Origin of the sequence: Mesorhizobium sp. M0001, assembly GCF_040324255.1 — a bacterium.
In the GTDB taxonomy this organism is placed as follows: domain Bacteria; phylum Pseudomonadota; class Alphaproteobacteria; order Rhizobiales; family Rhizobiaceae; genus Mesorhizobium.
Genome location: NZ_JAMYVS010000009.1, coordinates 1 through 57,028, shown reverse-complemented (window position 1 = coordinate 57,028; position 57,028 = coordinate 1). Strand labels below are relative to the sequence as shown.

At 60.8% G+C, this 57,028-nt stretch carries 55 protein-coding genes and 1 tRNA gene (1 of these 56 cut by a window edge); 24 read left to right on the top strand and 32 right to left on the bottom strand.

The features are described from left to right. The 4 genes in view from NKK50_RS23015 to NKK50_RS23000 are tightly spaced (at most 30 nt apart) and all read right to left on the bottom strand, a layout consistent with a single transcriptional unit that may run on beyond the window. On the bottom strand, positions 1-539 hold the 5' portion of the coding sequence (locus NKK50_RS23015; RefSeq protein WP_023671230.1) for a HupE/UreJ family protein. It extends 55 nt beyond the left edge of the window; 539 of the gene's 594 nt are visible here — the first part of the coding sequence; the start codon lies at positions 537-539; its stop codon lies beyond the left edge, outside the window. A 29-nt stretch (positions 540-568) separates the two neighbouring features. After that, positions 569-823 (bottom strand): DUF1272 domain-containing protein, encoded by a 255-nt coding sequence (locus NKK50_RS23010; RefSeq protein WP_023671229.1) that lies wholly within the window; start codon positions 821-823, stop codon positions 569-571. A 10-nt stretch (positions 824-833) separates the two neighbouring features. Beyond that, the gene (locus tag NKK50_RS23005) at positions 834-1,136 is read right to left on the bottom strand and encodes an urease subunit gamma (RefSeq protein WP_023671228.1); all 303 of its coding nucleotides are present in this window, start codon (positions 1,134-1,136) and stop codon (positions 834-836) included. 30 nt (positions 1,137-1,166) lie between these two features. Next, positions 1,167-1,988, bottom strand: a complete 822-nt coding sequence (locus NKK50_RS23000; protein WP_081726189.1) for an urease accessory protein UreD — start codon at positions 1,986-1,988, stop codon at positions 1,167-1,169. Between the two features lie 235 nt (positions 1,989-2,223). On the opposite strand from NKK50_RS23000, the gene NKK50_RS22995 reads away from it, so the two are divergent. The 3 genes from NKK50_RS22995 to NKK50_RS22985 all read left to right on the top strand — a co-directional run bounded on the left by NKK50_RS22995 (position 2,224) and on the right by NKK50_RS22985 (position 4,550). Continuing rightward, a complete protein-coding gene (locus NKK50_RS22995; protein ID WP_023671226.1) occupies positions 2,224-2,478 on the top strand; it encodes an acyl carrier protein in 255 nt (84 codons plus the stop codon). Between the two features lie 5 nt (positions 2,479-2,483). After that, a complete protein-coding gene (locus NKK50_RS22990) occupies positions 2,484-3,692 on the top strand; it encodes a beta-ketoacyl-[acyl-carrier-protein] synthase family protein (RefSeq protein ID WP_023671225.1) in 1,209 nt (402 codons plus the stop codon). A gap of 153 nt (positions 3,693-3,845) precedes the next feature. Next, positions 3,846-4,550, top strand: coding sequence for a glutathione S-transferase family protein (locus tag NKK50_RS22985; RefSeq protein ID WP_352520616.1), 705 nt, complete (start codon positions 3,846-3,848; stop codon positions 4,548-4,550). A gap of 25 nt (positions 4,551-4,575) precedes the next feature. Here NKK50_RS22985 and NKK50_RS22980 read toward each other — a convergent pair whose 3' ends face one another. The 4 genes from NKK50_RS22980 to NKK50_RS22965 all read right to left on the bottom strand — a co-directional run bounded on the left by NKK50_RS22980 (position 4,576) and on the right by NKK50_RS22965 (position 9,062). Next, positions 4,576-4,947: a hypothetical protein gene (locus NKK50_RS22980; RefSeq protein ID WP_023683605.1), complete on the bottom strand. Its 372-nt coding sequence runs from the start codon at positions 4,945-4,947 to the stop codon at positions 4,576-4,578. 85 nt (positions 4,948-5,032) lie between these two features. Next, positions 5,033-5,653 (bottom strand): nucleoside triphosphate hydrolase, encoded by a 621-nt coding sequence (locus NKK50_RS22975; RefSeq protein WP_023671222.1) that lies wholly within the window; start codon positions 5,651-5,653, stop codon positions 5,033-5,035. Positions 5,654-5,922: 269 nt separating this feature from the next. Next, a complete protein-coding gene (locus NKK50_RS22970; protein ID WP_023755467.1) occupies positions 5,923-7,014 on the bottom strand; it encodes a hypothetical protein in 1,092 nt (363 codons plus the stop codon). A 236-nt stretch (positions 7,015-7,250) separates the two neighbouring features. Beyond that, on the bottom strand, positions 7,251-9,062 hold the full coding sequence (locus NKK50_RS22965; protein WP_352543899.1) for a methyl-accepting chemotaxis protein: 1,812 nt from the start codon (positions 9,060-9,062) through the stop codon (positions 7,251-7,253). Positions 9,063-9,311: 249 nt separating this feature from the next. On the opposite strand from NKK50_RS22965, the gene NKK50_RS22960 reads away from it, so the two are divergent. From NKK50_RS22960 to NKK50_RS22950, 3 genes are all read left to right on the top strand, one after another. Further along, positions 9,312-10,280 (top strand): D-alanyl-D-alanine carboxypeptidase family protein, encoded by a 969-nt coding sequence (locus tag NKK50_RS22960; RefSeq protein WP_352543898.1) that lies wholly within the window; start codon positions 9,312-9,314, stop codon positions 10,278-10,280. Between the two features lie 429 nt (positions 10,281-10,709). After that, positions 10,710-11,612, top strand: coding sequence for a DUF1003 domain-containing protein (locus NKK50_RS22955; protein ID WP_023703727.1), 903 nt, complete (start codon positions 10,710-10,712; stop codon positions 11,610-11,612). 162 nt (positions 11,613-11,774) lie between these two features. Beyond that, positions 11,775-11,851: transfer RNA gene (locus tag NKK50_RS22950), tRNA-Arg, on the top strand. 57 nt (positions 11,852-11,908) lie between these two features. Here NKK50_RS22950 and NKK50_RS22945 read toward each other — a convergent pair. The 7 genes from NKK50_RS22945 to NKK50_RS22915 form a co-directional block, all read right to left on the bottom strand. After that, positions 11,909-12,115 (bottom strand): hypothetical protein, encoded by a 207-nt coding sequence (locus NKK50_RS22945; protein WP_352543897.1) that lies wholly within the window; start codon positions 12,113-12,115, stop codon positions 11,909-11,911. A gap of 104 nt (positions 12,116-12,219) precedes the next feature. After that, entirely contained in the window at positions 12,220-12,420 is a 201-nt protein-coding gene (locus tag NKK50_RS22940) for a hypothetical protein (protein WP_352543896.1), read from the bottom strand. 48 nt (positions 12,421-12,468) lie between these two features. Next, positions 12,469-13,110, bottom strand: a complete 642-nt coding sequence (locus NKK50_RS22935; RefSeq protein WP_352543895.1) for a hypothetical protein — start codon at positions 13,108-13,110, stop codon at positions 12,469-12,471. A 56-nt stretch (positions 13,111-13,166) separates the two neighbouring features. Next, positions 13,167-13,388, bottom strand: coding sequence for a hypothetical protein (locus tag NKK50_RS22930; protein WP_352543894.1), 222 nt, complete (start codon positions 13,386-13,388; stop codon positions 13,167-13,169). A gap of 244 nt (positions 13,389-13,632) precedes the next feature. Next, positions 13,633-13,869 (bottom strand): DUF6471 domain-containing protein, encoded by a 237-nt coding sequence (locus tag NKK50_RS22925; protein WP_352543893.1) that lies wholly within the window; start codon positions 13,867-13,869, stop codon positions 13,633-13,635. A 712-nt stretch (positions 13,870-14,581) separates the two neighbouring features. After that, positions 14,582-15,277 (bottom strand): DUF6946 family protein, encoded by a 696-nt coding sequence (locus NKK50_RS22920; RefSeq protein ID WP_352543892.1) that lies wholly within the window; start codon positions 15,275-15,277, stop codon positions 14,582-14,584. Beyond that, complete coding sequence (locus tag NKK50_RS22915; RefSeq protein WP_502902416.1) at positions 15,274-15,786, bottom strand: very short patch repair endonuclease; 513 nt, start codon at positions 15,784-15,786, stop codon at positions 15,274-15,276. The genes NKK50_RS22920 and NKK50_RS22915 overlap by 4 nt, the downstream gene beginning before the upstream one ends. Before the next feature lie 43 nt (positions 15,787-15,829). On the opposite strand from NKK50_RS22915, the gene NKK50_RS22910 reads away from it, so the two are divergent. The 5 genes from NKK50_RS22910 (at position 15,830) to NKK50_RS22890 (ending at position 24,728) form a co-directional block, all read left to right on the top strand. Next, the gene (locus NKK50_RS22910; RefSeq protein WP_352543890.1) at positions 15,830-17,383 is read left to right on the top strand and encodes a DNA cytosine methyltransferase; all 1,554 of its coding nucleotides are present in this window, start codon (positions 15,830-15,832) and stop codon (positions 17,381-17,383) included. 63 nt (positions 17,384-17,446) lie between these two features. Further along, positions 17,447-18,940, top strand: a complete 1,494-nt coding sequence (locus tag NKK50_RS22905; RefSeq protein WP_352543889.1) for an ATP-binding protein — start codon at positions 17,447-17,449, stop codon at positions 18,938-18,940. 5 nt (positions 18,941-18,945) lie between these two features. Continuing rightward, the gene (locus tag NKK50_RS22900; RefSeq protein WP_352543932.1) at positions 18,946-21,672 is read left to right on the top strand and encodes a Z1 domain-containing protein; all 2,727 of its coding nucleotides are present in this window, start codon (positions 18,946-18,948) and stop codon (positions 21,670-21,672) included. Further along, positions 21,659-22,642, top strand: coding sequence for a PD-(D/E)XK motif protein (locus tag NKK50_RS22895; RefSeq protein WP_352543888.1), 984 nt, complete (start codon positions 21,659-21,661; stop codon positions 22,640-22,642). Before NKK50_RS22900 ends, NKK50_RS22895 begins: the two co-directional genes overlap by 14 nt. Continuing rightward, complete coding sequence (locus tag NKK50_RS22890) at positions 22,629-24,728, top strand: AIPR family protein (protein WP_352543887.1); 2,100 nt, start codon at positions 22,629-22,631, stop codon at positions 24,726-24,728. The genes NKK50_RS22895 and NKK50_RS22890 overlap by 14 nt, the downstream gene beginning before the upstream one ends. A gap of 261 nt (positions 24,729-24,989) precedes the next feature. Here NKK50_RS22890 and NKK50_RS22885 read toward each other — a convergent pair whose 3' ends face one another. The 9 genes from NKK50_RS22885 to NKK50_RS22845 form a co-directional block, all read right to left on the bottom strand. Next, complete coding sequence (locus NKK50_RS22885; RefSeq protein WP_352543886.1) at positions 24,990-25,937, bottom strand: hypothetical protein; 948 nt, start codon at positions 25,935-25,937, stop codon at positions 24,990-24,992. Positions 25,938-26,460: 523 nt separating this feature from the next. Next, positions 26,461-26,742, bottom strand: coding sequence for a hypothetical protein (locus tag NKK50_RS22880; RefSeq protein WP_352543885.1), 282 nt, complete (start codon positions 26,740-26,742; stop codon positions 26,461-26,463). Between the two features lie 290 nt (positions 26,743-27,032). After that, a complete protein-coding gene (locus NKK50_RS22875; RefSeq protein WP_352543884.1) occupies positions 27,033-28,058 on the bottom strand; it encodes a site-specific integrase in 1,026 nt (341 codons plus the stop codon). After that, positions 28,048-29,130: a hypothetical protein gene (locus NKK50_RS22870; RefSeq protein ID WP_352543883.1), complete on the bottom strand. Its 1,083-nt coding sequence runs from the start codon at positions 29,128-29,130 to the stop codon at positions 28,048-28,050. The genes NKK50_RS22875 and NKK50_RS22870 overlap by 11 nt, the downstream gene beginning before the upstream one ends. 1,015 nt (positions 29,131-30,145) lie before the next feature. Continuing rightward, entirely contained in the window at positions 30,146-31,582 is a 1,437-nt protein-coding gene (locus tag NKK50_RS22865; RefSeq protein WP_352543882.1) for a phage/plasmid primase, P4 family, read from the bottom strand. 1 nt (position 31,583) lies between these two features. Beyond that, a complete protein-coding gene (locus NKK50_RS22860) occupies positions 31,584-32,474 on the bottom strand; it encodes a DUF7146 domain-containing protein (protein WP_352543881.1) in 891 nt (296 codons plus the stop codon). Between the two features lie 307 nt (positions 32,475-32,781). After that, on the bottom strand, positions 32,782-33,288 hold the full coding sequence (locus NKK50_RS22855) for a hypothetical protein (protein ID WP_352543880.1): 507 nt from the start codon (positions 33,286-33,288) through the stop codon (positions 32,782-32,784). A 4-nt stretch (positions 33,289-33,292) separates the two neighbouring features. Beyond that, entirely contained in the window at positions 33,293-34,504 is a 1,212-nt protein-coding gene (locus NKK50_RS22850) for a tyrosine-type recombinase/integrase (RefSeq protein ID WP_352543879.1), read from the bottom strand. A 248-nt stretch (positions 34,505-34,752) separates the two neighbouring features. Continuing rightward, positions 34,753-35,940, bottom strand: a complete 1,188-nt coding sequence (locus NKK50_RS22845) for a helix-turn-helix domain-containing protein (RefSeq protein WP_502896464.1) — start codon at positions 35,938-35,940, stop codon at positions 34,753-34,755. A 332-nt stretch (positions 35,941-36,272) separates the two neighbouring features. On the opposite strand from NKK50_RS22845, the gene NKK50_RS22840 reads away from it, so the two are divergent. The 10 genes from NKK50_RS22840 (at position 36,273) to NKK50_RS22795 (ending at position 45,885) form a co-directional block, all read left to right on the top strand. Beyond that, positions 36,273-36,539 (top strand): acylphosphatase, encoded by a 267-nt coding sequence (locus NKK50_RS22840; RefSeq protein WP_352543931.1) that lies wholly within the window; start codon positions 36,273-36,275, stop codon positions 36,537-36,539. A 157-nt stretch (positions 36,540-36,696) separates the two neighbouring features. Then, positions 36,697-37,350 carry a Rieske 2Fe-2S domain-containing protein gene (locus tag NKK50_RS22835; protein ID WP_023689147.1) on the top strand — a complete coding sequence of 218 codons (654 nt, stop codon included), beginning with the start codon at positions 36,697-36,699 and terminating at the stop codon, positions 37,348-37,350. Then, complete coding sequence (locus NKK50_RS22830; RefSeq protein WP_023689146.1) at positions 37,347-38,192, top strand: aromatic ring-hydroxylating oxygenase subunit alpha; 846 nt, start codon at positions 37,347-37,349, stop codon at positions 38,190-38,192. The genes NKK50_RS22835 and NKK50_RS22830 overlap by 4 nt, the downstream gene beginning before the upstream one ends. Continuing rightward, positions 38,189-38,848, top strand: a complete 660-nt coding sequence (locus NKK50_RS22825; protein WP_023689145.1) for a glutathione S-transferase family protein — start codon at positions 38,189-38,191, stop codon at positions 38,846-38,848. Before NKK50_RS22830 ends, NKK50_RS22825 begins: the two co-directional genes overlap by 4 nt. A 1-nt stretch (position 38,849) precedes the next feature. Next, positions 38,850-40,229, top strand: coding sequence for an amidohydrolase (locus NKK50_RS22820; RefSeq protein ID WP_352543877.1), 1,380 nt, complete (start codon positions 38,850-38,852; stop codon positions 40,227-40,229). Between the two features lie 26 nt (positions 40,230-40,255). Beyond that, on the top strand, positions 40,256-41,353 hold the full coding sequence (locus NKK50_RS22815; RefSeq protein ID WP_196814159.1) for a BMP family ABC transporter substrate-binding protein: 1,098 nt from the start codon (positions 40,256-40,258) through the stop codon (positions 41,351-41,353). A gap of 3 nt (positions 41,354-41,356) precedes the next feature. Then, on the top strand, positions 41,357-42,880 hold the full coding sequence (locus tag NKK50_RS22810) for an ABC transporter ATP-binding protein (protein ID WP_023739727.1): 1,524 nt from the start codon (positions 41,357-41,359) through the stop codon (positions 42,878-42,880). Next, a complete protein-coding gene (locus NKK50_RS22805) occupies positions 42,877-43,977 on the top strand; it encodes an ABC transporter permease (RefSeq protein WP_023695008.1) in 1,101 nt (366 codons plus the stop codon). The genes NKK50_RS22810 and NKK50_RS22805 overlap by 4 nt, the downstream gene beginning before the upstream one ends. Beyond that, complete coding sequence (locus tag NKK50_RS22800) at positions 43,974-44,885, top strand: ABC transporter permease (RefSeq protein WP_023700481.1); 912 nt, start codon at positions 43,974-43,976, stop codon at positions 44,883-44,885. The genes NKK50_RS22805 and NKK50_RS22800 overlap by 4 nt, the downstream gene beginning before the upstream one ends. Positions 44,886-45,411: 526 nt before the next feature. Next, the gene (locus tag NKK50_RS22795) at positions 45,412-45,885 is read left to right on the top strand and encodes a hypothetical protein (RefSeq protein ID WP_352543876.1); all 474 of its coding nucleotides are present in this window, start codon (positions 45,412-45,414) and stop codon (positions 45,883-45,885) included. Between the two features lie 354 nt (positions 45,886-46,239). Here NKK50_RS22795 and NKK50_RS22790 read toward each other — a convergent pair whose 3' ends face one another. Both NKK50_RS22790 and NKK50_RS22785 read right to left on the bottom strand, forming a co-directional pair. Continuing rightward, positions 46,240-46,494 carry a hypothetical protein gene (locus tag NKK50_RS22790; RefSeq protein WP_352543875.1) on the bottom strand — a complete coding sequence of 85 codons (255 nt, stop codon included), beginning with the start codon at positions 46,492-46,494 and terminating at the stop codon, positions 46,240-46,242. A gap of 146 nt (positions 46,495-46,640) precedes the next feature. Further along, positions 46,641-47,744, bottom strand: a complete 1,104-nt coding sequence (locus tag NKK50_RS22785) for a LacI family DNA-binding transcriptional regulator (RefSeq protein WP_352543874.1) — start codon at positions 47,742-47,744, stop codon at positions 46,641-46,643. 580 nt (positions 47,745-48,324) lie between these two features. Between NKK50_RS22785 and NKK50_RS22780 the strand changes: the two genes are divergently transcribed. The 3 genes from NKK50_RS22780 (at position 48,325) to NKK50_RS22770 (ending at position 51,979) form a co-directional block, all read left to right on the top strand. Beyond that, positions 48,325-49,287, top strand: a complete 963-nt coding sequence (locus NKK50_RS22780; RefSeq protein WP_023672352.1) for a sugar-binding protein — start codon at positions 48,325-48,327, stop codon at positions 49,285-49,287. A 122-nt stretch (positions 49,288-49,409) separates the two neighbouring features. Continuing rightward, a complete protein-coding gene (locus NKK50_RS22775) occupies positions 49,410-50,948 on the top strand; it encodes a sugar ABC transporter ATP-binding protein (protein ID WP_352543873.1) in 1,539 nt (512 codons plus the stop codon). Between the two features lie 44 nt (positions 50,949-50,992). Continuing rightward, positions 50,993-51,979, top strand: a complete 987-nt coding sequence (locus NKK50_RS22770) for an ABC transporter permease (protein WP_023672350.1) — start codon at positions 50,993-50,995, stop codon at positions 51,977-51,979. 2 nt (positions 51,980-51,981) lie between these two features. Here NKK50_RS22770 and phnN read toward each other — a convergent pair whose 3' ends face one another. From phnN to iolE, 6 genes are all read right to left on the bottom strand, one after another. After that, positions 51,982-52,611, bottom strand: coding sequence for a phosphonate metabolism protein/1,5-bisphosphokinase (PRPP-forming) PhnN (phnN, locus tag NKK50_RS22765; protein ID WP_023684051.1), 630 nt, complete (start codon positions 52,609-52,611; stop codon positions 51,982-51,984). Continuing rightward, entirely contained in the window at positions 52,608-53,762 is a 1,155-nt protein-coding gene (locus NKK50_RS22760; protein ID WP_352543872.1) for an alpha-D-ribose 1-methylphosphonate 5-triphosphate diphosphatase, read from the bottom strand. Before NKK50_RS22760 ends, phnN begins: the two co-directional genes overlap by 4 nt. Positions 53,763-53,797: 35 nt before the next feature. Further along, the gene (locus NKK50_RS22755) at positions 53,798-54,505 is read right to left on the bottom strand and encodes a DUF1045 domain-containing protein (protein ID WP_023684053.1); all 708 of its coding nucleotides are present in this window, start codon (positions 54,503-54,505) and stop codon (positions 53,798-53,800) included. Between the two features lie 154 nt (positions 54,506-54,659). Further along, positions 54,660-55,472 (bottom strand): 5-deoxy-glucuronate isomerase, encoded by an 813-nt coding sequence (gene iolB / locus NKK50_RS22750; RefSeq protein ID WP_023684054.1) that lies wholly within the window; start codon positions 55,470-55,472, stop codon positions 54,660-54,662. Positions 55,473-55,653: 181 nt separating this feature from the next. After that, positions 55,654-55,902 (bottom strand): hypothetical protein, encoded by a 249-nt coding sequence (locus NKK50_RS22745; protein ID WP_023672345.1) that lies wholly within the window; start codon positions 55,900-55,902, stop codon positions 55,654-55,656. Positions 55,903-55,911: 9 nt separating this feature from the next. Beyond that, positions 55,912-56,829, bottom strand: coding sequence for a myo-inosose-2 dehydratase (gene iolE, locus NKK50_RS22740; protein WP_352543871.1), 918 nt, complete (start codon positions 56,827-56,829; stop codon positions 55,912-55,914). Positions 56,830-57,028: the final 199 nt, after the last annotated feature.

Below are 57,028 nucleotides of genomic sequence, written 5' to 3'. Positions count from 1 at the left end.
GCGCGGGCAAGCCCGCGAAAGCGCATGCCGAGGCCAAGGCCGGCAGCGATGCCCATGGCATGGAGAAGTGCGGTGGCAACGGCAAAGCCGGCCATATAGTCAAGCCCACCTGCATTTTCCGGCACTTCGGTGCCGTGGGCATGGCCATGGAACAGCGCGAACAGGCCGATGATGGCGACTCCGGCCGAGACCGGCAGATCGACCGCCAACGCCACCAGCAAGCCAAGCGCGACGACGGAGGCAAGGATGCCCGGTTCGACGAAAGGCACCGGCACGTGGAGCATGCCGAGCGCGCCGCCGACCAGCATGACGCCGACAAAGGCCAGCGGCCAGGCCCAGATTGCCTTGCCGCCCTTGAGCGCCGCCCACAGGCCGACGGCTACCATGACGGTCATATGGTCGAGGCCGGACAGCGGATGCGCGAAGCCCGCCGCGAAGGACGAGGTCGTGCCGATGCCGACATGGGCATAGGCGGGCATCGCCGCCGCCAGCAGCAGGATCGCTGCAAGCGTGGTGCGTTTGGTTGAAGCAGAGATCATCGGTCTTCCCTTCGAAGTCACGAAAACAATCACGCAGCCTTGCGCGGGCCGCAGCCCTCGGCCTTGAGCACGCGTTGGGTCGAGGCCGGATATTTCACCAGTTTCTCCACTGGGCGGATCGGGCGTGCGGAAAAATTGCCGCCGCAGTTCGGGCAGACGCCGCCCAGCACATGTTCAGCGCAGTCAGCGCAGAAGGTGCATTCAAAGGTGCAGATCAGCGCGTCCGCCGCTTCCGGCGGCAGGTCCTTGTCGCAGCATTCGCAATTCGGTCGCAGCTCCAGCATCGTTTTCTCCTCACCTGATCGGTTCGTGAACGGTCACCAGCTTGGTGCCGTCGGGAAAGGTCGCCTCGACCTGCACGTCGTGGATCATCTCGGCGATGCCTTCCATCACCTGCGCGCGGGTGATGACATGGGCGCCGGCCTCCATCAGTTCGGCGACCGGGCGGCCGTCGCGGGCGCCCTCGACGACGAAATCGGTGATCAGCGCGATCGCTTCGGGGTGATTGAGCTTGACGCCGCGTTCCAGCCGCTTGCGCGCCACGATCGCCGCCATGGCGATGAGCAGCTTGTCCTTTTCACGCGGCGTCAGGTTCATGCGCTTTCCTGGATTTGGCCTGTATTTGGCTCAGAGTGACCATAATTTGGGCAGACCCGCCCGCCCGTTGAGCAGTTCGACGAGCGGAACCAGCCGCTTGCGCAGCTGATAGCCGTCCTCGGCAAACAGCCTCGCAAGAAGCTTGCCAGATTTTTTGACGCTCCAGGCGCTGGCATCGCCGTCGGCGCCGACGATGTCGCGGGCCGGATCGAGCAAGGCTTCGGCCTGCGGCGAGACCATCAGCAGCGTCGCAGCGGCAATGGCGCCGCCGGCGACCGCCGGGCGGCCAAGTGCCGCCGCGATAGCCGGCCCGATGCGGAAATCCTCGGCATGAACGAGCGCACCATCCTGGCGGACACGCCAACGGTCGTGGAAATGGCCGTGCGCGGCCTCTTCGCCCATGGCGAGGCGGCCGAATATGGTGGCTTCAAGCAGCAATGCCTCGGCGCCTGCGGCAAGCTCGACCTCGAGCGTGCGGGCAAAGGCCGAGCGGTCGAAGACGATGGTTTCCTGGGGCAGCCAGGCGATACGCCCGCCCGCGCCGACGCTGAGCTTCACCCGAACTTCGGCGCGGTCGCTAGCGGCACGATAGATCTTTTCGCAGGCCTGGGTGGTTATCGAGGCGGAGGCACCTGGCCCGACATCGATTTCCCAGCCGAGCCGATCGCCGCCGGTCAGACCGCCGGCGGTGTTGATGAGCACGGCTTCGAGCGGATCGGCCGCAACGGCCGGCATGCGGATTTTGGCCGAGCCGTCCTGATAGAGGCGCAAAAGCCGGGTGCGTCCATCCCTGACGCCGCACGCAAGCCGGGCCGCCCCGGCCGCGCGCTGGGCCGGAAGAGCTGGGATCAAGACATGCTGCAACGTATCCACGGCGCTAACGTTAAGCACTCCCGGCGCTTTGTCGATATGGTGCTTGTTGATATAGCTTGTTGCTTGACAGCGTTTCCGTTTCTATAGAGGGAGCCTCTTTGGAACGGTCATGCTGCGCCTGGCGGGTTTTTGAAGGCGACGGCGATTTCAGTCCAGGCAACAGGGGCGCCAACCAATCGGCACCGCGACGTTATAAAATTGGGGAAGGAATCGAATGGCTGACGAGCTGGCAACGGAAATCATCGCCAAGATCAGGGCACATGCGGAGCCCGGTGGCGAAGAGATCACCACCAATACGGAATTGACCGCGCTTGGCATCCATTCCCTGGAACTGACCGAGATCATCTTCGATCTCGAGGAGCAGTACGGCATCGAGATCGAGATGAACACGGTCGATGCCTGGAGCAATCTCAAGAATGTCGGCGATATGGTTGAGGCTGTTCGCGCGCTGATTGCGAAAAAAGCCTGAGCTGAATGCAAAAGCGCGTCGTCATTACCGGCATCGGCGGCATATGCGGGCTCGGCGCCAATGCGCCTGCAATCTGGAACGAAATGCGGGCCGGCCGATCGGCCATCGGTCAAATCAGCAATCCCGGTTTGCATGATTTGAAGGTCAAGGTCGGCTGCGAAATCAAGACGCTGCCCGACCATGGCATCAGCCACAAGCAGACCGTGTCGATGGACCGCTTCAGCCTTTTGGCGACGATTGCCGCGCGCGAAGCCATGCAGCATGCCGGCCTGACATCGACTGAAGCAACCACCTACCGGATGGGCGCGGTTGTCGGCGTCGGCGTCTGCGGCTGGGAGGCGATCGAGGAGAACTATCGCGCCATCCTGGTCGACGGCAAGAACCGGGCCGGCATCTTCACCGTGCCGAAAGTGATGCCGAGTGCGGCATCCGGCCATGTCAGCATGAATCTCGGCCTGCGCGGGCCGGTGTTCGGCGTCACTTCGGCCTGCTCCTCGTCCAATCACGCCTTTGCCTCGGCGGTCGACCAGATCCGGCTCGGCCGCGCCGATGTCATGGTCGCCGGCGGCACCGACGCGCCGCTGCTCTGGGGCATCCTGAAAGGCTGGGAAGCCCTGCGGGTGCTGGCGCCCGATACCTGCCGGCCGTTCTCAGCCGATCGCCAGGGCCTGTCGCTCGGCGAAGGTGCTGGAATGGCGGTGCTGGAAACCTATGAACACGCCATGGCGCGAGGCGCTACCATTCTGGCCGAATTTGCCGGCGCCGGCCTTTCCGCCGACGCTTCCGATATCGTCGCGCCGACAGTCGAGGGACCGACGGCGGCGATGCGCGCCTGCCTGGCGGACGCCGGGCTCAATCCCGAGGACGTCGATTATCTCAACGCCCACGGCACCGGCACCAAGGCCAACGACCAGATCGAGACGGCGGCAATCAAGCGCGTCTTCGGCGACCATGCCTATAAGCTGTCGGTGTCGTCGACCAAGTCGATGCATGCCCATTGCCTCGGCGCCTCGGGCGGCCTGGAAATGATCGCCTGCGTGATGGCGATCCGCGAAGGCATCGTGCCGCCGACGGCCAATTTCCGGCAGGCCGACCCCGACTGCGATCTCGACATCACGCCGAATGTGGCGCGCGAGCGCAAGGTGCGCGCGGCGATCAGCAACGGTTTTGCCTTCGGCGGCACCAATGCCGTGGTGGCGTTCAAGGCGGTCTGACGGCAAGCGACTGGCCCTGAGCGACTGGCCCTGCATGACTGCGAAGACGGTGTGTGCACCGTCGGCCGGTTGATCGGCAAAGACGTCGAGGATAATCCTTCGCAACACGCCAGATGGCGCGATGCCGCGCCAAATTCCCGACCGGAGCTTTCGATGACCGACCTGTCCGCCTTTCCGATCACCAAGCGCTGGCCGGCCAGCCACCCCGACCGCCTGCAGCTCTATTCCGCGACGACGCCGAATGGCGTGAAAGTCTCGATCGCGCTGGAAGAACTCGGCCTGCCTTACGAGGCGCATCTGGTGGATATCGGCAAGGACCAGAGCTGGACGCCGGAATTCCTGTCGCTGAACCCGAACGGCAAGATACCGGCGATCATCGACCCGGACGGTCCGGGCGGCAAGCCGCTCGGCCTGTTCGAATCCGGCGCCATCCTGCTCTACCTCACCGACAAGACCGGCAAGCTGATCCCGGCCGATCCGGCGCGGCGCTACGAGACCATCCAATGGGTGTTCTTCCAGATGGCGGCGATCGGACCGATCTTCGGACAGGTCGGCTTTTTCAACAAATTTGCCGGGCGCGAGATCGCCGACAAGCGGCCGCTGGATCGCTACCGCAATGAATCGCGGCGGCTGATCGGGGTGCTGGAGACGCGGCTGAAGGGTCGAACCTGGATCATGGACGACGACTATACGATCGCCGACATATCGATGCTGGGCTGGGTGCGCAATCTGATCGGCTTCTACGAGGCGCGCGAACTCGTCGGCTTCGACGACTTCCCCACCGTCGCGGCATGGCTGGAGCGCGGGCTGGCGCGACCCGCGGTGCAGCGCGGCCTGACCATTCCCGCCAGGAATTGACCTCGGCCGGCCGAAGCAACCAGGTCTATTTCGCCTTGGCCTTGCTTTTCGAGCCGCCCTTGCCGATGACGGACGCAGCGAGCGACGCGGCGCCCCTGGCTGTCGCCGCCACCGCACCAGCGGCGACATTGGCGGTCGCCTTGACGGTGCGCATCGCGCCGCCGGCCACCGAGCCGCTGCTTGCCGGCTTCTTGGGTTTGGCGGTTTTCGCCGTCACCTTTGCCGTCGCCACCGGTTCTACCTTCTTTGGCGCCGCTTTGCCGAAAGCCGGCTTTGCGTCCTTGGACCGCTCGGCGATCGCCGGGCCGGCGCCTGCCTTCGCCTGCGTGGCCTTTGCCTGCCTGGCTTTGGGTTGAGCGGTCTTGCTCTTGGCGGGTGTTTTTGCCTTGGTTGCCATCTGACGGTTCCCTCACGGCGGCACGATTGCCGATGAGAGATAACGACCTGAAAGTCTTAAGGTTCCCGTTCCGAAGTCCAGCGAACTATGCGGGATCGCCAACAACCAGGTCGGCGGACCTGCGACGGCCGAGCACGCGATCGATGTTGGGCATGTCGTTGGAAGCGATCCAGGCGCGGGCGTCTTCGTCGGAGCGGCCATGCTCGTGCCAGCGCACCAGAAGGCGGCGCTCGAGTTCGGCACGCGGCACATCGACAAAGATGGTGAAGTCGAACAGCGGCGCCAGCCGCGACCACGGCTCCTCGTCCAGCAGGAGGTAATTGCCTTCGACCAGGATGAACTTGGTCTCGGCGGCAACGATGGAGGCGGCGGCGCGCGACAATTCCATGCTGCGGTCGAACACCGGAATGGCGATGTCTGGCTCGCCCGAACGGATGCGCTTCAACAGCGTCTCGAAGCCGGCGAAGTCGAAAGTCTCCGGCGCGCCCTTTCTTGACCGCAGGCCGCGCTGGTCGAGCACGATGTCATCATAGTGGAAGCCGTCCATCGGCACGACTTCAGCCGCGCCCTCCGGCAACAGATCATGCAGGCCGGCCGAGAGCGTCGACTTGCCGGCGCCGGGCGGGCCGGCAATGGCGACGATGAAGCGTTTCGCCTTGCCAGCGCGCTTGAAGATGGTGGCGGCGAGATGGGCGATTTCGGACATTGGGCGCTTCCAGTTATGCTTTGCATCTTGTCGGCAGTTTGAGGAAATTTCAAACCGCGATTTGGGCAATCTCACGACATCCGCCACGTCAGCGCTGCCCCTCGTCGCCCTGCCGGTGTGCAGCCGATAGATGGGTAACACTTCTCCCCCTATGCGTCCGCCGCAGCGCCAAGCAGATTGGTTGGCGCGGCGGTGCGGCGGACAAGCTCCATGTGCCGTGTGTCGAGGATGCCGGCAGGCAGGTGAGGGGCAGGGCCAGCGTTCGAAAATCAGCCGGGCTGGCCGATCCGCAGGAAATCGCTGTCGAATGCGACATCGCGGGTCGAACCATCGGCTCCGGTGAGATGCATGTGACCTGAGGCTGTCCCGATAGCGCGCGGCGGCTCGCCGCTCGCCAGCGGCAGCGTGCCGATGACATGGCGGAAGGAGACTTCGCCGCCGAGGGTAAAAGCGGTCGCGACCCCTTCGCGCTTCAGCCAATTGTCGTCGATCGATGCGGCATGGCCGATGGCGGCGCGGCCGTCCTCGATGCCGAGCACGCCGCGATGGCGGCTGCTCCACGGCGCGTAGTCGCGGCCGCCATTGCTGAACCACAGCATGGTGACCGGAAGCTCCGCCGGGTTCTTCAGCACCAGCACCAGATCCTGTTCGGCCCGGCGCGCCAGCGCCGTCCAGCCCGGACCGTCATGATCGGCTTCGACCAGGGTGATGAAATCCTCGCGCTCATCCTCCATGCGGTAGTCGGTGAGATCGAGCGTGCCGCCGCCAGTGGCTGGAAAGCGCGTCAGATCGGTCGAGCGGGCGGGATAGGAAAGCTTGAAGCGGCCGCGGGCCGGATCGGGCTCCAGCGGTGCGTCCAGTGTCCCGGCAAAGCGCTTCGGCGAAAAGGCCAGCCGGCCGCCATCGCGCATCGCCGCCATCGGATGGTGGGCGGCGGAGACCGCTCCGGAACCGCCGGAAAAGACATGCTCCTGATAGAGAAAGGGATGACTGTTGCGGAGCGTGAAGATCTTGTCGACCGTCGCGCCCATCACCGTGCGGCGCAACCGGAAGACGGCCCGCCAGCCGTCGGATGTCGCTTCGCTGACGGTGACATCCCAGGGGCTGTTGGCCGGCCAGCCATGCAGCGGTGCGGCCTCGATGTCGCTGGCCGAAAACGGTGCGCATAGGAAATCGCCCGACAGCCGCACCGTGCCTTCAGGCAGGTCCGGCGGCAGCGTCTCGCCAGCATCGATCCAGGGCGCGCGGTGCAGCGGCTTCAGCTGGCGGCCATCGCTGTCGACCGTTATGTCGGCGATATGGCCGACAGTGAGATCGAGCGTGACCGAAATGCCCTTTGCCTTGATCGTGACCGTATCCATCCGCGCACCTGCTGATTCTGATGGCAGCGAACAAACCCGCTCCGCGAGGGATGCGCAAGCACAGCGACCGGCATTTTGCATCAGGGCGATTTTTACCCTCCCCCTTGTGGGGAGGGTCGGCGAGCGCTCGACGCGAAGCGGAGATTGTTCGACGGGGCGGGGGTAGCGCCCTACAAGGACCCCCACCCCGATCCGCTACGCGGATCGACCCTCCCCACAAGGGGAAGGGTGGACGCCTACTGCCGTTTGTACTCCCGGACCGGCGACTTGGTGCCGTCGGTGTAGGTGACCTGCACCGCCATCGATGTCACGTTGTCGGCGACCTTGAAGTAAGGCTGGTAGTCATAAGGAATGGCGTAGGGGTCCTTCTTGTCGCAAGGCGGCAGCTTGATCTCCTTGTCGAGCGCCGTGCCGTTCAGGCTGTAGCGCACCTCCTTGATGCCGCAGCGGAACGACAGCATCTGGGAGAAATAGACCAGGCCATGATTGCCGCTGGCGTCGAAGGCGATCCACGACGTCCAGAACTGGTCGAGGATCTGTTTGTTGCCCTGTTGCAGCGCTGCGTCCGGATCGAAACTTATGTTGAACGGCCCGGTCTCGCGGCCCCTGAGATCGAGATACTTGACCCCGATGGTGGTGGCCGTGGTGCTGTCGGGCAATTCGAAGCTCGGATTGGGCATCGGCTTGCCGGTGCGCTGGTCGTTCATCGCCATCAGCCCGGTGTCGGTGAACGGACCTGACACACCCATGCGCCAGGAAATGCCGGTCGCGGCCTCGGGCAGCGAGATGGAGATCGTCCAGCCGGCATTGGAGCGCATCGGCGTCAGCGTCGGGGCAAAGCGTGCTGGGTCGAGCACGTCGCCAAGCGCCGTCAGGCGGGTACGGCTGCGGTCGAGCCAGTCGGCGAGCTGCGTCTGGTCGACGAAATATTTGAGCAGCCCGCCTTCCTTTTCATAGGAGACGAACCTGGTCAGCGCCTCGGCCTCGCTGCGCTTGTCGGACAGCGACTGGACGCCGAGGCGATCCTCGGAAAACTCCTGCGCGAGCAGGTAATAGGCCGGTGCGAAATCCGGATTGGCGGCGATGAAGGCGTTGAGCTTGTCGAGACGCTGGGCATCGTCGAACTGCAGGATATGGACCAGCTTGATCGACAGCGCCTTGGCCTTGTCGGCCAGGGCGCCGAACACTTCGCGGGCGCCGGCCTTGCCGTCCTGCACGCGCAGCAGGGTGGCGAAGCGTGTGTAGGGATCGACGGCGTCGACGTCGAAACCGGCGAAAGCGAGATAGGAGCGCCGCGCATTCAGCATGTCGCCGGAAAGCTCGTAGACGCGGGCATTGTGATAGAATTCGTCCGGCCGCTTCGGCTCGGCGATCGTCCCGCCCTGCGCGGCCAATGCGGCAAAGCCCTTGGCGATGGTGTCGATCGAGGCGGCGATCTGCTCGGTGGTCGCCTGAAGCTTATCCGCCTGCTCGGCCTGTTTCTGCTGGCCGGCAGCGAGCGTTTCGGTCGTCTGCTTGACCGCCTCTACCGACTTTTGCGTCTGCGCGCCCTGCTCAGCCTGCTGCTGCTGGGTCGACGCAATTTCCTCGGTCTTCTTCGCCACCGCGTCGGTCGATTGCTTGACCTGGTCGACCGCCAGCTTCGTCTCGGTTACCGTTTGCTCGATCCTGGCCACCCTGGCCGAGACGATGCCCATCTGCTGCTGCAACTGGGCGATGGCCGGCACCAGGCCGGCGATCACACCGTTCTGCGAATTGGACTGCTGCTGCAGGCCATAGACGCCGCCGGCGACGGCGGCAGCGCTGGTGGCAAAGATCAGCGCCGGCAGCGCCTTGGCGGCCAGCACCAGCCGCAGAACGATGGCAATGGCGATGACGGCGGCGGCAACCGAAGCGACCAGCGCGATATAGGCGGCGAACGGCGCCAGCGGATTGAGGATGTCGGATGCGGCGCCGCCGATGAAAGCGACGCTGCCGGCCCATTTGCCGGTGCGGCTGAGCGAAGCCCTGATAAGAGATGGCGCAGCCGCGCCGATGTCACCGGTCATTGTCAAATCCCCCAAGCAATTGCCGCCTCTATAGCAGCACCGCGACCCCGCAGGCAAAACAGGACAGGAAGCAGGCGATTTCGGGAGGTTGCCGTTTCAGCGCCGATGGTTGGCGAAGCCGAAGCGACATCTGATCTCCCCCCTTGCGGGGGAGATTGGCAGCGTCATCGGCAGCTCCGCCGTTAACCAAATGGACGAACAAAATGGGTTAGGCTAGGTTCCGGCCCTCTCAGCAACGCCGGACTTGACTTGCCAAATTTCCATTTCCCCTCCCCCGCCCAGAAATTTCTCGCAGCCCTCCTGCTGCTTGTCTTCGTGGCCGGCTGCAGCACCACCGCACCGCCCGACAGCGTGCTGGCGGTGCCGGCGCCGCAGGAGAAATATGCGGCCATCGTCGTCGATGTCGGCAGTGGCAAGACGCTGTTCGAAGTCAGTTCGAGGGCGCAACGCTATCCGGCGTCGCTGACCAAGATGATGACGCTGTACCTGCTGTTCGAGGCGCTGGAGTCCGGCCGCGTCTCGAAGGAAACGCAGATTCCGGTCTCCGACAATGCCGCCCGGCAGCCGCCGACCAAATTGCGCTTCAAGCGCGGCGAGAGCATCGATGTCGATTCGGCGATCCGGGCGATCGTGGTCAAGTCGGCCAATGACGTGGCGGTGGCGGTGGGCGAATATCTCGGCGGCTCGGAGGACCAGTTCGCCGCCATGATGACGTCCAAGGCGCGCCAGATCGGCATGAGCAGCACCGTCTTCCGCAATGCCTCCGGCCTGCCCGACGATGGCCAGCACACATCGGCGCGCGACATGGCGACGCTGGGGATGGCGCTGCGCGCCCGCTTCCCGCAGCAGTTCCACTATTTCTCCGAAAGCGACTTCATGTTCCGCGGCCGGCTGGTGCGCGGCCACAACGACATGCTCGGCCGGGTGCGCGGCGTCGACGGCATCAAGACCGGCTATATCAGGGCATCCGGTTACAATATCGTCACGTCCTACAATGCCGACGGCCGGCATCTGATCGTGGTGGTGATGGGCGCCGACAGCGCTAGGCAGCGCAACGACCATGTCGAAGCGCTGATCCAGCGCAGTCTGTCGCCCGCCATGGCCGATACGAAGACGCGGCTGATGTTTGCGGGAGATCAGCCGGCCGCGTCGCCCGGCCTGCCGCCGCCTGGTTTGCCGGCGCAGGGGTCGCAGTTGCCTGGTTTACCGCCGCAATAGAACCCGTCGTTGGGTGGAGGAACTCTGAAACGCCGGCGGGACAGCACCCCCCTCTGGCCTGCCGGCCATCTCCCCCTCAAGTGGGGAGATTAGCAGCTTCGGCGTCTCGCCTCTTTTTCGTGTTTGGCGAAGCCATGGCGACATCTGATCTCCCCCCTTGAGGGGGAGATGTCCGGCAGGACAGAGGGGGGTCGTGAAGGATCGCTGCCTCATCTTAACTCTGCAGCAGGCGCGACCTCCGTCGGCAACAGCACTTCGGCGGTCTGGTTGCCGAGCAGCAGGCGAGCGAGGCCCCGGGGGGCTGCGCTGCCACAGGCAATTGCAGCAGGCATTCATCACAAGCATGCACAAGCCCCCAATCTTCACCGCCACAGTGGCTATGCCGCCTCGCCTTGGCGTATCGTGGGCGCGACAGCAGGAGCCGGCATCATGAGCCCAAAACCATCCGAACAGGCCGACAATGAAAACGACAGCGGCGGCGAGTATTTCGAGGCGCCGCCCGCCCACGACGCCGAACTGGTTGCCGACGAGGCGCTGGAAGCGCCCGATGTGCCGGACTCCGAACCCCATGGCCGCCTGAAGCCGAAGCGAAAACCGTCGGCGATATCAGGTAGAAAGTTTCGCAAGCGTGACCTGGTGCGCATCGACGACCTCAGGCCGAGCCTGGCCGACCGCATCCGCTCCGATCATCCCGACCTGCCGCGCGGCGCCCGCATCAGCCGGGAGGAGCTCGGCCGTTACCGCATGCGCTACATGGAGGAGCTGCTGCAGCAGGAGCATGGCGAATTCTCCGAGCTCGACCGCCAGGTGGTCGAATCGATCGCCAGGCAGGACACGATTTCGGAAAACTCGGAAGAGGAGTTCGAGGAGCACCGCTCGTTCGCCGACCGCGTCTCCGACAACATGGCGGCTTTCGGCGGCAGCTGGTGGTTCCTGATCTCGTTCGGCAGCGTGCTTGCGGTGTGGATCGGCATCAATTTGATCGCGGGCGTGAGCAGCGCCTTCGACCCCTACCCCTTCATCCTGCTCAACCTGCTGCTCTCCTGTATCGCCGCCATCCAGGCGCCGATCATCATGATGAGCCAGAGACGGACGGAGGCCAAGGACCGCCTGCGCTCGTTCAACGACTACCGGGTGAACCTGAAAGCCGAGCTGGAAGTGCGCCATTTGCACGAAAAGCTCGACTATCTGATCTCGCGCCAATGGACGCGGCTGGCCGAAATGCAGCAGATGCAGCTGGATGCGATGCACGAACTGACCGGCGCGAAGAAGGCGAAGCGGGCGCCGCGCAGGGTGCGCAGGCGGGTGGCGAAGGTGGAGGTGGCGGGGTGAGTCCCGGGCTGAGGCTGCAAGGCGGACGCGAAGTTGCCGAGCCGCGCGACGTGGCTTCGAAAATATCGCCACGCCAATTGCCCGTTGAAGCCCGCGCCGGCTTCCGCTAAGAAGCCGTGGCTGGCCGGCCTATCGGCTGGTTCGTTTTCAGGTTCCCTGAAGGCACCCGTAGCTCAGCTGGATAGAGCGCTGCCCTCCGAAGGCAGAGGTCACAGGTTCGAATCCTGTCGGGTGCGCCAATGATTTCAATAAGTTACCCTAGCTGGCAAAACCTGCAATGAGTGTGCGCGGAAGCGCTACGGAAGCGGTCCGCTGGAAACAATCAGCGCCTCAGGGACAAAATCGCGACGAATTTTCCCACCAATTTCAGCCGATAGAGCGGCTTTGCCCTCCACCAATTTCGAAATGAGCCCGAAATTCAGCCGAGAACTTTTTTGGCCGTTTTGGCGGCCATACAGCCGCATTCCGCTTTCTCGGAGGGATTGGGAGAAGATGCGGTCCAAGGCGCTATGTGCCCCTTTGTTTCGGAAAGGCAGGTGATCCCGCGCGGAAGGGAAAGGAATGGTTCGGTATCATGGAGCACCCACACCAAATATGATGATGTTAATCATCGTATGACATCCAGATAGTGGACGGTTCGGAATTTCTCGCAAAACTCTTCGTCTCGGAAACTGAGTTTGATGCACCCAGCGTCTTTCCAGTCACTCTCCCAATCAACATGCTCGATGCCGATAGCCCCGGCCGTGCGGCGGTAGCGGTCCATGGCTTTGTCGTCGGCTTTCAGTTTTAGAGATACTGGCAGCACCATTCCCGCACTCATCGTATTCGTGTTGTTCCCCGGCTGGGCAAGCCTGCGCTAGTGGGGAATGATGGGCGGGTGGAACGCCAAGTGGATCTGGTAAAGTGACAGAGCAATCCCACCTACGCTTGCAACGGATCCAACAAAAGCAATTATGCTGACAACCCACAACCACCAGGCCAGCATATCACGATCAATTCGGAGTTTTTTTGTTGCAATTAATTTTTTGTGCAACGCGATTATCTTCGGAATATAATCGTCGGCAAGCCTATCATATTCAGCCTTACGGGTAAGCCTGTCCTCACGACTACCAGTCACTATGCGATGAGCGGCATCCATCTCGCCGTAAAGCTCGCCAAATTCGGGGCAATACCTCGTTATCTTCTTTACCCCGTGGCGCTCTATCGTGCGCTGGATGGTGTTGTGTGCGTAGAACAAAACCCCATCGGTGAGGTCGTGGTCAGCGTTGTTGAGGAAATTTTTCGCGATCGCGAGCTGCTCTAGGTCGGTAAACTCGGAGTTAGATATCCCGGTGCGTTGGGACGCAATAACGTCAACGACGCGACGCCCAGCGTAGCGCATCTCGTTAATGGCCGCGATAATTGCCTCACCGCGAAATTGTTCGACCTCTTTTGCCCTACGCTCGACGCGATTCCACAACTCGGCAATTTCGGTCCAGCGCCGATCAATGTCGTCCATAGATTTTGAGAGGTCCCCACCCATTTGCGCCGGAAGCTTTAATTCCCGGCGCCTAATTATCTCGCCTTAAATTGGTGACGTGCCATAGTGCGACGTTCACGCTCCTGATCATCAATGGTCAAAAACGATCCACCTTGGATGGCAACATTCCCCCGCGTATAGCGTTCTGCACCGTCGCGCGCACCTTTTGTCGCACGGTTTTCAAGGCGCAGTTTCTCGCCCATGTCATCGCGACCGGCGAGAATCCGGCATACGCTTCGGACGAAATAAAAGCTCATTATGTACTCCAAGACGCTTAAAGACGCGATTGAGCGGATTGTTCCCGCTTTCTTCCCGACTCATGTCGGGTCGCATCAAAGCGTGTCAAGGTCCCCACCATAAGAATCCCAAAAAAAATACTTGACAACCGGTTGATTCGCAACCCATCGCGCAAAATAAGTATTTGTCTGGTTACTCGGTGGATAACCAGTGTCTAAAAACTAGATTTTGCAGCGCAATTATCGAGCGCCAAGTTCGTCATAGTCAGACCTCTAGACTGACCTGCCGAACGCCAATTACGTCCATGCACATCATGAAAAACGCGGCAGTGAAGCTACCCCGGCTTATCTTGTTCGCTAGGTTGCGTTCGCTTTCATGCGCACCCTTCTCGGTCAGCTTCTCGGCGAGCGCTGCATACGTTATGCCCCGGCGCTTCAACTCGCCTTTCAATATGTTTTTAGCTTGTTCCTCGTAAGGCGCGGTCAGGGAATTATCTGCCATCATCATTTCTCCAGAGAAAACCTCATGAATGATGATATATACCCTTGCATGTGATGATTCAATGTCTATCCAATGAACAACATCATCGGATTGATATGTCTCAGCTTTTCCTCCTCTCCCCCCGCCGTACGTTCTTGCCGTGGTCCGGGGCGTCGTTGTTGGCGCGTTTCGTCCGGACAAATGGATGCAAGCGATGCCCAAAAACTTCCCCGATATCCTAAATGCCGATGGCTCAGAGAGCCACCGTATCGGCTTTGTTGGGGAGGATGCGCCCAAAGATATCTGGTCGCTTTATGTCGGCGAACGCGGGAAGCGGGTGACCAATCCTAAGCTCAGGCACGTCCGGTACCGGAAGTGTTGACGCTAGCGAATTTGACCCGGAATTCAGTCTCAACGCTCCGGCTTCCAAGACCTGGGAACGGTGCCGGGCATCCGGGCTCACATGGCCCCGATCTGCACGCCGTGACTAGTCCAGCTGGCAGGAGCCGGTAGAAACCTTGGCGCGTCGGAATTCCACCAGCCCAACGAAGCCAATGAGCCCAAAAATCGACTACACCGAGGTGATTTCGTTTAGGGCGGCCTTGGTCAAGGTGGGCTGATGGATTGGGTGCTGCCCAATTGCAGCCGTTGGCGAGCCTTTGCCGGCCTTTGGCGTGTATATACCAAGCCGATGAAGATCGTGGCGAATGGCGATTTGCCGGATGGCGCAGGGCTAGGAGACGGGCAAAACATCACTTTGGAGTTGATGAGGGATCACGCCCGATGCCCAGCCCACATACAGCCGTGGCGTGCTTTCGGGGTGGATGCACACAAGTTGGTCATGCCTCGCAGTCGCACCGAACAAGGCGACGAAGCCTGCATAGTCTTCGAACCACCTTCGGGTCGGCGAAAAGGAGTGGACGATCATTGCAGCCGCGTCAGTCTTGAAGCGCCGCGCCTCAATGATTGCGGAGGCTGTGCGATGGAGTAGCTGATAGCGGATGTTGCCGGGCAAAGGCTGTGTCAGGCCCAACAAGTCGCAGATGAAAGCGAGCCGCTTCCGCTTCCCGTCAGAGGCATTCGCCAGCCACATTCCGAGCGGCTGATCGAATGACTCATCAACTTTGCCCTCTACGGTGACGGCAACGGTCTGATCGCCAACTCTTACCAAAGCGAACAGGTCATTCTGGCTGTCGCCTCGGCTTGAACCTGGCAGGGGCACCTTATGCTCAGGAAGGGCGACCAGAAGCTCTGGCATTGGACCTATAGACGCCAATAGCCGCGCGATTTCGGGCGGAAGGCCCCTTGCATTCTCCCAACATTTGGCAAGGCACATAGCAGAGTAACCCTCACGCCAGTGCTTAACGGGATCGGCTAGCAATCGTCGCCAGTCTTCCTCGTCGCGACTTGGAACATAAATCCTGTTCATCCCACAGCATCCCACACGGCCGAGGAATGCGGAAAGTCCTCTCCTCCGACTTCACACTGGGCAAAATCGGACCTCAGCCACACCTCTAGCAGATCCGCAACAGCCTCTACCTGATCGACCCTTCGCAAAGCGCATTCCCAGATCGTCGCCACACGCCAGTGGACGTCAAGGAGTGCCGCACGCGCGGCTTCGTCCCGCGCGACATTGGCAGCGAACTTGGACTGCCAGAAACCCGGTCTCGTCGCCGGGGTAGTGGTGTAGCGACATCCTTCATGACGGTGCCAGAAGCAACCATGCACGAAGACGGCTGCCCCAAACTTGGGAAACAGGAGGTCCGGCCGCCCCGGAATGCTCCGTGCATGCAGCCGATACCTTAAACCGCGTGCATGCAGTGCACGCCGAAGCACCATTTCTGGCTTGGTGTCTTTTCCCCGGATTCCGGCCATCATCCGGGAGCGGGTTTCCTTGTTGACAATATCAGTCACAGGCCTGCTGGCCTCCCTCACCATAGTTGATATACACCGCACTAGCGAAATTCGTAAGGAGCCTGATTTGCCTTCAACTTTCGGCGTCGTCGATCTATTTGCTGGTCCTGGCGGGCTGGGTGAAGGCTTTGCCTCCCTTGTCGACGACGGGCATGCACCATTCCGGATCGGCATCTCGGTCGAGAAGGAGTCATCGGCTCATCGCACCCTGCGCTTGCGCGCCTTCCTAAGGGAACATCGGCGTCGGCACGGGGCGCCGTTGGAGCAGTTCATCAACTTCCATGCTGGCCTGATCGCTGAGCCGGACTGGGGTTCGGTGGACGCCGATGTATGGAGGCTAGCGGCAGAGGAAGCGCGCTGTCTGGAACTTGGCACTGACCTGGCCACCGAAGCAATTGATGAGGCGATGTCGAGGCTACGGCACGGCTTTGACGACACGATTTTGATCGGCGGGCCGCCGTGCCAAGCCTATTCGCTGGTCGGCCGTGCGCGCGCTAAGGGAAAAGCCGGCTACGTCCCCGAAAATGACGCGCGGCACTACCTGTTCCGGGAATACATCCGCGTGCTCGATCGCCTGCGCCCTGCGGCTTTCGTTATGGAGAACGTCAAGGGGATCCTTTCATCAACGGTCGAAAGCAGGCTTGTTTTTGAGATGCTGATGGAGGATCTGTCGTCGATCGGCAGGGGGCGTGGCGAACTCTATCAGTTACGCGCGATCCGGGTCGAGGATGGCGTAGCAAGTTTGCGCAAGGCGCGGCAGCCCTCCGACTTCATCGTACGTGCAGAGGCTTTCGGTGTGCCTCAACGGCGACATCGGGTGATCATCGTGGGCATTCGCTCCGATCTTGCCTATCTGGCGTCCAGCTCGAATATCCCCGCTTCCGCTGCACCGCGCTCGGTAGCCGATGTCATAGGCGCGCTTCCCGTGCTTCGAAGTGGCCTCAGTCGCGGAGATGACAGCGAGGAGAACTGGCAGGCCACGGTGACCTTCGCGGCGAAGCACCTTGCCGAAATTCACCAGCATGGAAACAACAGCGAACTTCTCAACAGATTCTTGGATCTGGCGCGGCAACTGCAAACGCAACTGGCGCCAGTGAGGTCGGCGGTCGCATTACCGGTCGGCTATGGCAATTCGAATGATGAGCTCGTGCGCTGGCTAGAACGCCCAGAGCTCCGGGCGATAGCCCAGCACGAAACCCGAGGCCACATGACATCAGACCTTGCGCGCTACATGTTCGCGGCAGTGTTCGGCCAGGTTCATGGGAACAGTCCGAAAGCAGACCAATTTCCGATCGCGCTCAGCCCCGATCATCGCAATTGGCACAGTGGCGTGTTCTCGGATCGATTCCGCGTGCAGCTGGCACATGAGGCATCGACAACGGTCACCAGCCACATTTCGAAGGACGGTCATTACTTCATCCACCCGGATCCGGCTCAATGCCGCAGCCTGACCGTACGGGAAGCGGCAAGGTTGCAGACTTTTCCTGACGACTACCTGTTTCTGGGCAACCGAACTCAGCAATACGTTCAGGTCGGAAACGCTGTACCGCCATTTCTTGCAAGACAGATAGCAGCGCTGTTGTCGAAGACCCTGTCAAAAAAACATACCAACAAATCCTGAGGAGCTTGTAACTCTCCGACATTTCGCGTGAGAGTAGATCGCAACCCTCTCTGGATATCGTACATGCATGATTCGAGTATAATGCGTCGGGCGGATGTCACCCCCCACGCGGCAGCCTTGATTGAAGGGTTGCGAGATGTTGGATATTCGCTTGAGACAGCTCTTTCGGACATTGTTGACAATTCGATTACCGCAGGCGCGCGACGCATCCAAATTCTGACCGAAACTTTTTCTGACGAACCATTCATCGCGATTATCGACGATGGCGAGGGCATGACGGAGGATGAACTGGTCGCCGCAATGCGCCCCGGGAGCAAGAACCCGCTGGCGACCCGGGATCAGCCTGATCTCGGTCGTTTTGGTCTAGGCCTCAAGAGTGCAAGTTTTTCGCAGTGTCGGCGATTGACGGTCATTTCACGCAAGACCGGAAAGTCCTCTGCGGCCGTCTGGGACCTTGACGACGTCGCCGAAAGGAATGAGTGGGCCGTTCAGCTCCCGGACGATCTATCCGCTATCCCGGGTGTGGACAGGCTGGGAGCGTCTGGCACGCTTGTTCTCTGGGAGAAGCTCGACCGCCTCACGGGGGGCTATACCCAAGACGCAGCTAAGCGCGCCGAGGTGATCAATCAGCGGCTGGCCGAATCCGAGCGGCACCTGCGTCTTGTCTTTCACCGCTTCATGGAAGAATCGAAGCCCCTTCGCATACTGTTGAATGGTCGGTTGCTTCGTCCCCTGGACCCGTTCGCTCGGCAAAACCCCGCGACCATAGCCGATCCAGAAGAAAAACTGACCCTCATACGTGGCGATGTAGGAATCCAGAGTTTCACGCTGCCGCACCACAAGCAAATGGCCAATGCAAGCTGGGAGGACATCGGAGGGCCGGAGGGCCATCTGAAGTCCCAAGGGTTCTATCTCTATCGAGGCAGGCGCCTGATTCTTCACGGCACTTGGTTCGGGTTGTGTCGTCAGTCAGAACTCACAAAGCTGTCGCGCGTACGGATCGACATTCCGAACAGCATGGACGGGGACTGGAAGATCGACGTCAAGAAATCATCAGCCCAGCTACCGCCCGTGGTCCGGGATCGATTGAAAAAGGTTATCGAGCGTATCCTGGACGGATCAAAGCGGACTTACCGAAGGCGCGGGCAAAAACTTGTCGATCACGAGCGTCTGCCGATGTGGCATCGGATTCAGGCTGATGGCCAGATACGCTATCGCCCGAATATCAATCATCCTGCATTTGCCGATTTTGCCGATAGTCTGCCCGAGGGCTTCCGCCGTGGGTTCTTCAACTGCATCGCACTTGTAGGTGCATCACTTCCTGTCGAGACGCTGCATTCGGATATGGCGGGCACTGCCGAGCGGATCGTGGCGGACACGGTGGATGAAGACACGCTGGTTCAGGCTGTCCAGTCGACCTTGTCCGTACTCATGGACGCCAAGAAGGATATCAAGGAGATCATGTCGATGATGAAAGACGTGGATCCGTTCCGGTCTGCCTGGGACGATAGCCAAAGAATAATCGCCGCGACACTTGAAGCGAAGGAAACTCCGTGACGCCAATGCTGAGCAGCCTTGAAGGCATGACGTCGATGTACATGGCGTCGCAGAGCGCCGCGCACACGGCGCAATCCATCCGTGACATCATCGCACAACTGTGCGGCACACCCATGTTCGCTGGAAAGGTCACCGAGGCAGAAGCCGAAGACCTCGCTCGTTTGATCGAGGAAAAATACGGGATCAGCATGGGTTTCGGTGCCGTTGTCGACGCCGAGGATTTTCGACCTTGGCTGCACGACGCCAAGATCAATGGCGAGATCGGAGATTTCTATTGGGGGCGTTACCGGCAGCTTCTGAACCTCAAGGGCCTGCCCAAAGCGGTGATCGAGGCGACTGACGAGGTGACTGACCGGGTGCTCGACCGGTTGGGCGACCCCCGCAACACTACCTCGTGGAGCCGAAGAGGCATGGTTGTAGGGCATGTTCAGAGCGGCAAGACACAGAACTATGCAGGGCTGATCTGCAAGGCGGCGGATGCTGGCTATCGGCTGATTGTGGTCATCGCAGGTATCCACAACAATTTGCGCAACCAGACACAAGCGCGAATCGACGAAGGCTTCATCGGCCGCGACACTGGGCGGCTGGCGCATGCAAACCGAGCACAACGCCAGAAGATCATCGGCGTGGGCACCTTCGATCAGCGGGAGTTTCCCGTCTCGCTGACCAATACGCTGCGCGATTTCAACAAAGCTACCGCCACCACAAACACCAGCCAGGTCGGCCAGTACAACGTGCCCGTCGTTCTAGTGATCAAGAAGAACTCGAGCACGCTGAAGAACCTGCTGGAATGGCTGAGGGAACATTCCGTTCACCAAGGCACGCAGATGGTGCAACAGCCCATGCTGCTGATCGATGATGAAGCCGACAACGCTTCGATCAACACTCGCTATGACAAGGACGAGGTAACGCGGATCAACGGCCAGATCCGCGAACTTCTGTCGCTTTTCCATCGCAGCTGCTATGTCGGTTATACCGCGACACCCTTTGCCAACATCTTCATCGACCCGGACACGGATGACGATGCCCTGAAGCAAGACCTGTTTCCGCGCCACTTCATCATCGGTCTGGACGCACCGTCAAACTATTTCGGGGCGCAGAAGGTGTTCATTGAAGCGCGCGACGTGCATGTGCGGCTGATTGCTGACAATGAAGACGTGTTGCCGATGAAGCACAAGATCGACGACCCGGTCGATGTGCTGCCCACTAGCCTGACCAATGCTGTCCGCACCTTTATCGTGGCGCGGGCGATCCGAAATTTGCGCGGTCAGCAGGCGGCACATGCCTCAATGCTGATCAATGCCTCAAGGTTCACCGATGTTCAGGGACGGCTCAGGTCACGGATCAGCGATCTGGTCGCACGCATACGAGATGCAGTAGCCGTGGACGCCGCTAGGGGTTCGGCCGCGCTGAGGAACCCCGAAATCGCTGCCTTGCATGCGGTGTGGGAGCAAGAATTCGCCGATGCCGACGGGGCAGATTGGCCCAGTATCCAGTCGCGGCTCCATGAAGTTTTGATCGCAGCAAAGGTGGTGGAGGTAAACGCATCAAAACGGTCCTCCCCTCTCGACTACGATCAGGGTGGCGAGCATGGCGTCACGGTCATTGCGGTGGGTGGGTTTTCCCTGTCACGCGGGTTGACGCTGGAGGGGCTGACGGTCAGCTACTTCCTGCGCAACTCCATTATGTACGACACCTTGATGCAGATGGGCCGCTGGTTCGGTTATCGCCCCGGATATGAAGATCTCTGCCGCGTCTGGATGCCCGCCGATGGCGTTGGCTGGTATGCCCACATCCACGAAGCTATGGACGACTTGCAGGTACAGCTGAAGCGGATGGAGCTCGCCAAAGCAACGCCGGAACAATTTGGCTTGGCTGTGCGTAGCCACCCCCAGACGCTGATCGTCACCGCGCGCAACAAGATGGGCACCGGCAAGGAATTTCCGGTGAAAGTAGGGCTTGCTGGAAAGCTGGTGGAAACAACGCGTATCCGCACGGATGCCGGTCAGTTGGAGAAAAATCTTGCCGCAGGGGCGCAGTTAATCTCGGCGATCCGAGGCAGAAGCGACCTGGTGCTAGAAGAACGCCCCAGGGGACTGCTTTACAAAGCAGTGCCTGTCGCACTGATCCGCGAGTTTCTGCGCACTTTCCGAGCGGATGCCGCCGATCCGCTGACAGATCCAAGGCTGGTGAACGATTATATTGACGCGCGGGCAGAAACGGAACTGAAACAGTGGGATGTGCTGCTGGCGAGCGCTCGAAAGGAGGGGGCCGTTGCGACGGTTGTATCGGGCGTCAGTCTCGTCCCTTTCGAGCGCTCGGTAGATGCCAACAATCTCATCAAGGGCGTTCTGGCAATCAGTGGTGCGAGCAGGCGGGTCGGTTCGGCAGAGGACGAACGCGAAGGCCTCACCACTCAGCAGATCAAAGACGCGCTGACGGCCTATCAGATGTCGTTTGGCGACAAGCCAATGCCCAGCACCCCTTCCCCAAGGATATTCCGCGAGGTCCGCGATCGTCCGTTGCTGATCCTGCGGCTGGTCAAACCGAAGGTTGGCCAAGACGAAGCCGACAATGCGCTTCCCAGGAACGATGTCCTTGCTTGGGGCATTTCTTTCCCACTCAGCCAGATCGCTGGCGGCACCGTCGAATACGTCGTTAACACCACCCGGATGCGCGAGCTGTTCGGCGAAGAAGAACAGGAAAGAGAGGCTGACGGTGATCCCGAATGATACGCCATGGTCGGGGCTGGAGGCCGGAGAGATCGACACGCGCCGGGTCCATGCTCAGGGCAAGTGGAACTTCTTCTGGGCGGTGATGCCTCGGGCCGATGTAGCCTTGATTTTGCAGTTAGTGGGATTGCCGAAGCCGATCCCTGATCTGCCAAATCTCAAGAACCTTGAAATCAGGTTTCAGACCTTGCCGGGAGGCCCGATCCTGTACATTCGGCTGAAGGACAATGCTCAACTCGAACTGTTCGAGACGCTGTGCCGGGATGTCGTGGCTGCCGGCGAACATGCGGAGGCAGAGTCGGAGGCACTGGAGCGCGCCATCAGGCGGACTTTCCGTTGGCATTACCTTCTGCGAGGCGGAAGGGCCGAGGTTCTTTCCGATGAGGCCCAGAAGGGGCTGATTGGCGAGTTGGAAATATTGAAACGGCTGATCGCCGGGCTTGGACCAGAGGCAGCGCTGGCCGCGTGGAGTGGGCCGTCCGGAGCGCCAAAGGATTTCGAATTGAAATCCGACTGTATCGAGGTCAAGGCGCGCCGTGGTGCCTCGCAGCCTTACGTGAAGATATCAAATGAACATCAACTTGCCGATGTTGCGGATCGGCGGCTCTGGCTTGCGGTCTTGGCCGTCGACAAGGTTCAAAGGCCACATGGAAAAACGTTGACCGAGTTTGTCGACGAGGTCACCAGATTCTTGGAGGTCTCGGAGCCGTCGAGCATTCTGGACTGGGATTTGCATCTTGCAGATGCCGGATTCGATTCCCTGCACGACTATGAATCATCTCGGTGGATCGTCTCGCCCCCCGATTTCCATGCTGTAACGCCTGATTTTCCACGCCTTGCGGCACCAGTTCCCCTGGGCGTATCAAACGTCACCTATGCGCTGTCGCTTGCGGCCTGCGCGCCGTTCATGGCCGAAACCAAGGCTGTTGAGGCAAAATTGTTCGAGGAACCCGCCGATGACAGCGCTTGACGAGTATCATCAGAACCTGATGGCCGATATCCGGCGCGAGGCGGATGCCAGTGGCGTCATGATGGTCGAAGCCTTCTTTGACCGAATGGCTGAACGGTTGACGGCGGCGGGCGAACTGGAAGTGGCCGATCGAGCGTATTACCAGAATGGCGAAGGTGGGCAGAAACTCCGGATCGACGGTTATGCCGGGGATCCCCGTGATTGTGAGGGCGTGCTGGGCCTGATCGTCTGTGACTTTGCCGAGTCTGACGATGTCAAGACCTTCGGAAAGGCAGATGCTCCGCCCATCCTTAATCCGCTGATCCGCTTCCTCAAGAAGGCGCGGACCGAAGAATTTCGGGATGCATTAAACGAAGTCAGTGCTGCCTTTCAGGTTTCGGACCTGATCATCACAACTTGGTCTCACATTACCAAGGTCAAGCTGATCTTGATCTCAAATCGGCAGTACATCGGCCGAGATGATGCGGTGAGGCTAGCAGACGCCGGCGACGTTCCGATTACGTACTCGGTCTGGGACCTTGCTCGTTTCGAACGCTTCGACCGCTCAGGCCAGGCGCGCGAAGATACGGTCATCGACTTCGCGAAGGACTTCGGCGGGCCGTTGCCGGCGCTAAAGGCGTCACAGGCGGGGGCGGCACTAGAAAGCTACCTGATGATCGTGCCTGGGCAGCAGCTTGCTGACATCTACGATAAATGGGGTGCGCGACTGCTGGAGGCGAATGTCCGGTCGTTCCTTCAAGCTCGGGCCAAGACCAACAAGGGTATCCAAACCACGATCAGGACGGAACCGGAGTTGTTCTTCCCCTACAACAATGGGCTATCTGCGACGGCCGACGATGTGGCTTGCATCCAGACGGCGGAAGGGCTGGCTGTGGCCACGATCAGCAACTTGCAGATCGTCAACGGGGCACAGACCACCGGATCGATTCACGGTGCGCTGAAGACCGCCAAGGACCAGCTTTCTCAGGTCTTTGTGCAGATGAAGCTGACCGTGGTGCCGCCCGAAAGGTCGGAAGAAATCGTCCCGAAGATATCTGAATACGCCAACACCCAAAACAAGGTGAACGCTGCCGATTTCTTTTCGAACACTCCCTTCCATGTTCGCATGGAGCTGTTCTCACGTGACGTGATCTTTGCCCCGAAAGAGGGCGAAAGGCATGACAGCAAATGGTTCTACGAGCGTTCGCGGGGGCAATACTTAAATGCCCGTGTCAAACTTACAGGCGCACAGCAGAAGAAATTTGATCTGGAATTTCCGAAGGCACAGCTTTTCAGCAAGACTGATCTTGCAAAGTTCGAGTTCTCGGCCACGGGCCGTCCTCATGTCGTCTCGAAGGGTGCCCAGAAGAACTTCGCGGAATTCGCGAAGGAGATCGGCGAGGCCTGGAGCAAGAGTGACGTCAAGTATGATGAACTCTGGTTCAAGCGGTTGATTTCCAAAGCATTGATCTTTCGCCAGCTGGAGTCCCAGGTCCCGAAACAGGCATGGTACGAAGGTGGCTATCGCGCCAATATCGTAACTTACGCCATGGCCAAGATCTTTAATGATGCCAACGGCGAAAAGCAGGTTCTGGACCTTGACGCTATCTGGCGAAGGCAGTCGGTGCCCGAGCCGCTGGTTCGAGCGTTGATGATCGCAGCTGCTGAAGCGCACAACGCCATCACCCACCCGCCGCAAGGCGTACGCAACATGTCGGAATGGGCAAAACAACAAGCCTGCTGGAATGGCTTGAAGTCAAGAAAGCTGGCTTACGATGAAGATTTCGACACTTGCCTTGCGCCGATCGACGAAGCCAGAACCACAGCGCGCGAGGCGCGCAGCAATAAGGTCCTAACTGACGGAATAAACGCTCAGGCAGAGGTCGTGACCTTGGGAGCCGCATTCTGGAATGGGGTCCTTAGTTGGGGCCGCGACCGCAAGTGTCTGACCCCCAAGGAGCTGCAAATCCTACAGATTTGCTCGTCTATTCCGCGGCGATTGCCAACCGACTTTCAATCGAAGCAAGCACTAGCTGTCTTGGAGCGGATGAAGAGTCAAGGCTTTGGAGACAAATCGATCGATACCCTTTCGATCCGCACTGCATGATCCGGCTGCCAGCATGCGAGCCATCCGGACTAGTGAGCGCTTCCACCTCGCGTAGGTCGCGGCGCTATGACCCGTGCCGATGCAGCGGTTTCCGGCCTGTATGAATCGCGCCCGTTCTATACGAATAGCGCGCGCACTTGCTTGACCGCAATCTCTGCCAGCCGTCGCGTGTTGTATGATACGCAATCGCGAGTTCGCTGTCGGGGAAATACATCGGGAGCATGGGTGTTTAAGTGTGCAGGAGATGCCCGAAGACATCGTTCATTTCCAAGCTCGGTAGAATCGAGAGGGAAATGGAGAGCCATCCGCAACGACCCCGTGTTTCCGCAGAACTCGGTCGCGCCGATGAAAATCTTCTCGCAACAATGCGCCAATCCCGTCACCTCTGCTCGCTGCAAAGGTGGCTCGCTCTATCACATTCCCGATGGTGCCGAGTGCGAACTGCGACGGGAAGTCGGTATTTCGGTCGGCGCACGCGTCGACTGCACGATTGATGGGCCGGTCCACTCCATCTGCGATCATCCGCAGCAGTATCGCGACAACACCCGGCGAAGCCATCCAGGCGGTCTGATAAACACTATCGACCGACCAGCCAGCGCCAGAGAGCGAATCTTCAAAGTCGTTGAGACTCTCTGGATAAAACCACGTTAGCCCCGACGACCGCGTTAGCAAGAGTGGCACTCGGCGCAAATCGCCTATTGGCCTTGAGAACGGAGTACGCAGTTCAATTGGTCGCCCGGTCGGATCGCAGAGGGAGATTTTCGGAACCAGCGTGACACAGGGCACAATCCCCCCTCCGCGCCGGGGGAGCAATTGCAACACCACCTCTCGCCAGAAGTGGATATTAGCTCTCTTACCGTTCTTTGCCGCGTCTCTTTCTGCACCTAGGCGTCCGGCTGCTTTCACCATTGCGAGACTGAAGAGCAAGACGGATGGCGCCAAGGCCTCATCTTGTGGGTGCCTCATGAAGTTATATTCTTCAGTATCCGCAACCTCGGGAGACCCTAGGTGGCGAGCTACTTCTAGTTCTTCAAATGTCAGATCTTCATCGGGCATCGATGGAACACACGCACTTGTTTGGACGGCAAGCAGTTCGGCGACTATCTCGTCTGCGCTATCGACAATGTCTGGAAATGAAGAAAACCACTCGCCAAGATTGAGTTCACGGTTCAGCGCCTCAGATACGCAAAGCCAAGCGTCCGAAACCATTCGTCCACTGTCGAAGAGCGCCTCGGTCTCGGAATTGTAACTAACGTACGTTAATGCCGACGGACCCAGGATTGTCAGGACCGCGGAGGTGTCGTCGAATGACGGATCGTGAGCTCGTAAGACTGCACAAGCTGCGCTCGCGAGCCTCATTCTTACATTCAAATCTAACGGGCCGAATTTGCCCGCGCCTGCGTAAGTGTACTTGTCTCGTCGATAGACTTCCCCAGGATCCCGATCATCGCCAGGTGTGTACGCTGTAGCGACGGCTGCCCGCCCCCCAATACTTTCCGCGCGATCAAGCAGGAGCCTGAGGCTTGTTTGGACGTTTGGGACATCCTCAGCTGCGACCGATAACCGTTTGGTGGCCTTCCCACGACGGAGGTAAAGCTGAACCTCCTCTCGGAGCTCTGATGGAGAGAGCCGGGTTGGACGTAAAGGCGACGGAAGTTCGTCCCGCAACAGCAGCGCGGCTTCGTACTCGTCAAATTCTCTCAGCAAATGAGGCATAGCGACGCTCCCATGTTCAATTTGTACGGTATTGACGAGCGGATTTCGATTTATTTGCCCGCAGGACCGTGACCAAGGAATTGTCCATGGACAGGACCAAGATCACATTTCGCGCCCGTTCTATGTTGGCCCCCACGATCCGTCGCCGCTCGGCGATCCGTCTTCGGCTGACTTCTATGGCAAAGCAGCCGCCGCCGCAGGCAAATTGCCGATCCGCTTCCGCATAGATAATCTGCAGCAAATTCTGGCTAATCCCCCGCTGAAGGCAACGGGCTCTTGCATGCTCTGTGATGTTCATGATGCTGCTCCAAGCTTTTTGACCTGCTAATTGGAGCCGACTTTGATCTCTCGCGCCGTCGCAAAGTGCTCTCGACACATCTTTGAAAGTTGCGACGCGCGATTGAGCGTGGAGCGCCTTCCAAGGAATTGTGGTGAATTGGGGAGCTGTCTCACGCCGGCGCGATTAGGGAAGCCGGTGGCATCTATTTGGTGGCGTATATCACGCCCGATGCCAGCCGACAGCGGGCGAAAACACCATTCTCATCGTTCCGGCAAAGCAGGGGTCAAGCCCATTCTCGAACCTGCCACCTATAGGACCCAAGTCGCGGCATTGTCGGTGAATATGTCGCCATCCCGGATATACCGCGCCAGCATGGCATCGCTTGCATGGCCAGTTTGTGCCCTGATTTTATAGGTTTTTGCCCCGGCCATGGCGGCGCTGGTTGCGAATCCAGATCGAAGCGAATGACCGGAGAAGCCCAAAGGGTCAAGGTTCGCTCTGGCCACGCGCTCCTTCACCACAAGCGAGACGGCCTCGCCGGAAAGGCGCGCTTTGTTGATATGGCCGTGGCGGCTAACCCCCAAGAATATGGGTCCGGCATGAATGTTGGCCTTAGACAGCCATTGATCGAGAGCGGCAACCGGACACCACCGAGTTCGACCAAACGGAATGCCGATCTTGCGGCCAACGGCCGCTTGGTCTGTTTTCGAACGCCGCAATCGGACGATGATCCCTTGTCGAACATGATCGATGTCCTCAACGTCGAGCCCAACCAGCTCAGAACGTCGAAACCCGCCCGCAAACCCAATCAGGAGCAAGGCTCGATCACGAACGCTCTTCGGGTCATTGCCCGTATTATCCAACACAGCTAACAAGTCATCACGCAGGAGTGGTTTTGCTTCAGCTTGGACGGTTCCAAGACTGCGTTTGATGCCCTTGATCGTCGCTCTTACAAGTTCGGACGATGTTGGGCTGGCGCGACCCTTCGCAGTATGAGCTTTGGACAAGGTTGCCAGACGCCGACAAAGTGTCGCTACCGCCAGCGTTTCGGCATGTTCTGCCAAATAGCTGGCAATCATAGTGTCGGTTGCCGGGATGCTGCCGCCCCAAGCTTCGAAATGCGCCAGATCGGCTGCATAGGCGTGTTTTGATCTGGGCGCCAATCCACGCTCGACGTATGCTGAAACTTTGTCCGACAACAACGTTGTGAAGTTAACTTCACAACCGCCTCCGCTCCTTGCCTCCGTCAATTCTTGGCTTTCTGTGAGATCAGGTTCGCAGGTTTTAGATCGCGATAAGAGGGGATTATCACGAGTTAGACGGCTATAGGACATGTTGGCGCTCCTCGTTCAGGAGCGAGATATCGGCACGAAGCAGTGAGATGATTTCGGTGGCGTCGGTGCAATGGGGGCCTTGGCATTCAATTTCCCAGGATCGCCGCAGTTCGTCCGCCACGGGCCAGCGATGGTGGTTCCGCAACAGTCCGCCTTCGACTGCGAATAGGATGTCCCCGAGGAAGTTTATCTGCTGCGAAGATGGGATGTGACGATGGACCCAGCGGGCGGTCATGCAATCCCGCCTGAGCAACCTTTGCAGAGCATGTTGTCCTTCCCTCGAATATCGATCCAAGGCCCAACTCGGTATGGGGCCACTCATTGTTTCGAGCGGGAAATCGTCATCCTCGACTGACGTAGGATCGCCCGCTTTCAGCGTCGAGATCAAGACGACAAGTGGACAGAGGACCTGGCTGGTACGCCGAAACCCTTCCCTCGCAACCTCGACCAGGGTGTGGGGAAGACCGGCTTCGCACATCGTATCAAAGACCGTTTGTGGATCACCCCTTCTTGTCCGCAGATGCGGGGACGGGCAGCGGTCGGTCCCCACAGCGTACCAAAAGGCCAACGCTCGCCTCGGCAGGGGAGTATTGCTATCCGCTATCCGCAGCAGTTCCGGCATCGTTGCATAGGTCAAGTCTAGCCTGGTTTTCTCCAAGGCGGGATGCCGCTCGGCAAACATGAGCAGGTCATCTGCCGCGCGACACTTCGGTGCGTTCACCAGCCGCTCGACAATGAAACTCGCAACTCTCCACTCGCCGCCGATACGTGACCGGAACGTCTTCCCGGCAAGGGATGCGATTACCAGGCTCACAGTGGGGAGATCGGACACGCCAACATCTTCGAAAGCAATAACGCCGCAGCGCCGCCAGAACCCTTCGTGGGACTGCTGAACCAGTGTGGCGGCAGCCTGCAAAGCGAATTGCCGATGCCCTCGCCGGATCGCCTTCTGTAGCAAGGCCATCGCCAGCCAGGGCGAGACATCGAGGGGCTCGGGATTGTCGGGGATGTGGTGTTGTACCTGTTGCGCCAGATCAGCTCGTATGGCGGAGAGGATATCGGGACCGTTCATGTGCCTTCCTCCTTGAAGGGTTCAAGGGGAGGCAGGTGACATCTGACCCACTATTAGATTAGCACTTGAGCATAAGCAGGGAAGAAGAATTGCGACGATACTGCCTAAAGATGCGAAGACGAGGGCACTGCATTCGACAAATTTCGATGCACAGTCGAACGCGGTTGGAACGGCACCAGCCTCCGGAGAACTGATTCGAGTGCCATTTGCGGCGCTGTCTCTTCGGGCAAATCGGCACGCATCTCATCGAACATGATTGACGGCTCTCGGCCCTAGGTTTCACTGCCTGCAAATTTCTCAGCGACCTGCTTCGATGGAGGTCGGGTTGGTCCGGCTGAGTCATGCAAATCCCAAGATTCGAAGGCGAGCAAACCCGGTCTGACATGTTCTGCCCTAAGCGCCTGATGGTACAGAGGTATCTTGGTTATTTGACCCGCCCCAACCCCCCTCCGCGTCGCCTAGGCGTCGTGTCGCGGATCGTGTCCCCGGGGGGGTCAGTGTCCCTAGGCATGTCCCCGCCAGCAAAAGTGCCACTGGTCACGCAAGGTGCGTAAGTGACGGCGCGTAACGCGACATTCGTCTAAAGCGACCATACGGCTGTCAGGTCCTACCATTACTGCGGATGCTGCTTGAGGTGGGTCTGGCACCTTTTCCACCGGTCCTCATCGTAGGCCAAAATCCGCAATTTACGTTCCACCTAGGTCGCCCAAATGTAATTAATTACACAACGCGGCTGACTACCGGTTCTTCTCTGCTAATTCCGCGTTCTTCACACCATTCGTGGTTAGCCAGTACTGTCCCGGTGGCGATCTGGGTGGCAATCTAACGGTCGCACTTCCCAGCGCGCTCGCCCCGGGGATTTCGAACTAGTTTCTGTGGCCCCTGTTGGGAGGATTGGGAGGACCGTCTCACTGCGCACTGCCATAGCCACGTTTCTCAGAAGTACTGACCATCTGCTCGATGGAAGGCCTTACGGCCGATCCTCCCGATCCTCCCGAACCTCCCGATCCGCCCATCATCCTTTTACTTCGGAGCCGAGAGCGTTAGAGTTCGGCGGCGATTTCGGTTGAATGCCGAGGTACATCGTTACGCAGCTTTTTGTCTTCGAGTGGCCCCGTTGGGTCAAAGCCGAACCGAATGTTTTCGAAGAGCCGGGTTGTTCGCCGTGATCCAGCGCGAATGCCTTCCAGGAGTTGAAGAGCGTGGACGCGGAAGCCTTCTTGTCAGCTCCAACTTCGCACCCTGACGCAATCCACTGGCCAACTAAATCTTGCTCGTCGAAATAATCTTCGGTCGCCTGTAAGACCGCGTCTGGTCTGACTAGCCCGTTAGCTTGCCAATCGAGACAGCCAGCGATCATCCAGCGCAGAATTCCTGCGTACTCGGTCCTCAGTTTTGTCACCAGAGCTCGGTCAGGCTTTGTCGGTTTATGAAGAAATGGAACGATGTTGAAGCGCCGGCGGGCGGCGTCGTTTACGCTTCCCAATTGCGGCTTATAGTTGCCGACGATGATGAACTTGAAGACTGGAGTAAACGTAAAATGATCACGCCTCATGAAGTTCGCTGTTACGGGATCTCCGCCAGTCAGCTGATTGATGCGACTCTCTGCCCACGCTTGCCCCTTCTCGGTTTCAGAAACGCCCACAATTCGTGCGCCATGTAGCATTGCGAGTTCAGTCAAATGCCGTGTGTTTCGTGTCGCGGCAAACGTCTCCATAGCTGCAGTCTTAGCGTATTCACCCGCTATCTCTGAGATCACGGTTTGCAGCACGCTCTTACCATTTCCACCGGCGCCATAGATGAAAACCAAGGCCTGCTCGGTGGTGACGCCGGTGAGGCAGTAGCCCGCATACTGCTGCAGAAACCTTTCAAGCGCCTGGTCGCCCCCTGTGGCCTCCGATAAGAATTTGCTGAAGGTGGGGCATGGTGTGCCCTCTGTCGCGGGCACTACGCTTGTGAGTTTGGTGATGTAATCGTCGCGCTTGGCCTCGTTTAGCTTTCCAGTCTTTAGATCCACCGTCCCACCGGGTGTACCTAGCAATAAGGGATTCCGGTCCCAAATCTCGGCCGTTACCGACAACTGCGGATCGGCGCGTGCCATATGCTCCACCCCTTCAGCGGCCTTCTTGGACGCCATCCGGGTTTGGCCCCCTCGATGCAGCCGACACAGCTCGCGGGCGTAATGGAAGGCAAGTTTGGTGCCGTCTTCTTTCCAATGTGTGTTCGACCAGATGAACCACTTGCCGAGAGTGTGGTCGTAGCGAAGGTTGTCGCTATGACGGGTCGCGAAGTCATCGGCAACCCAGTCTTCGGTCAGCTCGGATATGTCCTTTGACGCGCCGGCGGGAAAGCTGAGAACGATGCCAGGTTTCCCATCGGACGGCCCGGCGTCAAGAGAGCCTCCAGCTACAGCAGGTGCCAATGAGCTTTTCTTGGTTATTTTCAGCGACATCTCACGCGCTCTCGACCAGATGATAGGTGTTCCAATCGGAATTCAGGGTGGGCGGGTATCGAATTTCCACGCCGGTGCCAGCCTTCGCATGTCGCCTGGCGCACCGCCGAGCGGCTTGCAGACCCGCTGCGTCATGGTCGGCGAAGATGATAAGCCGCCTCAACCCCTTCAGCACAGGTAAGGAGCTGACGCCGCCTGCTGACATGACTGCCCAGACTGGGACGCCGAAGATTTGAGAGGCGCTGAACGCAGTTTCGATACCTTCGGCGATTCCAAGCAATGAGGACGCGGGTTGAAGTCGAATAGCCGCTCCCGATGCAACGCCCAGCATCATCTTAGGACTTGAGCCTCGCGGCATGGCCCGCTTGCCCGTGCCGCCCTCTTTCAACGCGGTCCGATGGATGCCTCTTGGCTCACCGGTGATCACATCGCGCATCAACGCTATCATCGCTGGAAGCTCATTTCCTGGCCCAAACGGGCAGCACGGGTGAAAGCGAAGCGTCTCAGCCGTGATGGAGGGTGGGAGCACGCAGCCGCGGGTGGCGAGATAGGTTTCAACCTTCGTTCCATGTGGCGGGAAAGATTGCTCCCATATTCTCAGCGCGGAAAATATCCGCCCACTCCACGGTGCTGCGCTCTCATCGACTCCAGTGCCTCCTTCGACACGGAATGATCCGTTTTTCGAGATTGCCTGAAGTCTTGCCCGCACGTGATCGCGGCAATCGACAGGGTCATCGCCGGCGAAGCTGTGAATGCGTAAGCCGTTTGTCTCCTTTCGATCTAGCAACATGCCCAGAGAGCGATCGCTCTTGCTATGGCCAGGCCCGGGGATATTGATCCATCGGCCGTTCACGTCACCGCCAAGGCGTTTCGCGAGGTCAGCAATTTTCATGACGCGGATCTCGGCGTAACACGCTCCGATGTTGATGACCGCATGCGCGCAGACAGCCACAAATACAGGTCGGACTCACGATAGAGGACGAGTTTGTGCCCCGACTTTGCGTATGGGGGCCCATCACCGCGCACCCTCATTTTGGCGAGACTGGAGACTGACAAGTGCAGAATATGAGCGGCCTTGTCAGGACGAATGAACACATCTTGGGGCATCTGAGGTCCTTTCTCGGTATCGAGTGTCAGGATGATTCCTCAAACGACTAGTGATTTCGAGACTAACTAATGCGGCGATAAGTTGGCCTAGCTTAATCTACAACGAAGCCGCGGTAGGGATATAGCATCATCGCTTCCTCGGGGTCCTTTAGCGCCTTTTGTACCTTCTTATACGATGCGCGGATCGTATCCTCCCCTCCCTCGGCGGATGTCCCCTTCAGGCCCTCAGAGGCTGGTTGATAGGCCTCTTCCAGGGTGACACCCGTGTTCATCAACGCTCGAACACGCAGGTATCGCAAAAGGTGTTTTTGATGGTCAAAGTATGCCGCCGAGTCATTTCCGTGCTTTCCTTTTCCTATGGTTTTTCCCCTCTCTATGCGTTCGATGACAAGATCGCGTGAAGCCGCTAAAATCCACTTTGGGACGGTTACGCCGCCTTCTTCGCCTGCGAGTTCATCGCAAAAGGTCAGCGCGTCTTGGAGGGCTCGCATCACCCCCGCGTTGTAAAACTCGCGAAAAGCGGCCAGTCGCTCATGGGGACGAAAAATTGGCTGTGATAGAGCCTGAAAGGCTTGAGGAAATTCAGGACTTTTGGTCATTTCCCTAGTCGCTTTCCCCGATCCAACTTGCTGCAATGGTCCGCCCGGCGCGCTGCGATGCGTCACGTTGGGATTCATCTACCAAATGAGCATAAACCTGCGTAGTTCGCAGGTCTCGGTGCCCAAGGAGCTTTCCAATCATCAGCAGGCTATTGCCGTCCTTTGCAAGGATCGTTGCGAACGAATGTCGCAGATCGTGGATTCGTACATCGGGGAAGTTGGCGGCAGCCCGAACTTTCTGCCAACCATCCTGTAATGCGGTGAAATGACCCGAACCCGACGCTGCGGGAAACACGTACGGATTTCCCGCCACCATGGGCCGGGCGCGAAGTATCGAAAGCGCTTGATCGTTTAAGGGAATTTTCCGTGCACCAGTCTTGGTATCGGCGAGATCGAGATAGCCGTTCTCGAAGTCCACTTCAGACCACTGAAGCTTCATAATTTCGCTTTTCCTACAGCCCGTCAGGATGAGCAGCTTGATTACAGGCACGACGTTGGCATTCATTGCCATTGAGGCGGGATGACTGAGTGCTTTCCCAAGCCGACCAAGTTCTTCGATCGTCAGGAACCGCTCGCGCTTTCTGTATTTGGGCGTCGTTACATTCCTCACAGGGTTGTCGGTTCGGAGCTTGAATTTCTGGGCAAAGGTGAAAATTCCACCGAGCAACCCGACGGTGCGAGTGGCCGTCCCCCTACCGCCTCGGACTCTAGCCAGGCCTCGTTTTCCTGTCTTGTGGTCGCCCGCCGTCTTGCCCGCAACGATGGCTTTCACGAAAGCCTCGACATCTGCCGACGAAACGGCTCTTACGAGCAGATGGCCGAGAAGCGGTTTGATATGGCGTGAAATGCGACCACGATCCGTTTCGACGGTTGACGGTTTCTTGTGCTCACACCCTGTCCCCAGATAGATGTCGCAGAGCGCGGATACGGATATGTCTTTGGCAATAGCGTGACGCTCGGAAGATGGATCGCGACCGTCATTTACATCGTCGCGCAGTTTCACTGCCCGCTTCAAGGCTTTGTCAGGAGTCCACGCCCCATACGATCCAATAGCGATCCGACGGGTTCGTCCATGATGCCGATACTGGAACAGATACGACTTTTTTCCGGAGGGGAAGATACGAAGGCCAAAGCCTGGAAAGCCATCATCCCAGATGATGTATTCTTTGTTTCTTATCTCCGCCGCATCGACCGTACGTTTGGACAGTTTCGTCATCGAATGCTCCAACCAACTCGAGCCCCACGGAAGCACTACGGAAGCAGCCAAGGGGAACTCAGAGGAAACTATTGGATAGTAAACCGCAAAGTGGTATTGCGTAAATATATGATTTGTCTCTGCAATTATCTCGATAGCTATCATTCGGAAATGAACAGTGTATCTCTCCGAAGGCAGAGGTCACAGGTTCGAATCCTGTCGGGTGCGCCAGCTTACCGAGGGTCCATTCCGGACACATAGGTTACGGTTTATATCGGAGACATGGGTAACACTTTTGGCCCGAAGGGGTTTTGGAGTGGTTCGAGCCTGCATGTCTCATCATCGAAGTAGCCCAAATCATAATCCATGAAGGAAGCCAGCCAGATATGGTCCTCGACCTGTTTGATGCCGACGGTCTGGCCGGCAAAGACGAGGCTGAGGTTGATCTTCTTGCGATTGTAGCAGATGCGGCCGCAGGTGGTGACGGTGACGGCCTTGTCGTGAAACGGATAATCGAGATCCGGCAGGCCGGCATAGATGCGCGGTGACGGCGTGTAGCGCTCGGCTGGACAGGCCATGTCGAGCGCCTGATGTGGGCGTTCTGAGTTGAACTCATTGATGAAGTCATCGAACCTGGCCTGCTGCTGCAGGAAATTGGCGCCAGCCGGTTTGGTGGTTTCCTTCTTGAGAGTCAGGTGCATGCGCTCATGGCGCCCGTTCTGCTGCGGACAGCCCGGCTGGATGCGCTCGATGTCGATGCCCAGGCGCAGCCACCAGACCGACAGTTTGCTGAGATTGAACAGCGCGTTTGGGCTGGCAAAGGGAACGCCGTTGTCGGTCCTGATGGCGCTGGGCAGGCCGAACTCTTTGGAAACGCTCTCGAACACCGTGAAGGCATAGGCTTCCTTGGTAGTCGACAACGCCTCGCAGGCGATGAGATAGCGGCTGGCGAAGTCGGTGATCGTCAGCGGATAGCAATAGCGCCGATCGGCGAGCATGAACTCGCCTTTGTAGTCGGCACACCACAGATCGTTGGGCCGATAGCCGTTTGAAAGTAGTGTTCCCATCGCCCTGTTGCGCCTTCGCTTGCGGCGCTCGACCAGGCCATGGCGGTCGAGAACCGCATGCACCGTCGAGATCGCAGGCCGGTGAACGTCAGGATACAGCCGGGCCAACCGTTCGCGTATCTTTGGCGCACCCCAGGTCGGCTTGTCTTGCTTGAGGCGCACAATCAGCTTCTCGATTTGAAACGGAAGCTGATTGGCGTGGCGGTAGGGTCGGCGTGATCGATCCGTCAGCCCCTCAAGGCCACTGTCATTGTAGCGTGTGAGGATCTTGTAGCCGGTCTTGCGCGAGATATCGAACTCACGGCAAAGCACCGCCATCTTCTCGCCGTCCAGCAGCCGGGCAATGAACTTCAGCCGCTCTTCCATGACGTTACACTCCTTCCAAGGCACCTTGCTCTCCTTGCAAAGGGCCGAAAGTGTAACCCATGTCTCCGGAATGAACTGTCACCCATCTCTCGGGAAGGGCAGATGCATTACAATAGCTTGGATAACCCTAAAGAGCGTCGCGCTGAACGGATTCATGCGACCGCTTGAAGTCTTTGTTTAATGCATGTCGTTGTCCCACAACCTCGGCACTTCTGGGCGACATGCATGAGTGCCCGGGTCTAGGCACGGGCGATCAGTCGATATTCGGTGTTATTGGCGCGTCGATTACCACTTCCGCCCGTTCAGTCAGACGCTATGCTGCTGACCGTGACACCAAGGCGCGCGTTCCGTTCGTGATGAAGCAAAGTCAACACCGCTTGCATGAGCGGATGACCATTCGCGGCCACCTCGAACCCGCGTCCTTCCTGCCCTGGATCATGCGCCATGCGGCCAAGCTCGGTCTCGCGCACCACATCGCTCATGCAAGCACCGATCGCATCGAACTCGATATTGCCGGTGCGGCGGAACTGATCGACATGATGGAGATGGGATGTTCGCTTGGGCCCATTGAAGTCTGGGTCGAGACGATCGACCGCGCGCCTGTCGAGCAAAAAAACGTATAGCTTTGCGTGTGGTTACCCTCCGTTTGCACTTAATTTAATCAATATTGCAATTGCGAAATAATTATGCATACGTCAGCCGCATCGAGCGGTTCGCCAACTCCTTGCGCCGGCATCTCTCTGGTCGGGAAACAGTAGTATCAGTACGGAAAGTAAGGTCATGCTGTCCGACAAGACGGACACCTGGGTGCCGGTCGCCCTTTCCCAGGATCTGCCAACAGGACAGGTAATGCCGGGGCGGACGCCCGCCGGTCCCATTGCCCTCTGGCGAAGCCAATCGGGGCGCTTGGCGGCATCGGCGGATCGCTGTCCGCATCGCGGCATGCGCCTCTCCCATGGCTTCGTGCGCGGCGAGGCGCTCTCCTGCATCTATCACGGCTGGACCTATTCGCAGGCCGGTCAGTGCCTGCGCATTCCTGCCCATCCCAGCCTCACGCCGCCGGAGACGATTCGCGTTGCGACCCGGTTGGTCGAAGAGGCGGGCGGGATCATCTGGGTCGCTGATGGAGAGCCTGACGGCAAGCCACCCCTTTTTGAGGGTTACGTCCCGCTCCGTTCATTGACGGCCCGCGCCGGATGTTCGGCACTCTCGGTCGCTGCCGGTACGAAGGCCACCGTTGAAGGATACGTCTGGCAGGCGCCCGGCGCGCCGGCAATCCGCCTGGTGCCTATCCCGCAGGAAGCCGGCGAGACGCTGATCCACGTCCTTGTTCCAGCCGATTGCGATGCGTCCGAGCGCATCGCCGCCTCGCGAGCCGCCGAGAGCCTTCGGCGCATGGCCGAAGGGATCGAGGCGAAAGGGGCTGTGCCATGATCGACGATGCGATGCGCGACGAATGGTATCCGGTCGGGCTTTTCAGCCGGCTCGACCGCTATGGGCGCGAGACCACCCTGATGGACGAGCCGATCAAGGTTGCGCTCGACGCCGATGGCGCGGCGAAAGTGACAGGCGAAAACGGGCGCGTGCTGCCGGTTTCGGTGCGCTATGGCCATATCTGGTCGTCGCTCGGCGAACCGAAGAAACCGGTCTTCCCAATTCCCGAGGCAGACCAGCCCGGGCGCCGCTTCGTCGATGTCGGCGTGGTGCGGGTGCGCTGCTCGCCGCTCCGCGCCGTCGAGAACTTCCTCGACATCGCACACTTCCCCTTCGTCCATACCGACATCCTCGGCTCGGAGCCGCATACCGAGGTCGAAAACTACAAGGTCGAGATCCGCGAGGAAGAGGACGAGGTCTGGGCGACCCAGGTGAAGTTCTACCAGCCGCAGGCGGCGAAATCCGCGAGCGGAGGTATCACGACGGAATACATGTACCGCGTGCCGGCTCCGACCTGCTCAGTCCTCTACAAGACCTGCCCGCCGCGCCCGGGCGAATGGGATGTCATTACGCTATTCGTCCAACCGCTTGCCGAGGATCTCTGCGACGTCTGGCCGTGGATGGCGCTTTTCGATGACGAGACGCCACAGACCGACCTCATCCATTTCCAGCAGACGATTTTCCTGCAGGACCGCTCGATCCTCGAAAACCAGATCCCGCGTCTTCTGCCGCTCGATCCCGGCATGGAAATCCCGACGCGCGCCGACCTGACCTCGGTCGCCTATCGCCGCTGGCTGAAGCGCCACAATTATACCTACGGCGCGCAATTGGTGGCACAGTGAAGCTTTACGACTACATCCTCTCCCCAAGTTGCTACAAGGTGCGCCTGATGGCGACGCTGTCAGGTGTGAAGCTCGAAATCCGCCCGGTCGACTTCCATCCCGGCGCCGAGCATCGTGGCCCCGAGCTTATGGCGCTTAATCCGGGAGGCTCCATCCCGATCCTTGAAGACGGCGACCTGATCCTGACCGAGTCTTCCGCCATGCTTGGCTATCTCGCCGCGAAGGCAGCACCGGCCTGGCTCGGCAGCGGCGCCCCCGAGGAGACGGCGCGCATCCAGCAATGGCTTTCCTTCTCGCACAGGCTGACCGCCAACCTCGGCGGCGCGCGCCTGCATGAGATGCTGCTGCGCCCCGGTGACATCGGTGCGCTTCAGGCCAATGGCATAGCGGCACTACGTGAGCTGGAAGCCGGCCTCTTCGAACAAAAAATGCGTGGCGACCGGTTTCTCGCTTCCGACCGGCCGACGATTGCCGACATTGCTTGCTTTCCCTATGTCGCGCTCGCGCCCGACGGCGGCGTTTCCCTCGATTCGTATCCCACGATCCGGCTCTGGTCGCGAGCGCTCCGCAGCCTCGACAATTTCATCGAGATGCCCGGTATCCACCGGCTGCACGAGTTGAAGCCCGAACCGCGACCCATGCTGGACGAGGCGTGAGGTGACCGGCTATCTCCTGAAGAATTGCGCAGCGGTCATCACCGACGAGGGCAGGGGTCCGAGCGTCCGGCGCAATGTCGATGTGCTGACGAATGGCCCGCAGATCGAGGCAATCGGGCAAGGCCTGCACAGAAGCGAGTTGCCGGCCGGTACTATCGTGCAGGACGCCGACGGCTGGTTCGTCTATCCCGGCCTCGTCAACACGCACCATCACTTCTTTCAGTGCTTTGTGCGCAACCGTGCCGAACTCGACTGGACGAAGCTGTCGGTCATCGAATGGCTCGACCGGATCTATCCGATCTTCTCCCGGCTCAACGAGGATTGTTTCTACCACGCCTCGATCACGGCGATGGCAGAGATGATAAAGCACGGTTGCACGACGGCCTTCGACCACCAGTACAATTTTCCGCGCCATGCCGGAAAACGGCTCATCGACCGGCAGTTCGAAGCGGCCGATCTTCTCGGCATGCGTTTCCATGCCGGCCGCGGCGGCAACACGCTGCCAAAATCGGAAGGCTCGACCATTCCAGACGAGATGCTGGAGACCACGGACGAATTCATTGCCGACTGCGCACGCCTCATCGACACTTATCACGACACCAGTCCCTTCAGCATGCGTCAGGTCGTGGTCGCTCCCTGCCAGCCGGTCAACTGCTACCGCGAGACCTTCGTGGAATCGGTTTCGCTGGCGCGTGATCGCGGGGTGCGGATGCACACCCATGTCGGCGAGGGCGAAAGCCCGATCATCGAGGCCCGCCATGGCATGCGTACGGTGGACTATCTCGAGGACCTCGGATTTGCCGGCCGAGACACTTTCTATGCCCATTGCTGGGAGCTGATGCATGACGAACTGCGGCTGATGGCGGCGAGCGGCACCGGTGTCTCGCATTGCCCGGAGCCGGTCTATCTGGTGGGTGCGGAGGTGACTGATATTCCCGCCATGTCCGCCTTTGGCCTGCGCGTCGGTCTCGGCTGCGACGGTGCTGCCTCGAACGACAACTCCAACCTCATGCACTGCATCCATTCCGCCTACATGCTGCAATGCCTGGCGGCCTCGACGCGCGCTCATCCCGTGCCTGCGCCGGTCGATTTCCTCGGCTATGCGACAACGGGCGGGGCCGCGCTTCTGGGCCGCAATGACATCGGCCGACTGTCGCCCGGCATGGGCGCCGACCTCTTCGCGATCGACACGCGCCGCATGGATTATGTCGGCACGCGCCACGATCCATTGAGCCTGATCGCCAAGGTCGGTATCGGCATGCCCACCGACATGACCATGATCAACGGCCGCATCGTCTGGGAGAAGGGTGCGTTTACCGGGCTGAACGAGGCCCGGCTTGCTGCGGACGCGGAAGCCGCCTTTGCCGCGGTGGAATTCTAACAACTTAAGACAGGGGAACTGACATGCTGAACTATCTGACCCGCAGAACTCTGATGAAGGGCCTTGCCGCGACAGGGCTTGCCGGCGCGCTTGGCAGCCGTCCCGCCTTTGCGGCCGACGAGCCGCTCGGTATCACGCTCGTGCTCCCGTCGCCGGTCGGCGATGTCGGCTGGGGCCATGCGCTCGCCGCCGGCCTCGAGCCGGTCAAGGCCGCATACGGCGACAAGGTGAAGATCACCGTCATCGAGAACATCGCCGAAGGGCCGGACGCCGACCGGATCATGAACAAGACCGTCGCCGACGGTAACAAGTTCCTGATCGCCGGCTCATTCGGCTACCAGAATGGTGCATTACAGATCGCCCGCCGCGATCCTGCGGTCACCGTGCTGCATGCCTCCGGCTTCCAGACCGCGCCGAATTTCTCGCCCTTCGCGGCGAAGTATTTCCAGGGCACTTACCTGCTCGGCATAGCCGCCGCAGCTCTTTCCAAGACCGGCAAGGTCGGCTCCGTCTCGGCCTTCGCCATTCCGGAGCTGATCACCTCGATCAACGCATTTACGCTCGGCGCACAGACCGTAAATCCCGATATCGAGGTATCGGTCGTCTGGGTGAACTCCTGGTTCGACCCGGCCAAGGAACAGGAAGCCGCCAAGGCGCTGATGGCACAGAACTGCGACGTGATCTTCTCGAACGCGCAGGACACACCCTCCGTGATCTCGGCCTGCGAGGAGGCTGGCGTCTACGCGTTCAACCTCAATTCGTCGATGAAGAAATATGCACCGAAGAAATATCTCGGCTGCATCGCGACAGACTGGTCGCCCTTCTTCAAGGCTTCCGTGGATGCCCATCTCGCCGGAACTTTCAAGGGCGCCAACACCTTCCTCGGCGTCGCCGAAAAGGTGGTGGAGGTCGTGGACTGGAACTCAGATATCCCAGCCGACACGATGACGAAGATCAAGGAAGTGGCGGCGAAGATCGCCGACGGCAGCTTCTCGCCCTTCACAGGTCCAATCACCAAGGCCGACGGCAGCGAAGCCGCCGCCGCCGGTGCGACGATAGCGGATCCCGAGATCGTCGCGATGGACTGGCACGTCAAGGGTGTCACCACACCACTGCCGAAGTAAGTCATGACCCCGCCCCTTCTGTCGCTCCGCGGCATCTCGAAGAGCTACGGCCAGATCCGGGCCAACCAAGCCATCGATCTGGACGTGGCGCCCCAATCGATCCATGCGATCCTCGGGGAGAATGGGGCGGGCAAATCGACGCTGATGAAGCTCATCTATGGCGTTGAACAGCCGGACGAAGGCACCGTCGTCTGGAACGGAGAGCATCTGCGCCTTGCCTCGCCGGCTGAGGCACGGCGCAGGGGCATCGGCATGGTCTTTCAGCATTTCTCGCTGTTCGAGACGCTGACTGTCGTCGAGAACATCCAGCTCGTCGTCCCCGGCGGCAAGGCGGAGCTGGCGGGGCGCATCCGCAGCCTCGGCCAGGATTTCGGCCTTGAAGTGGATCCTCTCGCCGATGTGCACGCGCTCTCGGTCGGCGAACGGCAGCGGGTGGAGATCATCCGCTGCCTGATGACGGACCCGAAGCTGCTCATTCTCGACGAGCCGACCTCGGTCTTGCCGCCGCAGGCGGTGAAGAAGCTGTTCGACACGCTCAGGCGCCTTCGCGACCGCGGCGTGTCCATCCTGTTCATCTCCCACAAACTGGAGGAAATTCGCACGATCTGTGACCAGGCGACGGTCTTGCGTGGAGGGCGCGTTATCGGCACCGTCGACCCGCGCGACTATGATGCGCACGACCTCGCCCGGATGATGATCGGCCGCGACATGCCCGAGGTGATGCCCGCGTTGGCCATGCCCGAGGGGGAGAAGCGGCTGGAAATAATCGACATGGACTACACGCCGGACGACCCCTTTGCCACGCCGCTCTCCGGCATCAGCCTCACGGTACGATCAGGCGAGATCCTTGGCATAGCCGGAATATCGGGCAATGGCCAAGGCGAGCTTGCCGCGCTCATCTCGGGCGAAGCGATGCTGCTGAAGGAACAACGCGACCGGATCTACATGATGGGCCGCGACGTAGGCACACTCGATGCGGCCGCGCGCAGGAGATTTGGCTTCGCCTTCGTGCCCGAAGACCGGCTGGGACGCGGCGCGGTCCCTGAAATGTCGCTCGTGCTCAACACCGTTCTTACCGCCCATCCTTTCGATCTCGTGAGGCGCGGCCTCATCAACAGCGCCGGAGCGACGGCTTTCACCAGCGAATGCATCCGTCGGTACGACGTCCGCGCCTCCGGCCCGGATGCCGAAGCGGGCTCGCTGTCCGGCGGCAACTTGCAGAAATTCATCGTCGGTCGCGAGATGATGCTGTCGCCAAAACTGCTTTTCGTGGCGCAGCCGACCTGGGGTGTAGACATTGGCGCTGCATCCGCCATCAGAAGGCGGCTCATCGCGTTGCGCAACCTGGGCGTGGCGATCCTCGTAATTTCCGAGGAACTCGAGGAACTTTTCGAACTCTGCGATTTCATCCAGGTGCTCCATCATGGAATGCTGAGTCCGCCTCTGGTCACGCGGGACACGCGCCCCGAAGACATCGGCAGATACATGATCGGAGCACATGCCTCGCCAGAGAAGGTTCCTGCATGAGCGTTTGGGCCGCGACGTTCCTCCCCGCGCTCGTCCGCCGGGAGCATGCCTCGCTCGTCGCGGCCATGCTGGCCCCGGCTGTCGCGCTTGGCATGGCGATCATCCTCAATCTGGGCCTTTATGTGCTGATAGGCCGAGATCCGGCGGCCGTCCTGTACGCGATGCTTCTCGAGCCGTTCCTCTCCTGGGCATCGTTTGCGGAGGTGCTGCTGAAGGCGGGGCCCCTTCTCCTCATTGCTCAGGGGCTGGCGATCGGTTTCCGCGCAAAAGTGTTCAACATCGGCGCGGAGGGCCAGTTTATCCTGGGCGCTATTTTCGCCTCGGCGATCCCCGTCTGGTTTCCGCAGGCGACCGGGCAGTGGATCTGGCCGCTGATGCTGCTTCTCGGTGCCCTCGGCGGTGCACTTTGGGCATCTATCACCGCCTTCTGGCGCGTCAGGCTCAATGCGAACGAGATCCTGGTCTCCTTGATGCTGAGCCTCGTTGCGGCGCAAGTCCTCAACTACCTGCTGCTCGGCCCATGGAAGGACCCGGCCGGCTTCAATTTCCCACAATCCGTCATGTTTCAGAACGACGCGATGGTGCCGACCCTGATCACCGGTACCCGCGTCAACGTCTCGCTGCTCATCACACTTGCGCTCTCGCTGGTGGCCTGGGTTTTCATGCAGCGAAGCTTCATGGGGTATAAGCTCAAGGTCGGCGGCCTTGCCCCGCGCGCGGCCGGTTACGCCGGCTTCAGCGAAGGGCGTGCGATTTGGCTGTCGCTTCTGATCGGTGGCATGGCGGCGGGACTGGCAGGCGCGGCGGAAGTCGCGGGTCCGCTCGGCCAGCTGCAGCGCTCGATCTCGACCGGCTACGGTTATGCGGCCATCATTGTCGCCTATCTCGGCGGCTTGCATCCAGTCGGCATCATCTTTTCCGCGCTCTTCATGGCTGTCCTCTATATCGGCGGCGACAATGCGATGGTGTCGGCAAACCTGCCGATCGCCGCCGTCCGCGTCTTCCAAGGCAGCTTGCTGCTCGCCTATCTCGGCGCTGTGGCCTTCGTGCGCTACCGCATCGAGTGGCGCCGCCCCCATCACCTGAGCCAGCCATGAACGCCGTCGAGTTCATTATTTCGGGCATGCTCGCAGCGGCAACCCCCTTTCTCCTTGCCGCACTCGGCGAGTTGGTGGTCGAGCGCGCCGGTGTTCTTAACCTCGGCGTAGAGGGCCTGATGGCCCTCGGCGCGGTGCTCGCGTTCATCGTCGTCTACCACGGCGGTGGACACCTGCTGGGGTTCGTTGCCGCCGGCCTCGGTAGCGCCGTCCTGTCCCTCGTCTTTGCAGTGCTGGCACTCGGATTCCGGGCAAACCAGGTCGCGACAGGCCTTGCGATCGGCATTCTCGGCCAAGGCCTTTCGGCGCTGTTCGGCAAAAGCTACGAGAGCTTGACGGTGAAGGGGCTCCCGAAACTTGCCTTTCCCGGCCTCTCGGAAATCCCGGTAGTCGGCAGGCTGTTTGTCCAGGACATCGTCGTATGGCTTTCCCTTGCCGTGACGTTTGCGATCTGGGCGATGTTTGCCTATACGAGAGTCGGCCTTGTCGTGAGGGCAATCGGCGAGAATCCCAAGGCAGCCCATGCCATCGGCTATCCGGTCATCGCTATCCGTATCGCGGCCATAGCTTTTGGTGGCATGATGGCGGGTTTTGCCGGCGCCTATGCGGCGGCGGTGTACACGCCCCTTTGGGCGGACGGTATGATTGCCGGACGTGGCTGGATCGCGATCGCACTCGTTGTCTTTGGTACGTGGCTCGCTGGCCGCATCTTCCTGGGTGCCTGCCTCTTCGGTGCGGTTTCGCTGATGAGCCTCGCCGCCCAGGCGACCGGTCTGGACTTGCCATCGCAACTGCTTTCCAGCCTTCCCTATCTCGTTACGATCGTCGTGCTCGGTGTCATCTCGGCGGACCGCCGCTTGCTCAGGCTGAACGGTGTCGCCTCGCTTGGCGAACCCTTCGAACGTTAGCCGGGATTAAAGTGGATTTGCGAAACTCGGCGTAAGTTGAAGAGATTCGAAACGCCAGCGGACGATCGGCATCCGATCCAAAGGGCAGAAACGCCAAACGGGGCGAAGGTATGCCCGCAAGGGTAGCGCTGACGCCGTCGACTGCGAGCAGCGGAACGATGTGGCATGCGCCCGGTAAATTCCCGCATGCGAGCACTCGTCCTGCCTGTCTAAGGTTCCGAGTCTAACCGCAAATCCTCGATTTTTTTCCGCCAATTCCAACATATATATTCCGGTCGCCGCAAGAAGCCATAACAACGATTTCCAATACTACCTATTCTTGCAGAAACTAAAAACGCTACACTCGCGTAATCATATTGGTAACGGATGCTGTTCAACCTGCGTCCAGGCAACCAGCACGGGGAGCGGCGTTATGGATTTCTTTAAAAGTTTAACAAAGGTCTTGGCTGGCGGCGCGGTTTCCGTAGCTTTGTGCTTTCCGGCTGGCGCGGGCGGGCTCAGTGCGGGCATCGGCGGCAGCGGTGGGGTGGGTGTTTCGGTCGGCGGCAGTGGCGGCGGGCTTGGCGTCGGTGTCTCGGTCGGCGGGAGCAAGGGCGTCAATGCCGGAGCGACGGTCGGAGGCACCAGCGGCACCACCGCCAGTGTCGGCGCCTCGGTTGGCAGCGGCGTTACCGCCGGCGCCGGCGTATCGGTCGGCACGGGCGTCGGGGTCGGGTTCGGCGCAACCGTCGGCAGCGGTGTCGGGGTCGGCGCCGGGGTCGGGGTGGGCAGTGGAGTGACGGCCGGGGTCGGCGTCGGCATTGGCACACAGACAACGACCACCAGCCCCAGGGATCCCAACACGCCGGCGGTGCCGGCGCGACCGGCGGTGGTTGCCATCAGCGCCATGTCGGCCGGCCAGATCGCCAAGATGAAAAAACGCTGCGCCAGCGTGCTCAGCGGCAAGGGCACCTACGACCGGGACCTGAAGGAGCTCTGCCGGATATTGGCGCGGCGCTGAGTACCGCAACATCGCATCTGCCGTGGGGCGTCAGTCTCTCAGCCAGCCACTGCCGCAAGGTGGCGGGCATTCTTAGGGGGTAGCTTTGCCAAGCGGTTCAGAGTTTCGCGGAAAGGCGGAACCGCTCAGGCTGTGCGCTTTCATCGGCGGCATTCCGCATGGCTTGGTCGCCGAGCCGAAGGAAGCGCGCCGCCCGGTAGCGGCCTTGCTCCGACCTCTGCCGTCCGTCCGGTCACCCGTTTGGCCGGCTCGAAGATTCGCCTCTGGCCTTTTGTATCACCCGCTCTAGCTGCTTTGTGTTAGGCTCGTCATGTTAGCCTTGTCTTGCTGATGGAGGTTTTGATGGATCGGCGATCATTCTTGACAGCATTGTTTGGCGTTGCGGGGGCCGCGGCGCTTGCTACCGCGGTTCGGCCTCTCGAGGCCGTGGCCGGGGTTCCCAATGTCGGTAACGGCATTCTCGATGAACTCGACAAGCAGGATGCCAATTCGTTTGATGACGACGAAGGCGCTGGCGATGTCGAGCAGATCTCGCATCGGCGATGGCACCATCGTCGCCACCACAGGCGGCATGTCTGGAGACGGCACTGCCGCACGTTCTGGCGGCATGGCCGGTTGCGCCGGCGCTGCTATCGCAGGCGCTCCTTCGTCGTCTTGCGGTTCTAACCGCGGCACGTTCCCGGATTGACCCTGCCCTGAGGCGCAAACACCAAACAGACCCATCCCGATTTGCATCGGGATGGGCTGGTTCAGCTTTATCCAGCCACAGCTGCCACCGAATCCCGCTGCACCAGCGGGCATTCCAGCTTGGTGATTGGATAGCGGCCGCGGCCGGGAGGCGGCGGCACTTCGAGCTGTTCGATCGCCCATTGGCCCATCGCCATGTGCGGCAGGATCGATGTTGTCAGCGGCGGGAACAGGTGGCGGGCGATCTCCTCGTCGTCATAGCCGACGACGGAGATGTCCTGCGGGATGTGCAGGCCCGCCTCCTTCAGCGCTTCGTAGCAGCCGATGGCTGTGCGGTCGTTCTGGCAGAAGATGGCGGTCGGGCGCTCCTTGAGCGCCAAAAGCTTAACGGTCGCGGCATAGCCGGCGCTCGCCGACCAGTCGCCCTCGACCACCAGTTCGGGATCGAACGGGATGTCGGCGGTGGCGAGCGCTCTGCGGTAGCCTTTCAGCCGGTCCTGCGCGGCCTGCATCCACGGCTCGCCGGTGATGGTGGCGATGCGGCGGTGGCCGTGGCCGATCAGATGCCGGGTCGAGTTCTGGCCGCCGGCGATCTCGGACGGCACCACGGCCGGGAAGGCATAATCGGCCGTGTAGCAGTTGAGCAGGATGACCGGGATGTCGAGGCCGTAGAGGAAGTCCGGTGCCGTGATCTCGCGGGTGAAGATGGTCATGTAGACCAGCGCCGAGATGCCGCGCCTGGTGAGCGCCGCAATGGCGCGCGGCTCCATGACGGCGTCGCCCATGGTCTGCGCCACGAGCAACACATTGCCGGCGTTCCACGACGCCTGGCGCGCGCCCTCGATGGCGACAACGGCTTCCGGGCTTGTCGCCAGCTGGTCGACGGCGAAACCGATGACACTGTCAAGTCCATCGAAGGCGGGAACAGGTTTGCGCAGCGCCGAGAAGGCGGGTGCTGCGTAGCCGAGCGCACGCGCGGCGTCGATCACCCGCTCGCGCGTCTGCTGCGACAGCCGGATGCCGGGCGAATCGTTGAGCACGAAAGAGACGGTCGCCTGCGAGCACCCGGCTGCCCTGGCGATGTCGGTCATGGTGACGCGGCCGCCCTTGGCGGCTCTCGCCGGCGCCTTGCGCCGCTTCGCCGTGTCGTCCGGATCCCTCGTCTCGCTCATGGCATTGCGTCCCAATCCCCAGCCTGTCTAGTCGCAAGCCTGCCACACCGACAAGATGGTGTCGCGCCGTCGACCGATGGAAATAGTCGAAGGCGTTTATCTTTATTAGCAGCTTTGAAGTTCCCCGCCATGCCGCTGCGGGCCGCGTGAAATTCGAGGACTGCAAGGCATCTGCTTGCGCGAAGCGGTGCTGCACCTGTTCGGGAAAACTAGACCTAGGGCCACCGCCGAGTGTCCGCGCGGGACCTCTGCTAATAGTGTTTACTAATACAAAACGACGCTGTAACGTCAATCCGCCGTGTCCGGTCAGGTGGGACCCGTGCGGCGAGAAGTGCACGTGAATGGCCCGATGGCGAGCGGGGTTTGCCTCCGCAAGCGTGGTCTCGGACATGTGATATGTCAGACAAATCAGACTATTTACGAGCACGGGATGAGTCTCTAATGTCCGTGATCGCGACCGACGACGCCATTCTTCAGCGCCGGGAACCCCTGAGGAGGAGGGCGTCCAAATCGCGAGCGGCAAGTCAGTGAATGCAAGATCGGTTCAGTCCGACGACTGAGCCAAAACGGGAGGTTGAACATGAAATCCTTGATACGACATGCATCCGTGGCCACCGCAGCCCTGCTGCTTGGCCTGACCGCGACAGCCATTGCGCGCGCCGACGACAAGCCGACGCTGGCCTTCGTCGTCAACGGCGCTTCCGATTTCTGGAAGGCCGCCGAAGCCGGCGTCAAGAAGGCGCAGGCCGAATTGCCCGACTACAATCTCGAACTCAAATATCCCGAGCAGTCCTCGGTCGCCATCCAGCAGCGGCTGATGGATGATCTGGTGACCGCCGGCGTCAAGGGCATCATGGTCTCGGCCGTCGATCCCAAGACCTCGACCGACGGTCTGAACAAGATAGCGTCGGAAACGGCGCTGTTCACCACCGACTCCGATGCCCCGCAGACCAAGCGTGTTGCCTATATCGGCTCGTCCAATGTCGACGCCGGCAAGCAGGCGGCCGAGATCGCCAAGAAAGCGATGCCGGACGGCGGCAAGTGCCTCGGCTTCGTCGGCCTGCTCGGCGCCGACAATGCCAAGGAACGCATCCAGGGCATGAAGGACGGCCTCGCCGGCAGCAAGATCGAACTGGTGGACGTGCGCGGCGACGACATCGACCAGGCGCGCGCCAAGAAGAATGTCGAGGACGCGCTGGTCGCCAGCCCCGACATCACCTGCATGGTCGGCTTCTATTCCTACAACACGCCGCGCATCTATGAAGCGCTGCGCGACGCCGGCAAGCTCGGCTCGATCACCGTCGTCGGCTTCGATGACGATCCGATCACGTTGGGCGGCGTCAAGGAAGGCACCGTGGCGGCCACCGTCGTGCAGCAGCCCTTCGAATGGGCCTATCAGGGCATGAAGCTGATGGCCGCCTATCTCAAGGGCGACAAATCAGGCATTCCGGAAGGCGGCCTGATCATCATCCCGACCAAGATCATCGGTAAGGACGATGTCGACACCTATGCCGCCAATCTGAAGGCGATGTCCGGAAACTGAGACCACGAGCAGTTGCGCCGGCTCAGGGTTCGCCTTGAGCCGGCGATCGTGTTGACGGGTCGGCCAAGGCCCGTCAGTCTGTAGCCCACCGGCTGCTGGCAAGCCTGATCAAATATGGCGTGATGAATTATTCCGACCCATCTATCGTCGCAACCACCCCGTTCCTCGGCCTCGAGAACGTGCGCAAGACCTATCCGGGCGTGGTGGCGCTGGACGGCTTTTCCATGGAGGTCAGGCCGGGCGAGGTGATCGGCCTGGTCGGCGAAAACGGCGCCGGCAAGTCGACCTTGATGAAGATCCTCGGCGGCGTCACCAGGCCGGACAGCGGCGCCATCACCGTCGACGGCGTTGCGCATGACGGGCTCACCGTCGAAGGCAGCCTGGGGTCGGGCATCGCCTTCGTCCACCAGGAACTCAATCTCTTCGAAAACCTCGATGTTGCCGCCAATATCTTCTTCGGCCGCGAGCCGTTGCGCGGCGGGCCGCTGAGATTGGTCGACCGCGCCAAGCTGCGCAAAATGGTGGCGCCACTGCTGAAGCGCGTCGGCGCCAATTTCTCCGCCGATACGCCGGTTGCCTCGCTGTCGCTGGCGCAGCAGCAGATGGTCGAGATCGCCAAGGCACTGTCGATCAAGGCGCGGCTGGTGATCCTCGACGAGCCGACGTCGAGCCTGCCGCTCGCCGAAACCGACAAGCTGCTCGACGTCATCAAGGCGCTGAAGGCCGATGGCATCAGCGTCATCTTCATTTCGCACCGGCTGCATGAGGTCGAGCGCGTCGCCGACCGCGTCGTGGTGCTGCGCGACGGCATGCTGGCTGGCACCTTGCCGAAGAGCGCCATCAACCACGACCAGATGGTCAAGCTGATGATCGGCCGCATGCTGAAGGAGCGCGAGAAGGCCTCCGAGGCGGCTCGGGCGCCGGGCGCCACTGCGCTCTCGGCCAAAGCCATCCGCACCCCCGCCTACCCTGCCCGGCCGGTCGACCTCGACATCAGGCGCGGTGAAATCCTCGGCCTCGCCGGCCTTGTCGGCTCCGGCCGCACCGAACTGGCGCGGGTGTTCTTCGGCATAGACAGCACGCTTGGCGGTGGGCTCGAACTCGACGGCAAGCCGCTTGTGCTGGGTTCGGCGGCCGATGCGGTCGCGCATGGCATTTTTCTGGTTCCGGAAGACCGCAAGCTGACCGGCATTTTGCTTGACCTGTCGATCGCGCAGAACATCTCGCTGCCCAACCTGCCGGCGCATGCGAAGCGTCGACTGGTGTCGGCAAGCGCCGAGACCGCCACCGCCGAGAAGCAGAAGAGCAATCTCGGCATCAAGGCGCCGTCGGTGCAGACGCGAACCGGCACGCTGTCGGGCGGCAACCAGCAGAAGGTGGTGCTGGGCAAATGGCTGGCGATGAACCCGAAGGTGATGATCCTCGATGAGCCTACGCGCGGCATCGATATCGGCGCCAAGGCCGAGATTTACGGGCTGATGCGAGCCTTGGCCGATGCCGGCGTGGCCGTGCTGATGATCTCCAGCGACATGGAAGAGGTGATCGGCGTGTCCGACCGCATCGCCGTCATGCATGAGGGCCAGATCTCGGGCATTCTCGACAAGGAACAATTCAGCCAGGAAAACGTGCTGTTGCTGGCGGTCGGCAAGCCGGCAAACTAGCGGGCTTCAGGCGATTGCCGGTCCGGCGCATTGGGGAGAAGACGATGAGCAAAAAAGATCTCGGCCTGCTGATCCTGATCCTGGTGGTCGGCGCCGTGGTGACCGCCATCAACCCGCGCTTTCTTTTGCCGATCAACCTCGCCAACACCTCGAACCTGATCGGCCTGTTCGGGATCCTCGCCATCGGCCAGGCCTTCGTCATCATTACCGGCGGCATCGAATTGTCGGTGGGATCGCTGGTGGCGCTGCTCGGCACGCTGTTCATCGATTTCATCGCCGTGCGCGACATGCCATGGCCGCTGGCGCTGCCGCTGATCCTGGTGCTGGGCGGCATCATCGGACTGGCGCATGGCTGGCTGATCACAAGGCTGAAATTGCAGCCCTTCGTGGTCACGCTGTGCGGCCTTTTGATCTATCGCGGGGTCGCCCGTTTCTATACCGCCGACGGCACCGCCGGCTTCGCCTTCGGCCAGAATTTTCCCGAGCTCGAATTCCTCACTGCGGGCCGCAGCTATGGCGTGCCCAACAGTTTCATCGCACTGATCGTCATTTCGATCGTCATGTGGGTGGTGCTGCACCGCTCGGTGTTCGGACGCTACCTCTATGCCATCGGCAAGAACGAAGAGGCGGCTAAATATTCGGGCATCCGCACCGGCCGCGTCGTGATGGCCGCCTATGTCATCTGCGGCGTTCTGACGGCGCTGTCGGCGATCTATTTCGCGATGTACACGCGCTCGATCTCGCCGGCCAGCCACGGCCAGTTCTACGAACTCTACGCCATTGCCGCCGCCGTGCTCGGCGGCTTCTCGCTGCGCGGCGGCGAAGGCTCGCTGGTTGGCGTCATCCTGGGCACCGTGCTGCTGCAAGAGTTGCAGAACCTGGTCAATCTGCTCGGCATCCCGTCCTCGCTCAACTTCGCGGTGATGGGCGGCGTGATCCTGATCGGCGTGCTGGTCGACCAGCAATGGGGCGTGTTCCGCGCAAGGCGGCTGATGCTCGATGCCAGCCGGAAGACTGTCGCGGCGGAGTAGCGCTACATCACGCCGGATATATCCGAGAAGGCCATCGCCTTGCGCAGCACCTCGGCGAAGCGTTCTCCGGCGGCTTCGCGCCGGCCGCCATTGTCGATCGAGGTGACGCCGGAGCCGGACAAAGCGATATTGGCGCTGCGGGCGAGCCGAGCCAGCACTTCGCCGCGCGATTCGCGGCCGCGCTGGGCGAGACGCTCGGCGAGGATTTCCGGCGAGGCGGTGATCTCGACGACAGCCAGATTGGCATAGCGCTCCCGCAGCACCGGGATGACTGCGCGCGAGACATTGGCGACCGCGACATGGCCATTGGCGATGGACCAGTCGACATCGGCCGGAATGCCGTAGCGCAGCCCGTGCGCCTCCCAGGAAATGGCGAAGGCGCCGTCGGCCTCGGCTTCGACAAAGGCCGCGTCGGCCAGCGTGTCGTGATCCTCGCTTGCGGCGTCGCTCGGCCTGGTGATGACCCGGCGGACGAACTCCAGCCTCGTCTCGTCGGCAAACAAGGTGCGGGCATAACCGATTACCGTATCCTTGCCGGCGCCACTCGGGCCGACGACGGCGACGAAGACGCCGTTGCGGACCGGAAAGGCCTCGCTGCTGAGTTCGCGCTCGATCGACGCCGAGACCATCAGGCGACCCGCCGCCCTTGGCGCCAGACGGTGCGCACGACCGGCACATGATCGTCGAGGCGCACCCGCACGAGGTCGGCGCGGCGGCCCTGTTCGATGACGCCGCGGTCGTTTAGGCCGATCGCCTCGGCCGGATTCTTCGACACCATCGCAACCGCCTGCGGCAGGGAAATGCCCTCGACGACGTCGCCGAGGAAGAAGGCCGACTGGATCAGGCTGAAGGGAATGTAGTCGGACGACAATATGTCGAGCAGGCCGTCGCCGGCCAGCGTGCGGGCCGAGACGTTGCCCGAATGCGAGGAGCCGCGCATGACGTTGGGCGCGCCCATCAGCACGCCGAGCCCGGCATCCTTCGAGGCCTTGGCGGCTTCCAGCGTGGTCGGGAATTCCGCGACGCGCACGCCTTGTTCGATCGCCTCGTCGACATGGCCTGATGTGGCGTCGTCATGGCTCGCCAGCACGATGCCCCGCTCGTTGCAGGCGGCTGATATCGCCACCCGGTTCGGTCCCGAATTCTTCGCCGATTCCGACATCCGCTTTTCGCAGAACAATTGGAAGTCGCGATCGGTCAATTTCAGCTTGCGCTGATAGTAATGGGCGTAGGTCTCGAGATTGACGAACTGACGCTGTCCCGGCGCATGGTCCATCAGCGAGGCCAGCTTGACCCGCTCGTCGCCATCGAAATTGGCGAAAGCCCGCAAGCAATCCGGCGCCGAGACCTCGCAGCGCAGGTGCAGGAAATGGTCGGCCCGCAACCGGTCTTTCGCGACGCTGTCCTCGATCGCGCCGGCGAGCTTGCGGATGTCGTCGGAGGTAATATCCGCGTCCTCGTCCATGCCGACACGCAACGCGTCGAGGACGGTGGTGATGCCGGCGGTGGCCACCTGCGCGTCATGGGCAAGGACGGCGGCGATCGGGTTCCAGCGCACTTTCGGGCGCGGCGCATAGTGGCCTTCGAGATGGTCAGTGTGCAGCTCGACCAGGCCGGGAATGATGTAGTCGCCGCCCATGTCCTCGCCGCCCATGCTCCCGCCGATTTGGCCGGTGCCGGCGTCGATGCCGGAGATAAAACCGTCGCGCAGCACGAGCGACCCTTCGACGATCTCGTCGGCAAGCACGATGCGGGCGTTGTGGAGAACGGTTTCGGCGGTCATTTCAGGCAGTCCTTGCTTACTCGGACGAATTGTGGTCAGGCAGTTTTTCGGGCAGCTCGGCGGCCGAGCGCATGATGCGAAAGCACCATGAACGGAGCGCCCGGTTCGGTCTCGACGAACAGCGTCAGCGCATCCACCAGCACCGGTTGCCGCAGCACCTGCGCAAAGAGGCTGTCGATCGCTGCGCGCAGACGTTGGCTTTCCTGCGGCCCGGCCCGGCCGGACAGCGTCATGTGGAAACGAAAGGTCTCAAACACATAGGGATAGCCCCACTGGCAGAGATTGCGGAACTCGGCTGGCTTCAGCGAATCCGGGCTGCGCCGCTCGATCTCGGCCTCGGTGAGCGGCGCGCGAAAACGGTCGAAGCTAAGCACGACATCGTCGGCGAAACGGTTGAGCGGCGGCAGCGGGCCTTCCGGCACCAAAGCGAAGAAACCATCGATCTGGCTGACGACCAGGCGCGGGATGGTGACCGTCGGCGTTGCTTCGGCAAAGGCGTCCAGCGCCGCGCGCAGCGAGCTTTCGGTTTCGTTGGCGGCCAACCGGAAGGGCGCTTTCAGCGTCGCATGGAAACCGTAGCGCCGCGCCGATGCGGTGTGAAAGGCGACTTCGGCCGCCGACAGCTCGCCCACCGCCTCGACCGGCCTGGTGGCGGCGCCAAAGGGGTCGCGGCCCAGCCAGTTGGCGGCGAGCCGCGCCAGCGGTTCGTCCTGCCTCGGGGTGAAATAGATGGCGTAGCGCATCGAAAAAAATCCTCGTCAGCCCGCTGCCATAGGTGATTTCCATGACGGATTGACGAAGCTTATGCGGGTTTTCGAAGGCAAATCGACCCCGTGGATCGTTAGCCGACGATTTTTCGCTGCTGGACCAACAGCTTCTGGCGCAAGCGAAGGCCGATCAGGCCTTCATGAGCCATTCGTGCTCGGGCGCGTTGTGGAACTTCCACGTCCGCTTCGGCCCGGCCATGACGTTAAGGTAATAGAGGTCGTAGCCGTGGCAGGCGGCGCAGGGGTGATAGCCCTTGGGCACCAGCACAACATCGCCGTCCTCGATCGCCATGGCTTCGTCCAGCTCGCGGGCGCCGGTCTTGTCGGCGTCGGTGTAGACGCGCTGGAAGGCAAAACCCTGCGGCGGGTTGAGGCGGTGGTAGTAGGTTTCCTCAAGATAGGATTCGGCCGGCAGGTTGTCCTGATCGTGCTTGTGCGGCGGGTAGCTCGATGTGTGGCCACCGGGCGTGATGACCTCGACCACCAGCAGCGAGTCGGCGGGCTTGCCCTCGGGCAATATGTTGGTGACGTAGCGCGTGTTGGTGCCTTTGCCCCGAGTCTCCTGGCCGAGGTCGTCGGGTGCGATGACGCGAACGGGCAAGCCGCCGCCCAGGCCCGGCGCCGAGCAGACCGCGAGTTCGAGATCGGTGTCGGCGGTGACCGACCAGTCCGAACCCTCCGGAATATAGACCGACCACGGCTTGCCCTCGAAGGGCGACATGCGCTCGCCGAGCAGGCCGAGTTCCTGGCCGCCGGCCCTTGCCGTGCCCTTGCCGGTGACGAACACCAGGCAGACTTCGCGATCCTGCGTCTTGCCGGATGCGGTCTCGCCCGGCTTCAGGCGGTGCAGGTCGAAGCCGACATAGGTCCATCCGGCGCTGTTGGGCGTGACATAGGCGACGCGGCCATGGCCCTTGTCGGCTTTGACGAGCAGTTTCGACATGTTTTGTCTCTCCTATCGCAAGTCTTCGAGGTCGGCCTCTCAACTTCGTCATCCTAGAGCGAAGCTCCGTCGCGAAGACCCTAGGATGACGAAGCGAGGGACGTTCCGGCCAATCACCGACGTAGGCGATACGCCAGGTGTCGAGTGTCCGACCCGCAAGCCCTTCCGAGCCACGGCCGCTTCATTCCTTCGGTTCGGCGTCCGCCTTCGCTTCGCCGGTCTTCGGTCGATCAGGCGCAGCCTTGCTCTCCTCCACCGGCTTGTAAAGATAGAAGAACTGCCACACCGCGTAGGCGGCAAAGCCGAGCGCAATGATGCCCCAGAATGGGGTGCCGGAGGCGAATTCTATTCCGGCCCAGATCACGCAGACGGCGACGACGGCAACGCGCCGCCACAGCGGCCGGAAGAACGGGTGCTCGTAATCCTTCATCGGACCGGCTTACGCATTGGGAAAGCCTTGCGTCTCGACCGTGTAGCCGGCCGCCGTCATCACCCGCATCAGCTCCTTGTAACCCACGTGGGCCATCTTCAGCGGCGGGTTCTTTTTCGGGTCCTGCTCGGCCTCGACGACGAACCAGCCTTCATAGCCATGGTCGGCGAAGCGCTGCACGATGGCGCCGAAATCGAGCGAACCGTCGCCAGGCACCGTGAAGGCACCGAGCGCCACGGCGTCGAGAAAGGACTGCTTTGTGCGGTCGAGCCCGTCGATCACGCCCATGCGCACATCCTTCACATGGACATGGCTGATGCGCTTGTGGTGGTTGTCGATGGCGCGCAGCACGTCGCCACCGGCAAAGGCGAGATGCCCTGCATCGAGCAGCAACGGAATGCCTTCGCCGGAATGGCGCATGAAGCCATCGAGCTCCGGCTCGGTCTCGACCACCGCCGCCATGTGATGGTGATAGGACAGCGGCATGCCTTGCTCGGCGCACCATTCGCCGAATTCGGTGAGGCGCCTGGCATAGGCCCTCATCTCGTCGTTGGACAATTTCGGCTTCGTGGCGAGAGGCCTGGAGCGATCACCCTGGATCGAGCGGCCGACCTCGCCATAGACGATGCAAGGCGCATTCACCGCCTTGAACAGGTCGATCATCGGCTGGATGCGATCCTTGTTCTTGCCCATGTCCTCATCGACCAGCGTGCCGGAGAACCAGCCGCCGCACAGCGTCACGTCGGCCTGCTTCAGGATCGGCAGCATGATTTCGGGGTCGTTTGGAAAACGCCGGCCCATTTCCATGCCGGTGAAACCTGCCGAGCGCGACTGGCGCAGGCACTCTTCCAGCGAGACGTCGTCGCTGAGTTCGGCAAGATCGTCGTTCCACCACGCAATGGGGGACATGCCCAGTTTGGCTTTCAAGTTTTAGCTCCGGTTTCTTGTTCACCCTCCCCCTTGTGGGGAGGGTCGCTGCGAAGCAGCGGGGTGGGGTGCGGCGCGAGCCCCCCCCCCCGCCCGGCGGGCCGACCACCCCACCAGGGGGGGGGTGGGGGGGGGGGGATGTACATCAATAGCCGCGTGTGTGGCTCTGCCGGGGTTGGTGGTATGCCTTGCGGGCGGG

Bases quoted from the DNA above. Each gene is read 5' to 3' on its own strand.
- NKK50_RS22830 (WP_023689146.1), top strand. From the start codon at position 37,347: ATGATCGACGATGCGATGCGCGACGAATGGTATCCGGTCGGGCTTTTC.
- NKK50_RS22810 (WP_023739727.1), top strand. From the start codon at position 41,357: ATGACCCCGCCCCTTCTGTCGCTCCGCGGCATCTCGAAGAGCTACGGC.
- NKK50_RS22885 (WP_352543886.1), bottom strand. From the start codon at position 25,937: ATGGTTTCGGACGCTTGGCTTTGCGTATCTGAGGCGCTGAACCGTGAA.
- NKK50_RS22975 (WP_023671222.1), bottom strand. From the start codon at position 5,653: ATGTCCGAAATCGCCCATCTCGCCGCCACCATCTTCAAGCGCGCTGGC.
- NKK50_RS22775 (WP_352543873.1), top strand. From the start codon at position 49,410: ATGAATTATTCCGACCCATCTATCGTCGCAACCACCCCGTTCCTCGGC.
- NKK50_RS22850 (WP_352543879.1), bottom strand. From the start codon at position 34,504: ATGACGAAACTGTCCAAACGTACGGTCGATGCGGCGGAGATAAGAAAC.
- NKK50_RS22840 (WP_352543931.1), top strand. From the start codon at position 36,273: ATGAAGCAAAGTCAACACCGCTTGCATGAGCGGATGACCATTCGCGGC.
- NKK50_RS23005 (WP_023671228.1), bottom strand. From the start codon at position 1,136: ATGAACCTGACGCCGCGTGAAAAGGACAAGCTGCTCATCGCCATGGCG.
- NKK50_RS22790 (WP_352543875.1), bottom strand. From the start codon at position 46,494: ATGCCGCCAGAACGTGCGGCAGTGCCGTCTCCAGACATGCCGCCTGTG.
- NKK50_RS22900 (WP_352543932.1), top strand. From the start codon at position 18,946: ATGCTGAGCAGCCTTGAAGGCATGACGTCGATGTACATGGCGTCGCAG.
- NKK50_RS22915 (WP_502902416.1), bottom strand. From the start codon at position 15,786: ATGGTGAGGGAGGCCAGCAGGCCTGTGACTGATATTGTCAACAAGGAA.
- NKK50_RS22905 (WP_352543889.1), top strand. From the start codon at position 17,447: ATGCATGATTCGAGTATAATGCGTCGGGCGGATGTCACCCCCCACGCG.
- NKK50_RS22925 (WP_352543893.1), bottom strand. From the start codon at position 13,869: ATGGCAGATAATTCCCTGACCGCGCCTTACGAGGAACAAGCTAAAAAC.
- NKK50_RS22865 (WP_352543882.1), bottom strand. From the start codon at position 31,582: ATGTCGCTGAAAATAACCAAGAAAAGCTCATTGGCACCTGCTGTAGCT.
- NKK50_RS22940 (WP_352543896.1), bottom strand. From the start codon at position 12,420: ATGGTGCTGCCAGTATCTCTAAAACTGAAAGCCGACGACAAAGCCATG.
- NKK50_RS22755 (WP_023684053.1), bottom strand. From the start codon at position 54,505: ATGCGCTACGCCATCTATTTCACCCCGAGGCAGGACGAACCGCTGGCG.
- NKK50_RS22860 (WP_352543881.1), bottom strand. From the start codon at position 32,474: ATGAAAATTGCTGACCTCGCGAAACGCCTTGGCGGTGACGTGAACGGC.
- NKK50_RS22835 (WP_023689147.1), top strand. From the start codon at position 36,697: ATGCTGTCCGACAAGACGGACACCTGGGTGCCGGTCGCCCTTTCCCAG.
- NKK50_RS22780 (WP_023672352.1), top strand. From the start codon at position 48,325: ATGAAATCCTTGATACGACATGCATCCGTGGCCACCGCAGCCCTGCTG.
- iolB (WP_023684054.1), bottom strand. From the start codon at position 55,472: ATGTCGAAACTGCTCGTCAAAGCCGACAAGGGCCATGGCCGCGTCGCC.
- NKK50_RS22875 (WP_352543884.1), bottom strand. From the start codon at position 28,058: ATGTCCTATAGCCGTCTAACTCGTGATAATCCCCTCTTATCGCGATCT.
- NKK50_RS22870 (WP_352543883.1), bottom strand. From the start codon at position 29,130: ATGAACGGTCCCGATATCCTCTCCGCCATACGAGCTGATCTGGCGCAA.
- NKK50_RS22995 (WP_023671226.1), top strand. From the start codon at position 2,224: ATGGCTGACGAGCTGGCAACGGAAATCATCGCCAAGATCAGGGCACAT.
- NKK50_RS22805 (WP_023695008.1), top strand. From the start codon at position 42,877: ATGAGCGTTTGGGCCGCGACGTTCCTCCCCGCGCTCGTCCGCCGGGAG.
- NKK50_RS22955 (WP_023703727.1), top strand. From the start codon at position 10,710: ATGAGCCCAAAACCATCCGAACAGGCCGACAATGAAAACGACAGCGGC.
- NKK50_RS22920 (WP_352543892.1), bottom strand. From the start codon at position 15,277: ATGAACAGGATTTATGTTCCAAGTCGCGACGAGGAAGACTGGCGACGA.
- NKK50_RS22930 (WP_352543894.1), bottom strand. From the start codon at position 13,388: ATGAGCTTTTATTTCGTCCGAAGCGTATGCCGGATTCTCGCCGGTCGC.
- NKK50_RS22985 (WP_352520616.1), top strand. From the start codon at position 3,846: ATGACCGACCTGTCCGCCTTTCCGATCACCAAGCGCTGGCCGGCCAGC.
- NKK50_RS22800 (WP_023700481.1), top strand. From the start codon at position 43,974: ATGAACGCCGTCGAGTTCATTATTTCGGGCATGCTCGCAGCGGCAACC.
- NKK50_RS22770 (WP_023672350.1), top strand. From the start codon at position 50,993: ATGAGCAAAAAAGATCTCGGCCTGCTGATCCTGATCCTGGTGGTCGGC.
- NKK50_RS22890 (WP_352543887.1), top strand. From the start codon at position 22,629: ATGACAGCGCTTGACGAGTATCATCAGAACCTGATGGCCGATATCCGG.
- NKK50_RS22880 (WP_352543885.1), bottom strand. From the start codon at position 26,742: ATGAACATCACAGAGCATGCAAGAGCCCGTTGCCTTCAGCGGGGGATT.
- NKK50_RS22760 (WP_352543872.1), bottom strand. From the start codon at position 53,762: ATGACCGCCGAAACCGTTCTCCACAACGCCCGCATCGTGCTTGCCGAC.
- NKK50_RS22980 (WP_023683605.1), bottom strand. From the start codon at position 4,947: ATGGCAACCAAGGCAAAAACACCCGCCAAGAGCAAGACCGCTCAACCC.
- NKK50_RS22855 (WP_352543880.1), bottom strand. From the start codon at position 33,288: ATGACCAAAAGTCCTGAATTTCCTCAAGCCTTTCAGGCTCTATCACAG.
- NKK50_RS22785 (WP_352543874.1), bottom strand. From the start codon at position 47,744: ATGAGCGAGACGAGGGATCCGGACGACACGGCGAAGCGGCGCAAGGCG.
- NKK50_RS22745 (WP_023672345.1), bottom strand. From the start codon at position 55,902: ATGAAGGATTACGAGCACCCGTTCTTCCGGCCGCTGTGGCGGCGCGTT.
- NKK50_RS22990 (WP_023671225.1), top strand. From the start codon at position 2,484: ATGCAAAAGCGCGTCGTCATTACCGGCATCGGCGGCATATGCGGGCTC.
- NKK50_RS22970 (WP_023755467.1), bottom strand. From the start codon at position 7,014: ATGGATACGGTCACGATCAAGGCAAAGGGCATTTCGGTCACGCTCGAT.
- NKK50_RS22965 (WP_352543899.1), bottom strand. From the start codon at position 9,062: ATGACCGGTGACATCGGCGCGGCTGCGCCATCTCTTATCAGGGCTTCG.
- NKK50_RS22935 (WP_352543895.1), bottom strand. From the start codon at position 13,110: ATGGACGACATTGATCGGCGCTGGACCGAAATTGCCGAGTTGTGGAAT.
- NKK50_RS23010 (WP_023671229.1), bottom strand. From the start codon at position 823: ATGCTGGAGCTGCGACCGAATTGCGAATGCTGCGACAAGGACCTGCCG.